The following is a 57,267-nucleotide window of genomic DNA, read 5'->3' as shown; positions in this document are numbered from 1 at the left end:
GGTTCAAGTCGCATCCCGGCATCGATGCTTCGGAAACATCGCGCGATGTGTCTTTCTGCGGCCACGCGATTCTCGACGATGAACTGTTTCTCGTGAACGACGCGTTGCTCGATGTGCGCTTCGCCGACAATCCGCTTGTCACGGGCGACCCGAATATCCGCTTCTACGCGGGCTATCCGCTCACCGTCGACAACGGCAGCCGGCTCGGCACGCTCTGTCTGATCGACGTGAAGCCGCGCGCATTGGACGACGAAGAGCGCGTGCTATTGCGCGATCTTGCACGCATGGCCGAGCAGGAAATCTCCGCCGTGCAACTCGCGACCACGGATGAACTGACGGGCCTGTCGAACCGACGCGGCTTCGAGGCACTCGCGCAGCATGCAATCAGGCTCTGCAAGCGCGCGCAAAAACCCGCGTCGCTGCTGCTCTTCGATCTGAATGGCTTCAAGTATATCAATGACGTGTACGGTCACGCGGAAGGCGACCGTGCGTTGATTGCATTTGCAACGGTATTGCAAACGGCATTGCGCGACAGCGATGTGATCGGACGGTTAGGCGGCGACGAGTTCGTCGTGCTGCTGAGCGACTCGGACGAAGAAGGGACGACGCAGACCATCGCACGTCTCAGACATCAACTGGATGTCCACAGCCAGTCCGCACAGACGCCTTATCAGTTGCATTGCAGCGTGGGCACGGCGACGTATGCGCCGGACAGCCCGCAGAGTATCGACGACCTGCTCGCGCAAGCCGACGGCGCGATGTACGCGAACAAGCGCTCGCAGCGCTGACGTCTGGGCGGTTGCGCAAACGTTTAGCGTAGCCGCTTCTGTTGTATCAGCGCGCTGTCAGCGATTTTTCCAGCGCCCAACGTTCCTCGCGTTCGAGCCTCAGCAGTGCATGCTCGAACATCGCGCGTGCACGGCCCGAAATGTTCGCCAGATACACATGTAGCAGCGCATCGGCGGGCGTGCGCGACGCGCAACTGACGCTGTATTGCTCGAATGCGCTCAACTGCATGATGATGCTCGCAAGATGCTTCGGGCATTCGCACGCGACGGTGGTCGACGCATGCGCCATCGCCATCAAGGTTTCGTCGGAGTAGTGCCGCTGCGGCGCGGGCTCGCGCATGTCCGGCTGCGTGGCGGTTTGTCCCGTCTTGCGCTGGATGTCGCTCATCATATGCGCGATCGATGCCTGATCCAGTGGCTCGCGAATCGTGCGCACGCCGACGCGCTCCAGCAGACTGATCGTATTCGCGGCAGCGAAGGAATACACCACGACGATGTTCTCCGCGTGAGTCGACGCGCTCAACGCGAGCACGCGCTCGACATCGTCCGCGTGCAGCGACGGCAGATGAATGATCAGTACATCGGCCGGCTGGTTCATGCGCTCTGTGAATGCAGCCGTCATGTTCTCGAAGACTTTCGGCTCGCTCGCGAGCTCCGCCTGCATCGCGTGCAGATGCTGGCGGATGGTCTGCGCGAGCGCCGTGCCGACGATGCGCAGCCGCAAGCCCGAGGGTCCTTCCGCGAGCGGCGACACAGGCGTCTTGTCGACGTGCATGAACGCGAGCCGTTCGAGTTCGCCCGTCTGCAAGGTGGCGATTGAGCCGATCGAATAGCCGCGATCGACGAGCCCCTTGATCATCGCGACGCGCCGCACGTCGGCTTCGCTGTACAGGCGATGCCCGGATTGCGTGGTGGGCGGCGCAACGACGCCATATCGTCGCTCCCAGATACGCAGCGTGCCGACGGGGAGATTCGCCATGCGAGCGACGGCCCCGATGCGATAGCGCGGCACGACTTCTGGTTCATCCGCTGTGTTGTTCATGAATCGAAAACCCTTGGGGAAGTCGATTCGAGTCTAACAAGCGCGACGATGATTTGAGGCGGATTTTTTTGTTCAATGATGGCGCAAAGCCGCATAAACAAACGCTCTGCGCAATGCAGGCCTTTGACACGCAAGCCTTTGCGGGTTCTTGTCCTCATTCTGTCCCGCCAATGCGGCACGCGACGCAAACAGTTGCTTGTACTGATTTTGACCAGGATCGAATGGTGCGAGGCCTTTCATGCCCGATCGTGTGACGTATGAGGAAAGCCTCAATTTCGGTGCTGGTATGGGTCAGCGTTTGCATGTCGAACCGCGCACGATCAGCTGCGGCGCCGACGTCACGCACACGCGCGGCGCTTTCTGATGCGCGCCATGTTTGCCCGCTGGCCGCTCGATCAACTCGCGCAGCAAGGACACGGCGAGCTCGGCGGCTTCGACGGTCGGCACGGCGATGGTTGTGAGCGGCGGGCGCGATTGCCGCGCGAGCTGAATGTCGGTGATGCCGACCACGGACAGATCGCGCGGCACGTCGCGCCCGAGATCGGCCGCCGCGTGGATCGTGCCGAGCGCGGGCAGGTCGTTCGTCGCGAAGATGGCGGTCAGCTTAGTGTCGTGCTCCAGCAGATGGCGCGCTGCGGTATAACCGCCCTCCGTCGTATCGGGTGCGTAACGCACGTTTTTCGCGGGCACTTTGAGGCCTGCCTCGCGCATCGCATCGACGAAGCCTTCATAGCGCGATGCGTGAATACCCGAGGGCTTGCTGCCGACAACCGCACCGATGCGCGTATGTCCCAGTTCGATCAGATGCTTCGCGGCAAGCTGGCCCGCAAGACGGAAATCGACAGCGACGCACGGCAAGCCGGGTGGATCGTCGGGACGTTCCCACATGCACAGCACCACGGGTGCGCCGCGCGCTTCCGTTTTGCGCAGATCGTCGAAGTCGAGATTGGCGTTCATCACCAGCACGCCTTCGGAGAGCGTGCCCGCAATCTGCTCCAGATATGCGCGGCCCGCGTGCGGATCTTCATTGGTATTGCAGATGATGACGAAGTGACCGCTGGTGCGTGCCGCGCGCTCGACGGCCAGCGCAAACTCCGGGTAGAACGGGTTCGCGATGCTCGACACCATCAGCGCGATGGTCGGCGCGCGGCCTTCGGCGAGCGCACGCGCCGCGAGGTGCGGACGGTAGTTGAGCGCTTCGACGGCTTCGAGCACGCGCTGACGCGTCTGCTCGCCGACGCGCCCGCGATTGCGCAGCACGTTCGAAACGGTGGCCGACGTGACGCCGGCGCGCCGCGCGACTTCGCTCAAAGTGGACATGTTTCGCAACGCTTATTCAATATGTGGGACTCGCGTTCATCATTTGCATTGGCTACGAAGGCGGGGCACCATGCGCAAAACGACAGAACGAATTATCGGAGACAGCCTTACACGGCCAACCAATGGCCTTCAGAAGGGCCAGCGATCGCAATGCGGTCGTTTTTTCGGCCGTTCAGATTAAGCGCTTAATCTCCGCTTCGGGCTGATTAAATCACGGAGTCGAAGCGATGGCGAGCATTTCGTTGAAGGGCGTGCAGAAGGCGTATGGAGACAACGCGCCCGTGATCCGCAACGTCGATCTGGAGATCGGCGAAAACGAGTTTTGTGTGTTCCTCGGCCCGTCGGGCTGCGGCAAGTCCACGTTGCTGCGCATGATCGCGGGTCTTGAAGACGTGACGGACGGCGACCTGTCGATCGGCGGTCGCATCGTCAATGACGTGGCCGCAGCCGAACGCGGCGTCGCGATGGTGTTCCAGAGCTACGCGCTGTTTCCGCACATGAGCGTCTACGAGAACATGGCCTTCGGCCTCAAGCTCGCGAAGAAGCCGAAGGCGGAAATCGACAGCAAGGTGAAGGAAGCGGCACGGATCCTGCAACTTGAAGCGCTGCTCGACCGCAAGCCGCGCGCATTGTCGGGTGGGCAGCGCCAGCGTGTCGCGATTGGCCGCGCGATCGTGCGCGAGCCAGGCGTGTTTCTGTTCGACGAGCCCTTATCCAATCTCGACGCGACGTTGCGCGGCCAGACGCGAATCGAAATCGCGCGTCTGCACAAACAGTTCGCAACCGCGAGCGTCGTCTACGTGACGCACGATCAGACAGAAGCGATGACGCTCGCCGACAAGATCGTGCTGCTGCATTCGGGCAAGGATACGGAGCGCTACGGCAGCATTGCGCAGATCGGTGCGCCGCTGGAGTTGTATCACCGGCCCAACAGCCGCTTCGTCGCGGGCTTCATCGGCTCGCCGCGCATGAACTTCCTGCCTGGCAGAGTCACGGCGATCGACGCGCAAGGCGTCGACGTCACGCTCGACCACACCAACGAAACGCTGCGCGTCGAAGTCGACGGCAGCACCTTGCAAGGCGGGCAGCCCGTGACGCTCGGCGTACGCCCGGAACATCTCGAACTCGTCACGGACGATGCATCACGACGTGATGCAACGCTCGCGCGCACCATTTCGCTGATCGAGCATCTTGGCGAGCATAGCTACGTGCATCTGGAGCAGCCAGGCGGCGCCGTGCTGATCGCGAAGGTGCCGGGCAACGCCCGCGTCGAACAGGGCGAGCGCGTGGTATTCGCCGCGCCCGCCCGTGCCTGCCATCTTTTCACTGAAGACGGATTCGCCGTGAAGGCGCTCAACTCCGTCGAACACTACGCATAAATAAGGGACATGCGCATGCGCCTTGGAGTCTGTTACTACCCGGAGCACTGGCCGGAATCGATGTGGAAAGACGACGCGCGCCGTATGAAGGCGCTCGGCATCGAGCAGGTGCGAATCGCGGAATTTGCATGGAGCCGTATCGAGCCGTCGCCGGGCGAATACGATTGGGGCTGGCTTGATCGCGCGATCGACGTGCTCGGCGACGCGGGTTTGCAGGTCGTCATGTGCACGCCGACGGCGACGCCGCCGAAGTGGCTGATCGACCGTCATCCCGACATTCTGCCCGTGGGCGCGGATGGACGTCCGCGCGCATTCGGCTCGCGCCGTCATTACGATTTCTCGTCGCCGTCGTATTTCGAAGCGTCGCGCAAGATCTGCACGGCGGTCGCGGAGCGTTACGGCAAGCATCCTGCCGTCGCTTACTGGCAGACAGATAACGAATTCGGCTGCCACAACACGGTGGTCAGCTATTCGCTCGCTGCCGTCGCGCGGTTTCGCGTGTGGCTCAAGGAGCGTTATCAGAACGTCGACGCATTGAACCGCGCGTGGGGCACCGTGTTCTGGAGCATGGAGTACCGCAGTTTCGACGAAATCGATGCGCCCGTTGCCACCGTCACGGAAGCGCATCCGTCGCATCGGCTCGATTACCGGCGGTTCGCGTCGGATGAAGTCGTGCGCTATAACCGCATGCAGGTCGAGATCATCCGTGCGCATTCGCCGGGCCGGCCTGTTGCGCACAACTTCATGCAACTGTTCACCGAGTTCGATCACTACAAGGTCGCGCGCGATCTCGACGTGGCCACGTGGGACAGCTATCCGCTCGGCGCGCTCGAAGAGCAGTGGTACGCGCCGGAGATCAAGGCGAAGTTCCTGCGGACCGGGCATCCCGACTTTGCTTCGTTCAACCATGACGTGTATCGCGGTATGTCGAAGCTGCCGTTCTGGGTGATGGAGCAGCAACCGGGTCCCGTGAACTGGGCGCACTGGAATCCCGCGCCGCTGCCGGGCATGGTGCGTCTGTGGAGCTGGGAAGCGTTCGCGCACGGCGCGGGCTGCGTGTCGTACTTCAGATGGCGTCAGGCGCCGTTCGCGCAGGAACAGATGCATGCGGGGCTGAACACGCCCGACAATCGCCTCGACATCGGCGGCAGCGAAGCGGAACAGGTTGCGCACGAGATCGCAAAGGTGTCGGCAGCCGATGCCGACGCGAACGCGAATGTGCGCAGCAAGGTCGCGCTGATCTACGACTACGAAGCCAAGTGGCTCTTTGAAATTCATCCGCAGGGCGCGGACTTTCATTACCCGCGCTTCGCGTTCGAGTACTACTCAGCGCTGCGCTCGCTCGGCTTCGACGTCGATGTGATTCCCGCCGATGCGCCGCTCGACGGCTACGCGATGATCGTCGTGCCGCCGTTGCCCGTCGTGCCTGGCGACTTCGCGGTGCGGCTCGCCGCATCGGGCGCGCAGATCGTGCTCGGTCCGCGCACCGGCTCGAAGACGCCTGATCTGCAGATTCCCGCGAACCTGCCGCCGGGCGCGCTCGCATCATTGCTGCCCATCCGCGTATGGCGCGTCGAATCGATGCGGCCGAACGTGACTGAGCCGGTGCACGTCAATGGCGCGGGCGATGGACTGCGCGAAGGTCAGGCGCGCCACTGGCGCGATCTGATCGATGCCGCCGACGAACGCAGCTTCGGTGTGCGCGCGCGTTTTGCCGACGGTCATCCCGCGTATGTGCAGCACGGTTCCGTGCATTACTTCGCGAGCCTGTTCGACGATCGCCTGACGGAGTCGCTGTTTGCTCGCATCGCGACGGAAGCGGGTCTCACGCCGACGCCGTTGGGCGACAGCGTGCGTATCAGCCGGCGCGGCAAGCTTACGTATGTTTTCAACTATACGAATGCGCGACACGTGATCGAAGGTATCGATGCATCGCGTTTCGTGATCGGTGCGCATGAAGTCGAGCCGCAAGGCGTCGCGGCTTATCGTACTGAATGTACGGAATAACTTCGCAACGTAGCAGTGATCCCAGCAGGTTAGAACCAGGACACAAGGAGACAGGAAGATGACAGCAAGAAAATTCAACGCACGCACCGCAATTGCAGCGGCCGCCCTCGCAGTCGCCGCAGCCGTTTCGCCGTTCGCGGCGACGACGGCGGAAGCGGGCACGATGACGATCAACATCGCGTTCAAAGGCGCAAGCCAGCGCGCGGTGTGGCAATCGGTGATCGACGACTTCAAGAAGGCGCATCCCGACATCGACGTGAAGGCGTCGTTCGTCGATGAGGAAGCGTACAAGGTGCAGTTGCCGGGCTGGCTGTCGACGGTCGCGCCCGATGTGGTCAACTGGCACAACGGCGAGCGCATGGCGTACTACGCGCGGCGCGGTCTGTTTGAAGACCTGAGCGGTGACTGGAAGAAGAACGGCTGGGACAGCATGTATGCATCGACGAAGGAATCGTCGACGTACAACGGCAAGCAGTACGCGGCGCCGACCGTGTACTACTCGTGGGGCCTGTTCTATCGCAAGGACCTGTTCCAGAAGGCGGGGATCGCATCCGAGCCGAAGACGTGGGACCAGTTGATGGACGCCTGCAAGAAGCTGAAGGCGGCGGGCATTACGCCGTTTGCAGTGGGCGGCCGCGATGCATGGACGCTTGCGGGCTGGTTCGATTATCTCGACCTGCGCATCAACGGCAACGCGTTCCACCAGAAGCTGATGGCGGGCGAAGTGCCGTACACCGATCCGCGTGTGAAGAAGGTCTACACGACGTGGAAGCAGTTGCTCGACGACAAGGACTTTATCGACAACTCGCTCTCGTACGATCTGGATGCGGCGCAACCGTTCCTGTTCCAGGGCAAGGCCGCGATGATGCTGATGGGCACGTTCATCACGGGCGGTTTCCCGCCGAACGTGAAGCCGAACATGAGCTACTTCCAGTTCCCGATCATCGATTCGAACGTGCCGACAGCGGAAGATGGTCCCGTCGAATCGCTGCATATTCCGGCCAAGGCCAAGAACAAGGCTGACGCGCACACGTTCCTCGCGTTCGTCGAGACGCCGGAGCAGGGCGCTAAGCTCGCGACGGGTCTTGGCTCGCTGTCGGCGAACAGCAAGTCGCCTGAGCCGGAAGATCCCATTTCGAAGATTGGCTTCCAGATTCTGTCGAACACGAAGGGCGGCATTGCGCAGTTCTACGATCGCGACATGACGAAGGAAATGGCCGACGAAGGGATGAAGGGCATGCAGCAGTTCATCGCTGATCCGACGAAGATCGATGTGATCCTTGCGCAGCTCGAGCAGACGCGCAAGCGCATCTACAAGAAGTAAGGATGTAAGGCAGTGGCGCCGGACGTGCATCGATATGCGCGTCCGGCGCGAAGCAGCAATTTCGTTGCATGGAGAATCGTCGTGTCGCACTCCGTTACACGTCAGGACATCAATGGCACGCCGCCGTCGCAGCCGCAGGCGTCGCCAGCGCCGAGAGCCACGCGCAAGAAGCGTGGACCGTCGCCCACCGCGCGGCGGCAGCGCAAGGCCGCGCTGCTGTTTCTCGCACCCGCGTGCTTCATGGTCGCGGTGTATGTGGTCTGGCCGATCCTGTCGTCGATCTGGCTCAGCTTCTACAACTGGGATGGCATGACCGACAAGGTCTTTGTCGGTCTCGCGAACTACATCGAACTGTTTCAGGCGCCGACTTTCTACACCGCGCTGAAGAACAACCTCATCTGGCTCGTGCTGTTCCTGCTCGCGCCGCCGATGGGGCTCGCCGTCGCGCTCTATCTGAACCAGGCGGTGGCGGGCATACGCGTCGTGAAGTCGCTGTTCTTTGCGCCGTTCGTGTTGTCGGGCGTCGTGGTCGGGTTGATCTTCTCTTGGTTCTACGATCCGACCTTTGGCCTCTTTGCCGTGATACTCGGCCACGGCGTGCCCGTTCTCGGCGACGCGCACTATGCGACGTTCGGCATCATCTTCGCCGCGCTATGGCCGCAGACCGCGTATTGCATGATTCTTTATCTGACGGGTCTGACATCGCTGAACAGCGAGCAGATCGAAGCCGCGCGCATGGAAGGCGCGAAGGGCTGGTCGATGCTGTGGCATGTGGTGCTGCCGCAGTTGCGGCCTGTCACCTTCATGGCCATCGTCGTCACGATAATTGGCGCACTGCGCAGCTTCGACCTGATTTCGGTGATGACGGGCGGCGGGCCATTCGAAAGCTCGACCGTGCTCGCTTATTACATGTACGACCAGGCGATCAAGTATTACCGCATCGGCTATTCGGCATCTATCGCCGTGGTGCTGTTCGCGATCATGCTCGTGTACATCGTCTATCACCTGCGCCGCATGCTGCGCAACGAACAGTAAGGAGCAGACGATATGTACCCGATGCCCGTTGCCAAATGGAAGCCGTTCAACCGGCGGCTGTACAAGCTGACGTTGCCGGTTGCGCTATTGATCTGGCTATTGCCGATGATCGCCGTGCTCGTCACGTCGGTGCGCTCGACGGAAGAACTGAGCGAAGGTAACTACTGGGGCTGGCCGAAGCACATCACGCTCATCGACAACTACCGCGAAGCGCTCACCACGTCGCCGATGCTGCATTACTTCTGGAACAGCGTGCTGATCACGGTGCCTGCCGTGATCGGTTCGATTGCGCTCGCGGCGATGGCGGGCTTCGCACTGGCGATCTACAAGTTTCGCGGCAACACGACGCTCTTCGCGACCTTCGTCGCGGGCAACTTCGTGCCGGTCCAGATCCTGATGATTCCCGTGCGCGATCTGTCGCTGAGCCTTGGTGTGTTCAATACGCTCGGCGCGCTGATTCTCTTTCACGTGTCGTTTCAGACGGGGTTTTGCGCGCTCTTTCTGCGCAACTTCATCAAGCAGTTGCCGTATGAACTGGTCGAGGCGGCGCGTATCGAAGGTGCGAGCGAGTGGACCGTGTTCTTTCGCATCGTGCTGCCGCTGATTCGCCCCGCGCTTGCTGCGCTCGCCATTCTTGTTTTCACGTTCGTCTGGAACGATTACTTCTGGGCGCTGTGCCTCACGCAAGGCGACGACGCCGCGCCGATCACGGTTGGCGTCGCGGCGCTCAAAGGGCAATGGACGACGGCGTGGAATCTCGTGTCGGCCGGTTCGATTCTGGCGGCACTGCCGTCCGTCGCAATGTTCTTCGCGATGCAGAAGCACTTCGTCGCAGGCCTGACGTTTGGCGCGACCAAAGGGTGATGCGTTTTTTTGCTGTTGTCTCCTGGTAGAAGGTTGCCCGCGCAAGCGGGCTTTTTTCTAGGTGCGACGGTCGCGCTGTTACTGGCCCGGCGGAACAGCGGTATGGACACCCGCGAGCGGCGATCCATAGCCGCCCGACTGCGCATTGTTCGGCGTGCCAGTGACGAGTTGCGCGCGCGGATCGGTGGGATTCAGATTCATTTCGCCCGCCTGCTGGTTGCCGTGCGTCGGATATTCACTGCCGCGCGGCGCGTTGGGCATCAGGCGCGTGCTGTTGACGGGCGCGTTCACGTCGTCGTAAGTGGAAAGCCCTTGCGCATTCGATAGCGCGGCGCCGACAGACAGCGCGAGAGCGGTGGTCAACTGAAGCGAAACGATGATCTTGCGCACGATGCACTCCTTGCTCGAAGAACGGCGCGTCCGTCATGAATTGACGAACTACGACGCGGTCCCCTTTATTCCCTCTTAACTATTGGACATCGTATTCGCGAGTTCAAGGCGTGACGTGCGTGGACAGCGGCGCGTGCGGATTGCGTCGCGCTTTTGAAGCAGTTCTTCGTTCGGCGCGCCTGCCGCTCAGGCTTTCTCGCCCGCAATATCGCCGACCGCGCGCCGCACCGCCCGCAGAATGTCGTTCGCGAGTTCCGGCTGCGCCTTCAACACTGCGCGCGACGCCGCGATCGCGCCGATCAGCGTCGACGAAATCGCAATCGCCTTCTCGCGCGGGTCGCCCTTCACCTTGTGGGCGCGCAGGTGCCTTTCGAACACAGCCGTCATCAGTTCGAAGCCTTCGCTGTAGCGCGCGCTGATCGTCTCGTCCTGACGGCCGATCTCGCTCGCCGACGCCGCCATCGCGCAGCCGTTCGCGATGTCGTCGCGTTTTTCTTCCGACAAATAGCTGTCGAGCAGTTCGCTCAGGCTCGGCGCATGGCCATCGGGCGTCCGGGTCATGCGTTCGTGGCCGATCTGCAGACCGTGCGCGAGCGCTTCCGCCGCGAGCGCTTCCTTCGACGGGAAGTGCGCGTAGAGCGCGCCGTGCGTGAGCCCCGCCGCCTTGCCGATTTCGGCGACACCGACGCCGTCGATGCCGTGTGTCCTGAAGAGGCGCGCGGCCGTTTCGACAAGGGTCGCGCGGTTTTGCGCCGCCTTTTCCTTGCTGACTTTCATCGCTTATCCACTTTCCGCAACAAACCGGTGAGAAAAACCGCTTGACACGTATTGATTGCGGTCACTATCATTAATTTAAGATTGCAGTTGCAATTATAAACCAGTTGCTGGCGGATGTCCGCCCCCAACCTCAATTTCTGGAGAAATCCTCATGTCATTCGCAAACAAGACGGCACTCATCACAGGCGGCAACGGCGGCATCGGTTTCGCGGCGGCGCGCATCCTGATCGCGCAAGGCGCGCGCGTGGCGATCACGGGCCGCGACCAGAAGAAACTCGACGAAGCGGCGACCGAACTGGGCCCGAACGCGCTTCCGATCCGCGCGGATCTGGACGATCCCGCAGCCATCGACGACGTGATGAAGGTGATCGCCGACAAGTTCGGCAAGCTCGATATCGTGTTCGCGAATGCGGGCGTGAGCGGTGCGACGCCTGTCGGCAGCACGACGGCCGAGAAGTTCGAAGCGATCATGCGTACCAACGTGACGGCCGTGTTCCTCACCGTGCAGGCTGCCGTGCCGCTGATGGGCGAGGGCGGTTCGATCGTGCTCAACGGCTCGGTGATGCGTCAGCTGGGTGCGCCGGGGTCGTCGGCGTATTCGGCATCGAAGGCGGCGATCTCCGGCATGGCGCGCGTGCTCGCTTCGGAACTCGTTACGCGCGGGATCCGCGTGAACACAGTGATTCCGGGCGGCACCCGCACGTCGATCTGGACGCGCGGCGACCGTGAAGGTGCAACACTCGACGCGACGGAAACGGCGCTTTCGCCGATGATCCCGATGGGTCGTTTCGCGCTGGCCGAAGAAGTGGCGCAGGCGGCTGTGTTCCTCGCATCGGATGCGGCGTCGGGGATGACGGCGGCGGAGATCGTCGTTGATGGCGGCAATACGGGAGCGCCGATGGGCGCGCCGGCGTTCCGCCGTTAAGCGGGTTAGCGGCTTTAACGGTTTCGAAGGCTTCAACGAAAAAGGGCGATGCACAGCGGTGCATCGCCCTTTGTTGCATTCGATGAGCGCGACGCGTCAGAACATCCCGGCGACTATAGCCGCGACGATCGACCCGAGCACCAGCACCGCACCGATCGTGCGGCGTTTGTTCAACTGCGTCCACAGCAAGACGCCTGTCAGCGACAGCAAGATCACGCCGCCCGCGAACGTGTCGATCACCAGCACCCAGCCGACGCTCAGGCCCACGCCCTTGTGCAGATTCGTCAGCGCGGCGAGGAAGGTGTTGGCGCTGCGCTTGACGGTCACATAGTCGTTGCCGACCCAGTACTCCGCCTGCGTGTTCTCGCCAGGCGACGCGAAGCTCACCTGCCAATGTTCCGGCTGAACCGCCTTGCGATCACCCCATGCGACGGGATGCGACGGCTCCTTCTGCACGCGGCCCGGCTTGCCTTGCACCTTCAGCTCCTGCTTGAGCCACTTGGCGAGATCGCGCGGCGATTCGGGCGCGGGCTGCGGCAGCTTCACCTGCAGCGACTCGACCTGCGGCTCGCCCGTTGATACGCGCAGTGGGCCGCCGCGATGGTTCAGCAAAAAGCCGCTCGTGCCCATCAGAAGACCGAGCGCTGCGCCCCACAGGCCGATCCAGCTATGCACCTTGCGCAGCCAGCGGATGAACGTGATGCGGCGCGACCCGGCGAGCGGCGCGCCGTTGTCCGCGCTTTTGCTTTGCCCATTGGCGCGCGCGGCGGAATCGATGGCAACGGTTTCGGGTGTGTTCAAAGGTCACTCCAGGGGCAAGACAGCGTAGGGTTGCAACTGACCGCAACCGTCGTCGAAATGGCTGGCGCACGCGTCGAGCCGTCGATGCTGGCGACGCGCGTGATGCTTCGTGACGGAATGACCATCGGCGGGGGATGCGATGGCGGTTGCTGGCTGGCCGCTTTGCCCTTGAATGGGGCGCCGCAGTGGGCTGGCTTTGAGATCAGAAAAGGCTGCCTATGATTTCACGGCGTAATGAATGCCGCAATCATCGGGCGCGAATTACAACAGCGGCAATGTTTCGACAGATTACGTAAGGAATATGGAAGCTATGCCGCCGCAAGTGCTCAACGCACGCCGAGCCGGTAGACGGTGGTGTGGCGATAACGTTCACCGGGCCGCAGCACGACCTGTTCTGCGTCCGGCATGTTGACCTGATTCGGAAACGCGCCCGTTTCGAGGCACAACGCCGCGTGCTTGCCGTATGTCTTGCCGTTGCGTCCGTCGACGCCCGCGAGAAAGTTGCCCGTATAGAACTGCATGCCTTTCGCGTCCGTCGATACCGTCAGCTCTCGTCCGCTGGCGGGATCGTAGAGCGTAGCGGCCGTGCGCGTCGCCGCGGCGCCATCACGCAGCACATAGCAATGATCGAAGCCGCCTGCGCGCGCGAGTTGCGCATCCGGCCAGTCGAGGCGCGCGCCAATCGGCGCACCTGCGCGAAAGTCGAACACGCTGCCTGCCACGTCTTTTCTTTCGATGGGAATCATCGCGTCGTCGACGGCGAAGAAGGCGTCCGCATCGATCGCGATCACATGGCCGCGAATATCGGGCGCATCGGCGAGCGCGTCGCCGGACAGATTGAAGTACGCGTGATTCGTGAGGCTGATGGGCGTGGGCGCATCGGCGGTTGCGTCGTAGTCGATCGTGAGCGCGCCGTCGTCGTCGAGCGCATAGCGCACGGTTGCCGCGACCGCGCCGGGAAAGCCAGCGTCGCCTTCGGGCGATTCGTGCGACAGCACCAGCGCGCCATCCACTTCGCGCGCATGCCACAGCGCCTTGTGGAATCCGTTGATACCGCCGTGCAGCAGGTTGTCGCCGTCATTGCGGTCAAGCTGATAGACGACCCCGTCGAGCGTAAAGCGCGCCTGCGCAATACGGTTCGCCCAGCGGCCGATAGTCGAGCCGAAGAACCAGCGGCTCGCCAGATAGTCGGCGGGTGTTTCATGACCGAGCAGGACATCGGCGACGCGGCCCGCGCGATCGGGCGCATGCCACGAGACGAGCGTCGCGCCGAGATCGCTGATGGCGGCACGCATGCCGTGCGCGTTGCGCAGTGTGAACAGACGAATGTCGCCGAGACCGGGCAACGTGCCCCAGCGATCGACCTGGACGCTGGATGAGAGAGGGGTATCGGTGCTGTGCATGTCGGCGAAATTCATGTCGGTCGCGGATCAAACCAGATTAAGGCATTTATGCGGATGGCGCATTGTGAGTCGATTGCGCGGCTTGCATGCGTTCCTGATACTCGCGCGGCGTGCAATCGAGTTCGCGCCGGAACACGGCGTACATGTACTGCAACGAAGTGAAGCCGCAGCGGATCGCAACTTCCGCGCTCGACATGTCCTGCTGCGTGAGCAGCTGCTTGGCGACATCGAGTTTGTGCTTGAGGATTTCCTGATGCACGGTGCAGCCGAGTTCGCGCCGGAAATAATCTTCGAGCGACGAACGCGACACACCCACGTAATCGGCGACCTGTTCCGTCTTGATGCCCTGGCAGGCGTATTGCCGGATGTAGTGACGCGCGCGCATCACGTAAGGGCTCGCGAGCGGCTCGTGCTTGGTCGATTCGCATACGTTGATGCCGACGGGCGGCACGAGGATGCGACGGCCTGCGAAGCGTGCTCCGCCCAGCATCTGATGCAGAAGGTGCGCGGCTGTGCGGCCCATTTCCTCGGTGCCCTGAATCACTGATGAAAGCGGAATGCGGGTGAGCGAGCGCGTTAGCGGATCGTTGTCGATGCCGATGATTGCCACCTGCTCGGGCACGGGGATGCCGCTGATCAGGCATGCCTGTAGTACTTGACGCGCGCGGGCGTCCGTTACCGCGATGATGCCGACGGGCTTCGGCAGGCTTTGCAGCCATTGCGTGAGTTGCACGCTGGCCTGGTGCCAGACGGGGGCGCTGGTCGGTAGGCCGCGGTGCACGTCGCCCTCCATTCCATCTGCTTGCAGCAGCGTGTTGAATGCGAGTTCGCGTTCTTGCGCCCAGCGGTTGGTCGGGGATTCGGGCAGGCTGTAGAGGGCGAAGCGTTGCAGGCCGGCACCGATCAGATGTTTATACGCGAGCGACATGAGTTGCATGTTGTCGGTCGCTATGTAGGGCAGATTCGGTGGGTACTTCGATGCGTCTTCGTATGAGCCGCCTACGGCGACAACGGGTAAAGGAGAGTCGGCGAGCGCTTCAGAGACTGCTGGGTCATCAAAGTCAGCGATGAAGCCGTCGCCTTCGAAGCGTTCTATGCCATTCAGGCGTGCGCGGAAGTCTTCCTCCAGGAAGAGGTCCCAGGCGACTCGCGTTGAAAGCAGGTAGTTGCCGATGCCTGTGATGATTTCTCTGTCGTAGACTTTGTTTGCATTGAAGAGCAGTGCAATTCGGTGCGTTCGCTGGGGCATTTGCTCTCCGAGCAGTGAGGGTTGCTTTTGCCTTTTCGCTGGCATCCGCGCTACGGTGTTTGCTGTTCAAGCGTCGCCCCTGTGCGGGGCGGCACCTACTTTTCTTTGCCGCCGCAAAGAAAAGTAGGCAAAAGAAAGAAAGCGGCTCACACCGCCAACATTTCTTCCTGCCTGAGGGCCCCCAAACGGCCCCACGCTTCACACGGCAACGCACTCGTTCACGCACGTTGCTAACGCTCCGAACAGACGCATCACCCGCTTCAAGCTCTCATACACAGGCTAGCGGCAGCGAATGGTCTCTGCGGCCCAGGTGGCAAACTGTGTGTAGGCCGTAGCACCATACACGTCTCACTTCGGACGCGAACACACGACGTGCCTCCATGTAAGAGCGCTATCGTGTACGCCGCGACAACCTACACACAGTTTGCCGCTATAGAACCGAAAACATTCGACAACATTAACCCATAGTGCGGGCGTTTGGAGTGGGTGATGCGTTTATTCGAAGCGTTGGCAACGAGCATGAGTCATGTCGTTGCCGCGTGAAGCGTGGGACCGGTTGGGGACCCTCAGGCAAACACAAGATCTCGCGGTGTTAGCCGCTTTCTTTTGCCTACTTTTCTTTGCGGCGGCAAAGAAAAGTAGGTGCCGCCCCGCACAGGGGCGACGCTTGAACAGCAAACACCGTCACGCGGATGCCAGCGAAAAGGCAAATGCACAGGGGCGACGCTTGAAGCACGAAGGCAAAACACGGATGCCAGTAAAAACCCTGGCAAACCAAACCAAAAACTAAGCCAACCCCACCGCGCCAATTCTATGCGCCCCCATCCCCCTGCGCCAGCAACTACCAAGAATCACCACCCCCGCTGGCGAATTTCGCAATTGCTCCGCAAACCCGTAAGCATCAGCATGACGTCACATCAAGCAGCTTAGCTGCACCAACTCATCAGGAGACGCGCATGTCCTACTTCGAACATTTGCCCGCCGTGCGCTACGAGGGCCTGCACACGGAAAATCCGTTCGCCTATCGCCACTACGACAAGGACAAACTGGTGCTCGGCAAGCGAATGGAAGACCATCTGCGCCTGGCCGTCTGCTACTGGCACACGTTCGTATGGCCGGGCGCTGACATGTTCGGACCAGGCACGTTCGAGCGTCCATGGCATCGCTCAGGTGATGCGCTAGAAAAGGCGCATGCCAAGGCCGATCACGCGTTCGAACTGTTCCAGAAACTCGGCACCCCGTTCTACACATTCCATGATGCCGACGTAGCGCCCGAAGGCGACAGCATCAAAAGCTACGTGAACAACTTCAAGACGATGACGGACGTGCTCGCGCGCAAGCAGGAGCAGACGGGCGTCAAGCTGCTGTGGGGCACAGCGAACCTCTTCTCGCATCCACGTTATGCGGCAGGCGCAGCAACCAACCCGAATCCCGATGTGTTTGCGTTTGCCGCAACCCAGGTATTGAACGCACTGGAAGCAACGCACCGCCTGAACGGCGAGAACTACGTGTTGTGGGGCGGCCGCGAAGGCTACGAAACCCTGCTCAACACAGACCTGAAACGCGAGCGCGAGCAGCTCGGCCGCTTCATGAGCATGGTCGTCGAGCACAAGCACAAGTTGGGCTTCAAGGGCGCACTGCTAATCGAGCCGAAACCGCAAGAGCCGACCAAGCATCAATACGACTACGACGTCGCGACGGTGCACGGCTTTCTCACGCAATTCGGCTTGCAGGACGAAATCCGCGTGAACATCGAAGCGAATCACGCAACGCTCGCGGGCCATTCGTTCCATCACGAAATCGCCAATGCATTCGCGCTCGGCATTTTCGGCAGCGTCGACGCAAATCGCGGCGACGCGCAAAACGGCTGGGACACAGACCAGTTCCCAAATAGTGTCGAAGAACTTACGCTCGCGCTCTACGAGATCCTGCGCAACGGCGGCTTTGAGACGGGCGGGATGAACTTCGATGCAAAGGTCCGCCGCCAGAGTATCGATCCCGAAGACCTGGTGCACGGCCATATCGGCGCAATCGACGTGATCGCCGTCGCGCTTGAGCGTGCCGCTCATCTCGTCGAGAACGACCGCCTGGGCGCGTTCAAGCAGCAGCGCTATGCGGGATGGGACAGCGATTTCGGCCGTAAGGTGCTGGCGGGCGGTTATTCGCTCGAATCGCTGGCAAGCGATGCAGTGCAGCGAAACATCGCGCCGCATCATGTCAGCGGACAGCAAGAGCGTCTGGAGAACATCGTCAATCAGGCAATCTACTCAGCAGCTAAATAGGTAAGGCAAAGGCACGAAAAAACGTTAGCAGCGCCGGTAGATTTCGCAATTGCTCCGCCGGCGCGCACGGCACACGCTGTCGTGCGAACAAAAATGGGGCGGCTTTCAAAATTGACGCTCGCGAACAGGTATTCGCAGCGCACCCTGAGGTTAAGACGGCGGTTCGACTCTCTCGCATTCGAAACTGCACGCAACCCTAAATGGAGTGAGACATGAAATCTGCAATGCGTCGTTCCGTATTGAGTTCCCTCGTTTGCGCCGCAATGGCCGCCGGCCTGACGATGGTCGCGCCGCTCGCGCACGCGAGCAAGGACAAGCCCGAAATCGGCTTCTGTATCGACGATCTGCGCGTCGAACGCTGGTCGCGCGATCGTGACTATTTCGTCGCCGCAGCGACGAAGCTCGGCGCGAAAGTCTCCGTGCAGTCCGCCGACGCGAGCGAAGCGCGGCAAATCTCGCAGATCGAGAACCTGATCTCGCGCGGCGTCGACGTGATCGTGATCGTGCCGTTCAATTCGAAGACCTTGGGCAATGTCGTCGCCGAAGCGCACAAGGCAGGCATCAAGGTCGTGTCGTATGACCGGCTGATTCTCGATGCCGACGTCGATGCCTATATCTCGTTCGACAACGAGAAGGTTGGCGAACTGCAGGCGCAAGGGGTGTTTAACGCGCAGCCCAAAGGCAACTACTTCCTGCTCGGCGGCGCGCCGACCGACAACAACGCGAAGATGCTGCGCGAAGGGCAGTTGAAGATACTCAAACCGGCAATCGATCGCGGCGACGTGAAGATCGTCGGCCAGCAGTGGGTGCCGGAATGGAGCGCGGCGACGGCGCTGCGTATCACGGAAGATGCACTGACCGCGAACAACAACAAGATCGATGCGATCGTCGCGTCGAATGACGGCACGGCAGGCGGCGCAATTCAGGCGCTAGCCGCGCAGAAGATGGCGGGCAAGGTGCCCGTGTCCGGCCAGGATGCGGACCTTGCGGCTGTGAAGCGCGTGATCGCGGGCACGCAGACGATGACCGTGTACAAGCCGTTGAAGCTGATCGCAGGTGAGGCGGCCAAGCTCGCCGTCGATCTCGCGAAGGGCGACAAGCCCTCGTACAACGCGAAGTACGACAACGGCAAGAAGCAGGTCGATACCGTGCTGCTGCAACCCACGCTGCTCACCAAGAGCAATGTCGATGTCGTGATCAAGGACGGCTTCTATACGCAGGCGCAACTGGCTGGCAACTGATAGCGGGCGCGGGCGCTTCTGATCGTCACAGACAGAAGCGCTCGCGCATCTTTCATCCATCCAGGACATTACGCATGGCACAAGCGCTTCTGGAGTTGCGCGGCATCGCCAAATCGTTTGCCGGGGTGAAGGCGCTCGACGGCATCGATCTCGTCGTCGCGCCCGGCGAATGCGTCGGACTGTGCGGCGAAAACGGCGCCGGCAAATCGACGCTGATGAAGATCGTCTCCGGTGTCTATCCCCATGGAGAGTGGTCCGGCGAAATCCTCTGGGACGGCAAGCCACTTGTTGCGCAGAACATCCGCGATACCGAACGCGCAGGCATCGTCATCATCCATCAGGAACTGATGCTGGTGCCGCAATTGTCGGTGGCCGAGAACATTTTCCTCGGCAATGAAATCACGCTGCCCGGCGGCCGCATGAATTACGCGGCGATGTATCAGCGCGCCGACGAACTTTTGCGCGAACTGAATATCACAGGCATCAACGTCGCGCAGCCGGTGATGAACTATGGCGGCGGGCATCAGCAATTGATCGAAATCGCCAAGGCGCTCAACAAGCAGGCGCGACTGCTGATACTTGACGAGCCTTCTTCGTCGCTGACGGCGGCGGAAACGAAGATCCTGCTCGATATCGTGCGCGATCTGAAAAAGCGCGGCGTGGCTTGCGTGTACATCTCGCACAAGCTCGATGAAGTGGAAGCCGTGTGCGACACGATTACCGTGATACGCGACGGCAAGCACGTTGGCACGCAACCGATGAAGCAGCTCACCACCGATCGCATCATCGCGATGATGGTCGGGCGCGAGATCACAAATCTGTTTCCGCGCGAACCGCATGAGATCGGCGACGTGATCTTCGAGGCGCGCAATGTGACGTGCTATGACGTGACGAATACGAACCGAAAGCGTGTCGATGATGTTTCCTTTGCGTTGCGCAAGGGCGAAATTCTCGGCGTCGCGGGACTGGTCGGCGCGGGGCGCACGGAGTTGATGCAGGCGATTTTCGGCGCGTATCCGGGTGTGAGCGAAGCCGAAGTGTGGATGGGCGGCAAGCGTCTGAAAATCCGCGCACCCGCCGATGCGATCGCGGCAGGCATCGCGATGGTGCCCGAGGACCGCAAGCGTCACGGCATCGTGCCGCAGCTGGGCGTGGGTCACAACATCACGCTGGCGGTGTTGCAACGCTTTGCGAAAGGCGGACGCATCGATACCGCATCCGAACTCGACACGATCAACTCGGAAATGAAGCGCCTTTCCGTGCGCGCGGCTTCGCCGATGCTGTCGATTGCGAGTCTTTCAGGCGGCAACCAGCAGAAGGCCGTGCTCACGCGCATGCTGCTCACCAATCCCTCTGTGCTGATCCTCGACGAGCCGACACGCGGCGTCGATGTCGGCGCGAAGTTCGAAATCTACAAGCTGATGTTCGCGCTCGCGAAGCGCGGCGTGTCGATCATCATGGTGTCGTCGGAATTGACGGAAGTGCTCGGCGTGAGCGATCGCGTGCTCGTGATCGGCGAAGGCGAGTTGCGCGGCGATTTTGTGAATGACGGTCTCACGCAGGAACATATTCTGACGGCCGCCATCGCGACGAACCCGAAAGACGCGGACACGAAAGGCAAGGGCCCCACTCAACTGGCGAGCGTCGCATGACTCCTGATCTCACTTCTTCCGATAGCCACGCAAAACACGGCGCGTCGATCGCATCGGGACAGCGTATCAAGCAGCTGTTCGCGCGCTACAAGCTGCTCGCGTTGCTGCTTGCCGTCGCCGTCATCTGGGTGTTCTTTTCGTTCCTCACGGAAGGCGCATTCGTCACACCGCGCAATCTGTCGAACCTGTTGCGGCAGATGTCGATCACGGGAATGCTCGCGTGCGGGATGGTGTTCGTCATCATCTCGGGCGAGATCGATCTGTCCGTCGGGTCTCTGCTTGGGCTGCTCGGCGGCGTCGCGGCGATACTGAACGTCACGTATCACTGGCCGCTCGCGGCGACGCTGCCCGTCGTGATGTTGCTCGGCGTCGCGATCGGGCTTTTCAACGGCTGGTGGTCGACGTATCTGCGTGTGCCGTCATTCATCGTCGGGTTGGGCGGGATGCTCGCGTATCGCGGCGTGCTGCTCGGCGTGACGGGCGGATCGACGATCGCGCCGGTGTCCGACAACTTCGTCTTCATCGGTCAGGGCTACTTGCCGCGCATTGCTGGCGACACGCTCGCTGTCGTGCTGTTTGTGCTGCTCGCCGCGTTGACCGTGCGGCAGCGGCAGAAGCGGCAGCATTACAACCTGAGCGTCGTGCCGCTGTGGCAGGACGGCGTTAAGATCGTCGCGACGGGCCTGATCCTGCTTGCGTTCGTCGCGACGCTCAACCGTTATGGCGGTATTCCTGTGCCCGTTTTGCTGTTGCTCGCGCTGCTCGGCATTTTCACGTACATCGCGACGCAAACCGTATTCGGCCGGCGCATCTATGCGGTCGGCTCGAATCTCGAAGCGACGCGGCTGTCAGGCGTCAACACGAACCGCGTGAAGCTCGCGATCTTCGCGCTGATGGGGCTGATGTGTGCATTCGGCGGCCTCATCAATACGGCGCGGCTCGCGGCGGGCTCGCCGTCGGCGGGTTCGATGGGTGAACTCGATGCGATCGCGGCGTGCTTTATCGGCGGCACGTCGATGCGCGGCGGCTCGGGCACCGTGTATGGCGCGCTGATCGGCGCGCTCGTGATGGCGAGCCTCGACAACGGCATGTCGATGCTCGACGTCGACTCGTACTGGCAGATGATCGTGAAGGGCGGCATTCTCGTGCTCGCCGTTTGGATCGACGTGGTCTCGGGGTCTGACCGGCGCTAGCGCAGAGCGCACGGCCGTGGTGCGCTGCACCACGTCATAGCATCGGCGCGCTTCGTTGAGGCGCGCACAGGCGCCCTGAGAAGGGCGCTTTTTCATTGGCGTGACGTAGCGGCAAGAAGCATTGCGCGAAAAATCGAAGAATACGCGCACGTCCCGTCCAGCAAGCGATTGCGCGCTCCGCAAGCGCACTGTGAAGTCCCTTTCGAGATGCATGCATCGGCCAAAAACAGGCCGATGGCATACCTATTGCGTTATCCGCCGCGTAGCCAATGGCGGCTGCAACGAATTCCGGTTTTTTTCAGGGACGCTCGCAACGCGAGCGGACCGATGGGGCAACGGCGTCCCGAAACGCAACGTGCGAGGAGCGTTCGATCCATGCGATCGGGCGACGCGCGTGCGCTTCGGGACGCTTTTTTTTTGCGCAACCGAAAAGCGCGCATCGACGCGATCCAGCATGACGAACGAGCAGATCACCACGCAACGCAGTGAAGTGTCCGGACAGACGATCGGCGAACTGATCAATCTGTCGGGCCGTCAGCGGATGCTTTCGCAACGCATCGTGCTGCATATGTTGCTCGCGTCGCATGGCGATATGAATGCGCTTGCCATTACGCGCGAATGCCTCGCGACGTTTGCGGCGACACATCGCGTGCTCGTGAACGGCAATGATCACTTGCCCGGCGTGTTCTCGGATGCGTTACAGCAACTCTATTACGGCACGCGCAAGGCGGATGAACGCGTGCAGCGCTTCATCGCGTTGACGGACGAAACGGTCGCGTGCGTCGAGGCGAATGACGACGCGTCACGCGAGCAGGTCGATGCCCTAGTCGCGCAGGCGACGCCGCTGCTCGAACTGCTGCAGGAAATCACGCTGGCCTATCAGAACGAGATGCGCGGTATCGAAGCTGCAACGCAGCGCCGTCAGGCCGCGATCGCAGAACAGCTATCGAGCATTTCGATGCAGGCGAACATCGTCGCGTTGAATGCGCGCATTTCGGCGGCGCGCGCGGGTTCGTACGGCCGCGAGTTCGCCGTGATCACGACGGTGCTCGCCGACATCATCAAGGAGATGGACACGCTGATCTACAGCGTCGTCGATCGCGACACCGACGACGCGTCGTCGCGGCGCGGCGCGCCCCGCAAACCGGCGCATCACGTCGCGCAGTCTGCGCGGCCACGCGCGACCGAACGTGCTTTCCCCTAGTTCTTTGCTCGACCCCACGCATCAGCCCTGTTTTCGTTCAATGTGAGAGAGACCCATGAAAAACCTGCTGAATTCGCTTGCGAGCGGTAACTGGCGCGCACTGCTTGCGTGCTTCCTCTACTTCGATACCGGCTTCACCGTCTGGGTCATGTTCGGGCCGCTCGCGCCGTTCATTCACAAGGACATCGCGATGTCGCCCGCGGAACTGGGCTTCCTCGTCGCGGTACCCGTGCTCGGTGCGGCGATCCTGCGCGTGACGCTCGGCAATCTCTACCAGGCTTGCGACGGACGGCGCGTCGCGCTGATGGGCATCGCGCTGTCGGCGATTCCTTCCGTGGTGCTGCTGCTGATGCCGGGCACGCCGTCGTACACGCTGCTGCTGATTCTCGGCGTGTTTCTCGGCGTCGGCGGCGCGAGCTTTGCCGTTGCGCTGCCGATGGCGGGTAGCAACTATCCGCCGAAAGTGCAGGGTCTGGTGCTGGGTCTGGCGGCTGCGGGCAACATCGGTGCGGTGCTCGACGGTTTCATGTTCCCCGCGCTCGCCGATCAGTTCGGCTGGGCGAAAGCTGCGGGCGCAGCGCTGCCGCTGCTGGGTCTTGCCGCGATCGCGCTGTTCTTCTGGGCGAAGGATCTTGGGCAGAAGTCGGGCAGCGGCGTGCAGGCAATGCGCAGTTTCATCGTGACACTGGTGGGTCTCGTTGCGCTCGTGGTCGCCGTGCATGCGGGCGTGTTCGGCACGGGCAAGACGGGCGTGCTGCTGCTGCCCGTGCTCGGCGCACTGCTCGCGATTGCGGTGCTGCCGAAGCACTATCGCAGCGTGCTCGTCGAGGGCGATACGTGGGTGGTGATGCTGGTCTATAGCATTACGTTTGGTGGTTTCGTCGGCATGTCGTCGTATGTGACGACGCTGCTGATTTCTCTGTATCAGATGCCGCGTCTTGAAGCGGGGCTCTTCATGTCGCTGCTGGCTTGCATTGGTGCGCTGGTGCGTCCTGTCGGCGGTCTGGTCGCGGATCGTATTTCGGGTGTGCGTGCGCTGGTGATCCTGCTTGCGGCGATTTCGCTGTGCGACTTCCTGTTTGCGGCGTGGATGCCGCCGGCGTCGGCTGGCATTGCGTTGTTGATCGCGATGTATGTGTGCTTCGGGTTGGGCAACGGCGCGACGTTTCAACTGGTGCCGCAGCGCTGGAAGGGCAAGACGGGCTTGATGTCGGGGATCGTCGGCGCGGCGGGGGGCATCGGCGGGTTTTATCTGCCTGTGATCATGGGCATCGCGAAGGAAGGCACGGGCAGCTATCAGATGGGCTTCGCGACGTTCGGCGTGCTGGCGGCGCTTGCGTTCGGCCTCGTGGTGCTGCACCGCGCGCGCTGGCTAGAGTGGGCGTTGCCGAAGGAGAGCCTTGTGGTGGTCGAGCCGATTCGCGCGGGGGTGAGTGTGGATAGCGGGGCGTGATGACGGTTCGCTGTAGTCACGCTTTTCGTTGAATGATCGCCAGCGCATTGTGCGCTGGCGATTGTCATTTTGGGCCTCGTCACGCGCGAGTTGTTTGTCTTATGAATTGGACACGCCGATCGTTCGATCCTTCGATGCGCAATACGGTTCAATCCCGATGCGGCGAATTCATGTTTTAGCCATTTTTTCGCGGTAATCTCCTGACCTGAGGATCCAGTTTCCCTTTTTCGTGCTGGCAGTTTGCCATTCCCGGTGCTACCACCGAGCGGATTGCGGAGAAGAACTGATATGCAAAGTGTGATTGTTTCCGAGAGCTTCGACGGACATCCCGTCGACATCATCCTCTGCGAACTCGCTGCATACGAGTGGGCGTGGGAGGTTTTCAATTGGACCAACGAATGGTACGCACGTAATGCTCCACGGCGCCTCTGCTGCAGTCAGGAAACGGCATTGCTTGAGGCAAAAGCGGCAATCGAGCTGGAGCTTGCCAAGGCGTAGCGAACACGCCAGATCGCTATCCGCGTTTATTCAGCGCCGTTCGCCGCGCTGAGGATTTTCTTCCTGTGGGGATTGCGGCAGCAGCCGCGGAACTTGATTCGATGCATGATCCCCTGATTTTTGGCGCGTTATGCGCTTGTCATGCGTGCGTTCAAAACCCCGAGTCGCTGTGATGTCACGTGCGCGTTAGGGCGCGCTTGCCGGGAAAACACGTGACGTCGTTTCATTCATTGCGACCTGCCTGATGCAAGCTGCGTCCGTTTGATTCGTAGCGCCGGGAATGTCGTCCCGCGCAGCGTTGAGCGACACGTGTGCGTTCCATTCTCAGTCATGTCGACCTCGGCAGGCGTCGAACAACCCTCAACGACAAGGGAAGTTCGCAGAAGATGCGGAGCGCTCATACACTGAACTTCCGGGCTCGGCCATGAACGGTCCTTCGCGCAGGCTGGTGATCTCTCATGGTAACGTCGGATTGATATCCCGCTACGGACATTCTCTACCTGTTACAGACAGGTCAACATGGCCAAACCATCAAACCACCGGCTTCTCGCGTATGTCTTCATTTTCGAATGGCTGGTACAAGAAAAAGAAACGGAGACCATAAAAAAGATCTTGCGTTTTGTAGTTCATGGGACGGGAGTCCAAGGCGATCACGCAGCGAAAAGATTGCTGCAGTATCGCGGCGAACTCGCCGATTCCCGCCCCATATGAGTTGTTGCGGGGATTGGGCGGCGACTCCCCAGTCGCCGCCGCTTGCGCTCACGGCAACGTGATTTTGCGCGTGAATTCGGACGTCACGTTGGGACTTGTGGCTGTGCCGAACACCGGATAGAAGGTCGCGGGCCCGCTAGCAGCCAGACCCATGTAATCGCCGAGGAAATGGCCACCCGCCACGGGAGCGTCAAGCATGTTGAACGAGGCGTCGGTCAGTCGTCGCTCATTGACCCAATTGGCGGGGTTTGTGCACGCTGTGGCAGTCGAGCAGAACACCGCGAAATAGTCGGTGCCCTCGAAGCCGGCAGGAGTGTTCGTGTCGTTACGGAAGTCATAGTAGGTCACCACGATCGTATTGCCGTCGCCCGACGCCACGACCGCAGGGATGAACGCCTGCTGACGGCAGGGCTTCGCGCCGTTTGACGGCGTCTTGTTGATCATTACTGGCGTCGACCAGGTGGCCCCGCCGTCATCCGACTCGCTGAAAACGATCCCGTCGATCGGAACCGATCCAGTGGGCGTGGTGCAGGTCGCATTCGAAAAGCGATCGTCCTGCCAGGTGAGATAGATCGCCCCCGACTTTGGGTTCACAGCGACACTGTAGAGAATGGAAGCATCGCGTACCGGCTGGCCGCTGTCCGGAGTTACCACTCCGACCACGCTAATATCGTGGGGGAATGTCGGCCCTGTCCAGTTCACGCCTTTATTTGCGGACCTTATATACCCGATGCTCAGACCCGATGGCGTGACATTGATCGCGGTGAAGAAATCGAGCAGGGTCCCGTCAGGCAACACCCGCACAATGTTGTCGATCGTTTGTGCGTTCGTGCCCGGCTGGTAAATGGGGGTGGCCGTACTCCATGTCACGCCGTTGTCGATGGATCGCGAGAAGAAACTCGGGCCGGTGAAATTAAACTTGAACAAGGGGGCACCGCCCGCTGCTGACGCTGCAGCTTTACGCAATTTGCGCGCGATCAGGACACCATCGTTTTCCGCGAGCAACTGGGCGGCGTCCTTCGTTTGTGGGAACACGCTCAGCTGATCCCACACCGCATAGACGTATTCGTTCGCGGTCGGATCGGCGGTGAGGGAGTTCTTGTCATTGAGCACGTGCGGCGAGTTGTTGCGAATCAGCGTAACGGGCGGTTGCCACGTCGCGCCGTGGTCGATGGAGCGACTGACCAGCATCGCGCTATTGCGTGCGCCAAACGGAGTCGTCGGCTGCGCGGGGTCCAACACCAGCGAGAAAAAGAATGCCGTCCCGTCTTGCGCAAAGTCTACCCAGGGATCGGACGCGCGACGGAATTTGCCCCCGGTACAGTCAGTAACGCCGGATGGGATCGAGTTGGTCCAGGTGCTGCCCGCATCGTTGGAGACGACGCCGACGAGCCCGCGGGAGCCACCATTGTTCCAGCGGTCCTGCTGGTGGCCGACGAGGAGGCGAGACGGGTTGATCGGATCGGTCGCCACCCATGGCTCGATCGACGTGGCCGGAAACAGGACACTCCCGAATGCTGACTCCTGCGCATGCACCTGGTCTGCCGTGCATCCGTTGAATGGATCGCCTGCGGCCACCGTGACGAGCGATCCTAATGTCTGCGCCTGAGAGCCTGGCCCGATCGCGCACGTGAGCGCGATGACACCGCCTGCTGCGATGCCTTGGGAAACAAACCTGGATAGGCGTCTGAAATTGAATTTCATTGTGTGCCTCGCGAAAAAGGGTAAAACGCCTCCGCACTGCCGGGTTCTGTCACCCGTACCCATGCGAAAACGACTTGCTCCACCGCAAATCCAACGCTTGCTACCTCCCATCGAGAGATGAACTGATGCGCCTCCGATGCACCTACGAAAACACACTAGATCGCGGGGACAGGATTTGTGTGAAAAATTCATTACGGGTGCTGGTTCATAACGCGCCGTCCCCATTGTTATTGACGTGGTATGGGGTTTGCAGAAAGACGGTTGAAGCATGTATGTGCTTGACGAAGCAGGATGGCGCCTCACAAGTGCCCTTTCAACGGTAAAACTACCGCCGATCCGGCTCATGGCAGGAAGAAGGTGACTGCATCGGTGTTTCAGTTTTAAGTCGATGTCAGAAGCATCGTCTATCATCCGGGATACTGATTAATCTGCGCGGCGATGTACCGCACTTTGCGCGCCCGCCGAGGCATGGCAGGGCCCCAAAAGCAATCTGGCGACACCTGTCCCGGGGTGCCAGGTTACCCCCTCGTTGTGGACATTGACGAGGTGAACTTGCGAGCGGCAGAACGGGTCGGGGTGCTGCCCGATACGGAAGCATCATCGGTGGAGCTTACCGCCAGTTCATCGTTGGACTGGGTGCGGCCATCTACGGCCATTCGTTTTTGCGTTTAGATGGTTCAAGCGGCTGCTCGACTCAAATAACAGACCTTCGTGCTCGGATCGAGCGATGAACCGACCGTGCATACGGAACCGAATGCCGCCCGCTTGAAGTGCGCTCCGGCCTCGCCGCGCAGCGGCGCAGAGCCGGCGTTTGCGTCACAGCGAACATCCCCACCTGAAGATCACATTCAGGCTCGGACCGTTGAAACGCAGCGTTTGCACGAGTTGATTGATCACCCGAGCCGTAGAAGGCGAGATACCGGTAGGTCAAGCTCACATCGCCCCACTTCATCGCGTAGCCGATGCCTGTCATCGCCTGCCACGTGAACTGACGAGTCGCCGGAAGAGTTCTGGATCCGAGGGCTCGAGCCAGAACCTGAGAGACGAACACAGCCATTCTGACGTTCATCGGGCATCGGGTGTTTCCCTTGTTGCCTTAAGGCCAACTACGTGCGAACCGCTTCAGGGCTGGAATCACCATTTTTGTCTGATAAAAATCAGACTATCAAACACATATTGTTCATACACGATATTCATTTTTCTGCCCCGATTTGGACTTAACATTCCCATTCCAAAACTCTGGACTGTCAAAAACGAAAGACTGGAATACCTACCGACCGTTCACGACAGCGGTAATTTTGCCTTACATAACGTTCATTCCAGTAGACCCGGGAGACACAGACATGCTAAGTCCTCACGAATTCGCCACATTGATGCTGGTCAGGGCCGCACCTGACCAGATCGACCCCGGGCGCGGGGAACTCGACACCCTGCTGGAACACCAGCTGGTGGCACTCGAACGACCCGCGTCTGGGCAACAGCGTCTCAGGCTGACCCGCGACGGCGACGCAGTACTGCAGGCTGTTGCGCCGCGACGGTGGAGCGAAAAACTTCAGGGCCAGGGATGATTAATATCCTGTTCTTCCCGCCGCCCCCCGTCGGCGATGCTACTCCCGCGCAGCGCGCAACGCCCGTTGGCGCGACCCCCACGCGTGATCACCTTTACAGAAGTTTCACCAAGCCCACCGAGGAACAGCTTGCTACAAGCCAGAAGACGAACCTCGATACGTTCTTCGGCCTTAGCGGCTGTATGGTCGAGGGCGTTGGGAAGCTCGCCGAGCTGAATATGCAGGCGACCCGGGCGACGCTTGCTGAGACCCTTGATCTGGCACAGAAGGCGCCGTCCGTGAAAGAGACGGAGCAATGGCTGGCTCTGCAGAACAGCTTGGCGGCGCTCGCCGCAGAGAAGATACAGGCCTGGAGCCGGCAGGCGTTTGACATCGTTGCCGCCACCCAGGCCGACCTGGTGCGGTGCGCGCATGCGCAGTGGGAAGCGCAGGTCAGGCAAGCAAAAACGCAGGTGGAGGGCCTTGCGAAGAGCGCGCCGGCCGGCTCCGAGGCCGCCGTAGCCGCGCTGGACCAGGCGATCACTGCCGCGAATGCGCTTTATGAAACTCTGGAGCAGGCTGGCCGGCAGGCAGTGAGGCCACCCGAAGCAACCTCGATATGGCCGCCGCGGCAGCCTGGAAGAGCGCTCGGCGCGGAATCGATCCAGTATCGCGGGCAGCAAAGCGATAACGACTGATCTCTGGCGCTAGCATGGCGATCGGTACGGCGGTAATGTCGGGCTGAATTGCGAAAGTGCAACCCGAAGTGTGGTCAGGCCAGTAGCGGTCAAAACTAATGTGTCACGGTACGAGATTTGCATCGCTTTACAAGCTGATCCTGAAACCAGTATCGAATTGATGTTCCGGAGACTTCATGTTTTTCTATCATCACGGGGTGGCGATTCAGCCGTCGGTCGCAAGGAGCGGCAGGACGTTTGTCGCACGAGTTTCCATTCTCGAGGAAGACGGGGAAGCGACCTCGCTCGGGGATCTCGGGCATTTTGCGAACCGGCAATCGGCGTACACGTTCGCCTTGCGTTGTGGTGCTGCATTCGTGGACGACGAACCGATGCCGAGGCCTCCATGTAAGCTCGTGCCGTCACCGGCCAACCCTGACGGTCAGCACGCTAATACATGAGTTTTTGCGCTTTATCCAACGAGCGCATCAGGTGTGACTCCCTCGATCGGATCGCCTATTGCCGTGAGGGGGCTCATATCGGTGTTCCTGTCTCGAGCCTCTGCAGTGCCCTTTGCCTCCTCGCTGGAATTTGCTACGAGGTTGCTACCACAACCAATTCAGCCTGGGTCCAGTGCGGCGTGCGCTGCGTCGCTTGCTGAAGCGGCAGAGATCCGGCCACAAGCCGACACTCGCCATTACCGTCACGTGGCAATTTGAGTGGCGGCTTCGCCTCAAACAACGGACCTCCACGGTCGAACGGCACCAGACCGGTCATCGCAGGCTGTATAAGGTGTTTCGTCTTGCTGGTTTCGTAACCGTGCCGTGCAGACCGGGCTCGACGAGTTCACTTCCCGAGGATTCCCATTACAAGCCGCGCGACTTCGCCGGTGTCGGTGGAACGTGGAATCCCTGAACCATCGCAGATCACGGTGGGTGTCGCCCGACCAGTGGCGGCCGACGAGCCGGTGCCCGCCGACATCGACAACCTGATGTCCCTGCTCGCACAGGAGGTTCAGCGCCGCAGACATGAACACCTCGTCGCCTTGGTGGTTCAGCTGCGGTATGGCCTCGACATGCCGGTGAAAACACTCGCGCGCGGGACGAGTTCTTCAATGAAACCGGCAGAAGCCAGCAACAGCTCGCCGCCGAACCATCGCGGGTTGGCAAGCCGTCGGCCGGCCACCGTCTCGAGGCAAGAGTGAAAAACGGAAATTAGCCAGATGCCAATCGATGCGGGAAAAAACAGACGTCGTGGCTTTACGGGCAAGAACCGATACCGACCGGACGGGATTCCGATTTAACATTTTGGGTCCCGGCTTGAAGGCTGCTGAGTTCGCAAGGCTTGGTTATCAAATGACTGAAATAGCTACCGAGTAGTGACATTGCCGGGGGCTTTTACGGTAACTTATGCTTATCGGCAATGTCCATCCAGATAATACGGAGACACGTACATGCTGAGCCCTCACGAATTCGCCACTCCGATGCTCGTCAAGGCCGCCCGCGAGCAAATCGACCTGAACCGCGAAGAGCTTGACACCCTGCTGGAACGCCAGGTGGTCGCCCTCGAACAGCCGGCGTCCGGAGCCCAACGTCCCCGCCTCACCCGTGAGGGCGTTTCAGTTCTGCGAGCGGTTGCCCGAAAACACCGAGCGGCAACCCGCCCGCAATTATCGGTCATGCGCGTGCCACGTCTGGCGCGCATCATCAGTCCACTCACGCGATCCCGCCTCCTCTATACATGCAGGCGGGCCGAACGAGGGCACTATGAACGACAGTAATATTCGGCTCGATATCATCCGAGATGAAGCGGCCTTCACTGCGCTCAAGTCTGAATGGGAACTATTGTGGCTGAAAGCGAATGGGCGGTATTTTCAGCGCTACGATGTTTCTCTGCTAGCTTGGCTTAATGTAGCTAAACCTCGCGGACGCGCTCTACACTGCATAGTGATGCATGAGAACGGTGAGCTGTGCCTTGTGTGGCCTCTGGTCACGCATCGTCGCGCACTTTGGAGATACCTCCTCCCGCTAGGTTCAGATTCTGCTGACTATACTGGCCCGTTGATGGAAGACCGCCGCGATGCTGCAATGCTGGTAGAACGCGCTTGGAAAGCCGTACGCGCGGAGTGTAAAGCAGATTTAATACGCCTACCGTATATGAACGAAGGATCTGCAATTCATCGTATTGCGCAACGGGAGAAACATATTCTCAGTGCACAAAAGAATGTTTGCTGGATTGCGAATTTACATGAATACAGCGATTGGGCTACCTATACTAAGTCGCTGGGTGCGTTGTTCAACAAAAAGCCCGGTCAGTTAGAGCGACGCCTCGATAAAGAGGGCAAGCTTGAAGTTTTTATGATGGATCCAAAGAATCGTAAAGGGATTGCTGAAGTTATTCACTGGATTCTTGCAATCAAACGTGAGTGGGCCGAGAAGGTTAATAAGAAAGGCGCTTGGCTGTTCTCACAGCACTATGAGAATTTTCTTGTAGCCACGCTCACATATGGGGGTGATAATGCGCCCGCAAGCATACACGTTGTGAAGTTTAATGATGTGCTGATCTCCGCTTGCATTATGAGCCACGGCAATCCACTTGCTACCGGTGTTATATCCGGATTCGACTTGAAGTATAGTCAGTACAAACCTGGTTCAATTGCATGGGAAGCTGCCATCAAATGGGCGTTTGAACAAGGGTACGATGTTGACTTCTGCCCGGGGTCGGAAAAATATAAGGACTACTGGACACATGGCAACCGCAGCTATACTTGGTCTATGCATGTCGCTAACAACACATGGGGCCTTTTGGGCTATAGGGCCGCGAGCACTGCAAAAGTCTTGATCGCAGCGGTTAAAGGTTTGAAGCCAGGTTCCAAGGAGGCGACTGCAGAAAGTGGACGCACTGGGTCTTCACCGCAAGATCCAGTCAGCGAATAGATTTAAGGCATTGCTCGTTGCGCGGATTTCGCTTCCTCCGGCAGCCTAGGCAAACTTGGTCGCGCTGTACCCCGTGTCGATGCCAATTTTTGCACCGGCGGGTGTGAGTACGGCGTGCGGTGACGACCGATCGGGCGGGCGTTGAAGTTCCTCGCGCCGATCGTGTCGAAGGGAGCGTTGACCTCGTAGTCCTCGAAGGGTTTGCTCCCGGACAGCACCCGCTCGAGCAGCGTGCGCAGCTCGGGAATGTTCCACTGCCCGCTGCCCAGTTCGTAGAGAAGGCGCTCCTGCGTGTCGGCCGGCGTCAAGCCTTCGCTTCACTGCGCGTCTTGCTAACGCCGCCCTTGCTCCCGTCACGCGAGCTCGGGCCCGTTCGTCCGTGGCGAACACCCTCCCAAGGGGTGTAACAAGGTGCTCATCAGAGCGTTCGTCCTTTCGGCCTTTGTTGCTCTGACGAGGCACAGAAGAGCCTACTACATGCCGCATAACGCGCGGCCGACCACGACACATGTCGCACAAACCAGGTTGACATAGCCAGCGACGCAGAGCGGCCGCCGGAATCACGGTTTCTTCCGGCCAGTTTGGTTCGGCGACGAACAGATCGCACCATCGCAAACCAATAACGTGGTGACTCGGGTGACCCACCCTAATCTCTAAGTGAATCATCCCGCCGCAAGCGACCGGGGTCTCAACTGCGCGCCCCAAACGCCGGTCTTCGAGCGGCCTGCGCCGCAGCGCGGCGCTTGCATGCTACGGAAGGATCTGATCATGAAAGATCTGGAGCGCCACGGCTCCGCCGAGCGCGTTATGTTTGTGCCGACCGAACGATGCATCGCGGCATCCCGGATCACTGAGTTCACCGCGGCGCTCGAAGCACACACCGGCCTCCTGCTGGCCGACTACGCGGAGCTGCACGCGTTCTCAGTACGCGAGTACCGGACCTTCTGGCGATTTTTTCTCGGCTGGTGTGAAGACATCGATCACGGCGGCGAGACCGAGCCGGTCTGTGTCGGCGACGACTGCGAGCACGCCACCTTCTTCCCCGGCGTCGAGCTCAACTATGCGGACAACCTGCTCAACCTGAGGGTCACCGGCGCCGATGCGCCGGCGCTGTGCGAATGTCACGCCGACGGGCTACGGGTGCGGATCACACGCGGCGAGCTGCGCGAGCGCGTCGCGCGTCTTGCCAGCGCGCTCGAACGCCTGGGAGTGCGCAGCGGCGATCGGGTTGCAACGGTGATGCATAACGACGCGCAGGCGGTGGTCACTGCGTTGGCAGTCGCGGCGATCGGCGCTACGCTGTCGAGCGCCTCGCCGGAGATGGGCGCCGACGCGCTGATCGACCGCTTCGCGCCGCTCTCGCCACGCCTACTGTTTGCGCACATCGCAAGCCGGGGCTCCAATACCGGCCGCACGCCGGCGGCAAACGTCGCGCGGCTGGCGGCCGCCTTGCCTTCGCTCGAAAGGATCGTCTTCCTCGACGACGGGCCGTTGCCGGGCAACGTCAAGCTGCCGGTTCATTCGCTCGGCGCGCTGATCGCCCAAGCCGACGCAACGGCCTTCGTCTGGCGGCGCTTCCCGTTCAACCAGCCGCTCTTCATCATGTTTTCGTCAGGCACCACCGGCAAGCCGAAATGCATCGTGCACGGCGCCGGCGGCACGCTGCTCGAACACCTGAAGGAACACCGACTGCATACCGACCTGCGCGCGGGCGACAAGCTCTACTTCCACACCAGCTGCGCCTGGATGATGTGGAACTGGCAGTTGTCGGCGCTCGCGTCCGGGGTCGAGATCGTCACATATGACGGCCCGCTCGCGTCCGTCGATACGTTGTGGCAGCTGGTCGCCGACGAGCGCGTGAGCATGTTCGGCACCAGCCCGGCTTACCTGAAGATGTGCGAACAGGCGGGCCTCGAGCCCGCACGTCAATTCGACCTTTCGGCGTTGCGCGCGATGATGTCGACCGGCGCGGTGCTGTACGACGGGCAATATCACTGGGTGCGCGAGCATGTTGGTAACCTGCCGCTGCAGTCGATCTCCGGCGGGACCGATATCATCGGCTGCTTCGTGCTCGGCAACCCTAATCTGCCGGTGTATGTCGGCCAGGCGCAATGCAAGAGCCTTGCGCTCGACGTGCAGGCGTGGGAGAACGGCGCGCCCGCGCACGGCGTCGGGCAACTGGTCTGCGCGAATCCGTTCCCGTCACGACCGCTCGGTTTTTTCGGCGATGCGGACGGCTCCCGCTTTCATAAAGCCTACTTCATGGCGAATCCGGGTGTCTGGACACATGGCGACCTGGTCGAGTTCTCGACGCAAGGCTCCGCGCGCATGCACGGCCGCTGCGACGGCGTGCTGAACGTGAGTGGCGTCAAAGTCGGTCCTGCGGAGATCTACCGTGTACTGAACGACATCCCCGGTATCCGTGACGCGATGGTCGTCGATGGGCGTGCTTTGCCCACTTCAGCCGCCGGGCGGGGCGCTGCTGTGAGCACGGGCGTGCCGGCGCGTTCGCGTGAGCGCTGCATTGTCCTGCTTCTTGTGCTGCAGGACGGCGTCGCGCTCACCGTCGCGCTGCAGTCGCAGGTGCGCCGTGACCTCGCACGTCGCGCGTCACCAGCGCACGTGCCGGACGTGATCCTCGCGGTCGATGCATTGCCGGTCACGCACAGCGGCAAGCCGTCCGAAGCCGCTGCGCGCGATGCGATCAACGGGCTGCCGGTTGCCAACGCAGCGGCGTTGCGCAACCCCGAATGTCTCGACGTGATCCGCCAGCATCCAGCGCTGAATCTCGCGATGCGCACGCTGCCGCCGCCCGGCACCACTCGCGAGGCGCTCGAGCCTTACCTGCAAGCGCTGTGGGAGAGCCTGTTCTGCTTCAGCCCGATCGCTCGCGACGACAATTTCTTCGATCTGGGCGGCGATTCGCTGCTCGCCGCCGAGCTGGCGACGCATGTGCGTCAGGCGACCGGCCGCACGATTTCGCTCACGACGCTCCTTACGGCGCCGACCATCGCCGGGCTTGCCAACGCCATCGTCAACGATGCGGCCGACGCCCCGGCAGAATCGCTGGTGCTGATGCGCGCTGGAAGTGGTACGCCGCTGTTCGTCGCCCACAGCGTCACCGGATCGGTGCTGGAATGCCGTGCGCTGATCGGCGCGTTGCAGAGCCCGCGGCCGGTGTACGGGCTCATCGCGCGTCTTCTCGAAGGCAAGGAGACTGCGCAACAGGACGTCGTCGAGATGGCACGCGGCTATATCGAGCAGATACGCATCGTGCAGGAACACGGGCCGTACGCGCTGTTCGGCTACTCGTTCGGCGGGCTGATCGCGATGGAGATCGCGCAGCAACTGCATCGCGCGGGCGAGGAGATCGAGTTGCTGTGCATGCTCGACACGTACGTGCACGAACATTGTCTGCCGTTGGATGCGTGGCTGCGTCATCAGGTTGGCTACGTCACGCGGCAGTGGCAGACGCTGCGTGAGATGCCGGCTGCGCAGCGCGGACGATTCATGCGCGGCAAGTTCGCTGGTGCGCTCGACCGCATGCGGCTGCGACTCGGACGCACCGCACACAAGCCGGCGCCTGATGCCGTCGGGCTGCCACCCATGCAGCGGCGCGTGCGCGAGACCATGCGGGTTGCGATGACGCGATACCGGCCGCGGCGATATCGCGCCGGACCGATCCTGTATATGGATGCGCTGATTCCGTTGGTGGACCGCGCCGATCCGATGTCACTGTGGCGACGTGTCGCGCGCGCCGGGCTGAAGGTCGTCGAGGTAGAAGGCGGCCACAGTGACATGCTCGTCGAGCCGTATTTGCTGGGGGTTGCACGGGCGCTCGACGACGCGTTGCGCGGCGACGCGCCGCCGTCCCAACCGTCGTCGCGCCCAATCCTACAAACATAGAAACTAGCGTCCAGTCACGGTTCGCGTCGAATGACCGCCTGGAGATAAACATCAGACGTTCAGTCAATTTCGACGCGAGACAGCTTAAGCGCTCGGAACCACTCTCTTCATCCGTCAGTTGCCACTGCTCGGGCGCAACGTCCAGACAGTCGCTGTATTCGTGCTGTCGTTGACTGCCGCGAACTGTGACTGGCCACTGCTGCTGAGTCCGAACGCGAGGCCGAATGCGGCACCCGCTGCCGGATCGACCTGCATCTGCGCGATGAAAGTACCGCCGGGCGTAAACTCGACGATTTCGCTCGAATGCTGCGGATCAGGGGGGTTCACTGCGTCGCCATTCGCCGTCACCAGATCTCCATTGGGCGCGAGCGCCAATGCCAGCGGCCCGTGAAGGTGGGTGTTGTCCTGATAAATCAGCCTTCCCATGCCACCATCGTGCTTGAGCGCCAGCGCGCCCGAGACTGCGAATACCGCGTTGTCACCGGTTGATGCGACATAGAGGACATCATGGGGCGCGTCGTAGGCTAGTCCCGTCGGGCCGACAACGAGCGCCGCGGGGTCGGTTCGGTGCGCGTAGCCGGACGCGATGATGTGCGAGCTACCCGAAAGCATCGCGCCGCTGTCCCCAATGTTGATATCGATCCTTGCCACTGTTCCGTTCAACACGTCCGAGACGAACGCCGTGACTCGCGGCCCCTGATCGATGGCTACCGTCATATCCCACGGACCGTCCAGGAGGGTGGAATCTTTCAGTTCACCAACGAGTTTGCCTTGGGGGTTGATGACCAATAGCGAGCCGGGTGGGCGAATGTTCGTGCCGTTCGTCGTGGGAAGATTGCCCACCAGCACAAAGCCGCTCTTAAGCACTGCAAGTGCGGTGGTGAGGCCCAGATTCTGTCCTTGGAAAAAGGCTACTGGCTTGCTGTCGGTCACGAGCTTCACGATGGTCGTCCCCGTGCCTTGCTTGTTCTACGCGGCGTTGAAGTTGGACACCACGACGTCTCCTGGGCTCAGTGTGCTCCACGACGGCACGCCGCTGGGCACGAACGCAATGCCGTACGGATTGACATCGCCCCTGTTAGGCACCGTCGATGCGACAGTGGATGTCGGTGGAAGGATCGGCTCTCCAATTGCAACGGAGGATCCCAACGACAATGCAGCGAGACCGATTCCACACACAGCGCCGCGTAAATGCCGGGGCATGAAGCGGGGTAGCGAATGCAGTTTCGACGAGTGGAGAAGCTGAGTGGTTGATTCGAAGGCAGAGAATTGACGCGGAGCTTTCATGGGGCACCTCCTTCATTTAGGGACCACCCCAGCTGCGAGGGCGGCTGGGCAAACTCAGATGGTCTGCAATGCTTCAAACGAAAAGCCGCTTATACGTAAACGAGCCAACGCCTCACATATTCCTTGCTTATGCGTGCGGCACCTCAAAGCCGACCGGCAGAGTAGGGCATTCGAAAGCAAACTGAGTGGGAATTTAAGCTGAACAGGATCGTCGGATGAGATCAGCGATGCAGCACTTTCGACTTATGCAAATTCACATGCATGTGCGGTGGTTACATTGCGCAAGCCAATGCACCGATGGCACCAAATTGATGGGGAGGACACAAAGCCAAACCGGGCGAAATCTGGACTTCGCACCCTGGCTGGGCGACTGGTGGTGACGGGGGAAAAGGCGACGATGGTGCCCCCGGAATACCTGGCGCGCGGCAATGGTGGCAACGTAACCGTGGCAACGCTGTACCGGTCCCGTAACGGCATACCCGCGGGTTCCTTTACGCCACTGACAACGGGCGGCGCAGCCGCTGCTTCTGGACGTTACGGCAATGCTGGACCCGGTGGCGATCAGGGACCCGGCGGCTACAGCCCAGGCCGTCCGATCGACTCGAGTTTTGCCAGCGCACATCAGCGTCCGCGCGGACGGCTGCGCATCGACATCGGCTCGGCGAACGCAAGCTGCGTGTTGATCCCCGTCCTGCCCGAGTTCATTGCGCGATATCCCGGCATACGTGTCGATCTCGGCGTGAACGACCGGCGGGTCGATCTCATTGGCGAGAACGTGGATTGTGTCGTCCGCGGCCGCAACGCCGACGAGCTCTCGCTAATCGCGCATCCGCTTGGCCGTGCATCGTGAGTGACATGTGCGACGCCCGATTATCTGAAAGCAACACGGCAGACCGACGCATCCCGACCTGTCTCACCCTTGGTCACCATGACAGTCTTGTCTTCGCCACTTTCCGTTGAATGATGAGCATCAACGGAAGGCAGCAACGATAGGGTCGCCTTTTGGGCGACCCTATCGTCTACCTGGAGAGCGCACAGTACGGTTCGAACGTCACGCAATTCAGGAGACATACCGTCAGGTCGACGGGTTGCCTTCAACGGTCGTCGCTATCGCGACCCGCAGACGCAGGCCGAGGCGGGCTTACCGTTATGGCGGCACCAGTAAGTACCCACGCCCGCTGGCTGGGCGCGAACCGCGGTGCCAGGAAGCCGTCATTGATTTCGCGCGTCACGGCAAAGCGACGGAACGAAGTCGCCGGTAAGAACAGGCGCGCATTGTCCGGGAACCCATCGCTGGCAGTATCCACGTCTCCCTCGCGTGCCGATATTACGCCGTCGCCATTGGTATCGACCCGTTTGACTTCGGCCACATAGGCGTCGTATAAGCGCTGCGGGAATGGCGTGCCATGCTCGAACGATGCCACTCGCAAATAGGTGTCCAGGTAGATCTCGTGGGCCAGCCCGCTCGGGATGAAGCGCTGGCGGTATTCCCGCTGGTTATCGACGTCCGCGTCGAATCGGTCGGGGTCGCGCGGACCTGCACCGCCCAGCGGAGCCGCATTGTTCGGATCGTCGCCATAGTCGATCGGACTGTTTTTCACGCCTGCCGGTCCAGAGCCCGGAATCAGTGACGAGAGCGCGCCAACTTTGCCCGCTTCAAAGGTACCGGGGATCCCGCCGGTAAAAGGCAACTCGTAGAGTGGATGGATCCAGTTGGTTGTGTAGTTGAATTCCCAGTAGCCGTGACAATCAGACTGCTGCATGCAGTTAAGCGCCCCCATGCTTAGCTGGATCGGCACGATATTGGTCTGGCGGTCGGGGAAGTGGTCGTAAGCGTCAGGCAAATGCGGTGCCCTGCCATCCATTGTGAATAGCCGGCCCGGCACATTGTTGTGTGTGCCCATCGCATGCAAGGCGGCCGCGTCCGCGGCTGTCATTGTGCCGAACTGGGCGTGCCCGTCGGGTCGGGGTGGTGCGACATCCGGCACGTGTAAATCGTGGATCATCCAGCCCTCGTACCAGCCGCTTTCGTTGTTAATCACAAACAGATCTGACAGGTCGGTAAATACATCGATGAAGGCGCGAACGTTGTTGGGATCAGTGGGCAGCCCAGGCTTCGGTTCGACCACCAGGCGCACCGCACCGATGGTTGGCAAGCCGCAGTCGGCGCCAGTTGCCGTCAGCATCGCCTGGTCGTTGATGCCCAGGAATCGTGCCGTGAACGGATTGGGTTCGAATCCTGTTGTGGACAGCAGGTAATACTGGAACAGCTGGCTCGGTTTGTCGGCCTCCGCAAAGGCCTGAATGGGCAAATAGGAATGGGGTCGCTCGGCCATCCTTTCGAGGAGATCCTGCAGCGGATCCGGCAGGTGCGCGATGTCGCCGCGCTGACGCACCAGCGCGCCGTCAGCGGCAGCGTTCGGATTCGGATGGCAAGGTGGCGGCGGCTGTTCCGCGCATGCCTGGCCTGCGGCCAACGCAGCGATGAAGCCGGCAGCGGACAGGCTGGCAGCACGAGAAACCAGTGGTCTGAAGCTGCGGGGCTTGAATAACGATTTCATGACTCCTCCTGAGGATGACCCGCTTCGACGGACAGATTTGCAGTCAGGTAACGATGTGTGGTTTAGCCTCCATTGAAAGTTGAGTCGCGGCGTGTCCATGGTCGGGCAGCGGGTCGCCTGTCACAGGGCATGACGCTGCCTCGCGGTGGGCAACCCGCGATGCGATGTGGCTGGGTGAAATCGGCAAATCGGATGCCGTGAGAGACGTGTCGAGTAAACGGGTCGAGGGATCAGATATTCCGGGCGCCGCTAAAGAATGCCTCACGCAGATTGCGTCGCGACGGGCGACCGGAGATTCACAAGTCGGCGGGAAGACCGCGTCCGTTATCGCATGCGGATTGTTCAGCTTCGCATGGGGTGGGTTTCATAACAGAGAAAGTTTATGAAGCAAGCGCGTATGACGCACTCCGCGCACTCGCCACAACATCCGGCTGCATTCGCGCACGACCTTAAGGAAAGCTTAAGAAGTCGTTGTTCGCTGTCGCAGCAGCAAAGTTGCGTCAGGTTGCAGGCGTAACGGCGTCGCGGTAGTTTAATCGCACCACGTCGCCCTCGGCCGGAAGGCCGATTGCTTCCAATGGTACGTTTGCGCGCGCCGTGAGATCCGGACCTGCTTGCCGCGCGATTCATTTTCGTCGCACCGGAAGAGCGGGCGATCAACATGGGTTGTTACGTGGGCGCACCCTGACGTTGGTTTTGAAGACGACTCGTTTTTTGCAGCGCTGGTGCGCATGCGTGAGCAAGCGCTGAAATCGTCGGCCGTCCTGCCGCGCGACTAGCGCGATGCCATTTTTTTCGAGCGACTCGACATCGACTTTCTTGTGTTGGTGGTCGGACATGATCACAAGTAGGGCTGCCATGCGGTTTGCCTTGCCGTTAATGTACTCACCAAACGCAGCCCGAAGACCTCCGACGGGTAGTCGGAAATCGCCTCTTCTTCGATATAAAAAACGGAGTACCCGCCAAGGAGAGGATGTACAGAAGTGAATCAGCCACGCGCCGTAATGGAAGCGTTTGTCAGATGTTTCGAGGTATGGATGGAAGAACTGCGTAGCGAATGATCTTTCCGATCGGCTGAGTACCGTCTCACACGGTGAGCATAATCAGTGCCGTTTAATTCCGTCTTGGAGCCCGCTGATTAGGCTGCAGGCTCATTCGAACGTGACCGTTTCCTGCCGACTCCCTCGGCCAGCGGAAAGCAAATACTGGAAGGATATGGCTCAATTGGAGATCAGATTCCTGACCGCAGAGAAGGCAAGGGCCGGTAGGCACGTGTCGTTCCGTCGTGGATATGCATCATTGGAGCATCTACGCTTCGTTTTTGATGAGGCATGGTTCATCGAACAGCCGTTAAAGGCCGGACCCAGCAATACCAGCATCAGCGTCGGAAATATGCAGAATATCAGCGGTCAATTTGACTGCGATCCCAGCCGCCTCTTCCAGCGCCGGCTTGCAGATGGCCACTGGCAGCGCGCAGGGTCGTCTGCGACTGCGTGGTCGATGCCACTGCGGTCGCGGCAACGGCCGACGTGCCGAGCGTGGCGCCCGCATTGGGCCCCAGCTAAAGTCAGAGAAGAATGTGCCGATAGGAAGGCTAAGAAAGTTGCCGATATGGCCAGGCAGCAAGCTCAGTATGTAACAGGCTTATCTGAAGGTTGGCAGGTGTTAGCTGGCATCGATATATTATGTAGTACGCGTGAACTAAATAATACTTATCGACTATATCGCATAATCATGTGATGCTCTGCGGCAAATATGCGATCTTGGAAACGTGACAATGAGTACGTCGGCACAGCGTGGGGTTCTTGAGATCCGGAGGGAGAGATGGAAGACAGATGGGCCGATTACCTCATCTATGAAGCGCGTTTTGATGCGACGCAAACGCGTATCATTCGTCTCAGACTCGCGATAGACAACGGAATCGCGGTAGACGAAAGTGGTGAATACCTCCGTCAGGACGTGGTGTCGGCTATCAAGAGCGGTTCAACGTTCGCGACAGTTTTTCAGGATCCGGGCACCGGTGACTGGACATTCGGACATCAAGTTTTTCTTGCTGCGGTGAATGGTGTCGAATACGTCAAAATCGGGGAGAGCGCGAGTGAAAAGGACGACCTTGGCGACACGCCTAGCTTCTAAGTTCAGCAAGGGCTCAGTGTATGAATTTGCGACGATTGATATACCTGTCAGCGAAACCTAGCTCCGAGATCCGCCAATACTTCGAGGAACGCGACTGGGATGTGAAAGCAGTCAGATCATCGAAGGATGCAAAGAAGGCCGCCGATGACGCCGAGGCCGCTGGTGGACTACTCGACCTTGCAGCGGGGTTGCCGTCCCACGAGATCGAGGCGCTCGAGACAGGCCTTTCAATGCCCAATGTCGGTTGGGTTGCGATTGTCTCGCCGGGACAACTCGGCGATGCGACACTGCGACACCTCGTGCGCGACTACTGTTCAGACTACGTGACAGTACCGTTCATCCCCGAAAGGGTGGGCAGAGCTGTTGGACATGCGCACGGAATGGTTGAGTTATCTGGACCGCCACGGGAAGATTTCATACATTCGGTTGCCGAAGGCGAGATGATCGGGGCATGCGAATCGATGCTGGCAATGTTTCGATCGATAAAGAAGATAGCGTCAACGGATGCCCCCGTTTTCATCGCAGGGGAGTCTGGGACGGGGAAAGAACTGACAGCTGCTGCAATTCATCGCCGCTCTTCTCGTCGTAATTTTCCGTTTATCGCAATTAACTGCGGCGCTATATCCCGCGATCTTGTTCAGTCTGAGCTTTTTGGCTACGAACGCGGCGCCTTTACCGGTGCGACGCAACGCAGGATAGGGCGTGTCGAAGCGGCTAGCGGAGGCACGTTGTTTCTGGACGAGATTGGTGACCTGCCGATCGACAGCCAGGCTAGCCTCCTGCGGTTTTTGCAGGAGCGCAAGATCGAACGCCTGGGCGGGCTGGAATCCATTGATGTCGACGTCCGCCTCATTTCCGCGACGCACGTCGACCTGGAATCGGCGATAGCTGAAGGGCGCTTCCGACAGGATCTTTATCACCGGCTTTGCGTGTTGCGTATCGTCGAGCCACCGCTGCGCGAGCGAGGCACCGATATCGAACTGCTTGCCTTTCATTTGCTCAGCCATTTCCGGAGGGAGGCGGGTAGGCGGCTGCAGGGCTTCTCGCCCGATGCCATAGATGCGATGCTTCGATACACTTGGCCCGGCAATGTGCGCGAACTGGGAAATCGGGTGCGGCGGGCGGTCGTGATGACCGACGGACGACTGATTACAGCGAAGGATCTCGAACTGGATCACGTCGCGGGTCAAGTGCCATTATTGCTGAACTCGGCGAGAGAGACAGCCGAGCGAGCGGCAATCGAACGGGCGCTGCTACGGCATCGCGGACGATACGGGGAGGCCGCGCGCGATTTGGGCATATCGCGAGTTACGCTGTACCGTCTCATGGATGCTTACCGGATGCACGAGCCGGACACTGTAGGTTCCAAACCTCGCAAGCGCCGTCATCCGCCGGGCTGATGGGATTTCGCACTCCCACGGCAAACACAGGTGAAGCTCAAACCCGGGCATGAGGCGCATGCTGCCCTGACCATACGTGTGCGTTGCGAATCCGCTGCGTAAAGTTCATCGAGAGTGATGTCATCGCGGCGCCGGTCATAGAACTTAGTGGTGCGGGGGACGCGTCATCGCCGCCGCATCTTCGAGCGTGCCGCCGCTCTTCAGTTGGCGATGATGCCAGTCGCGCACGTGTGCGGCGCCGCGCACTCGTGGCCGGGATCGGCACGGCGACCGGCAATACCATCGCATGGGCGTTCGCCTGTGGCAGCGGCGTATCACTTAGCTGCCCGGTGCCATGCCGGACCCTACGGAACAGTGGCCAAGCGTGCCGTTTCGTAGCGCATTGCAGCAATCTCGCATGCAATCAAACGCTTACAGCGGTTACCCTATAAGTTGTCCACAGGTTCATCCACCTTTTCGGTGCACAACTTTCACAGAAGCGTCATGTGACCCAAGAAAAGGACAATAGAAACAGTTGCCAAGCCGTCAATGCGCATAAGGGGATAACTTTCGGTCGCGGGCATGCCGCGCCCGTCCGTGCACAACTGTGCTGCCCACACTGACGTGTGGACAGCCCCGGCTCGCTGGCCGTGGTTCCGCAGTTGCACACCGGCGTCGCGACGCTTTTCCTACGGCCTGACGCGCCCTAGCGAGTAGCGAACTTTTCAGGTATGGCGAATGCTGCCCTCAATAAGCATGGCAGCCGGTTCTAGACGGTGGGATGTGGCCCCCGTTCAGAACGGCGCGTTTGGACTGCCGGGCGCTTTATCAGGACGCCCGGCCTTTTTCTCAGTCGTCGTCATCGTCCTCATCCTCACCACGCCTTCTGACCGGGCAAATTTGCGGTATGCGTCGTGTATTCCGGCATCCTGTAACGCGGTGTCGCATTCGTCACACTGTGGCTGGGCCGCTGCAGGAATGTTGACTAGTGTTTATGCTTCGATCATCTCCTCCATGTCTCCTCCTGATATATGGATTAAGCCCGCCTACTGAGGCGGGCTTTTTTTATGGCCCGCCCGTGTCAGAGGTCGGCCGTCATAAAAAGATCGCGGAACTGTGTCCAATCGAATACATTCCAATGCAATGAACACGATCACCCGCATCCAAGAATTTTCTGACTGCTAGCGAACCTGAAGGATCTGACGGCCAGAGCGGCGATCATGATTTGAATCAAGCGCGCTGAGCAGGGCAATCTCGGGGATTGCAAAGATCTCGGAGATGGTGTCTCAGAAATGCGCATTGATGTAGGAACTGGTATCGCGTCTATTACGCTCGAGGGACGAGTGGTTTACCTGCTGCTATCTGGCGGCGACAAGTCCGCTCAAGCATCAGACATCCGCCGCGCGAAAGACCTATGGGAAAGCTTTAGGAAGGAGCCTTTGAAGCAGACGACCAGGATGTGCTTCTAGTGTCGTGAGTTAGAAGTTGTTGCATTAATCCGTGCGGTCCGGGATAGCAAAATGCTGCCTGAAAAGCCGCTCGGACTCACGTAACCCTTCCTCGGTGAAGACCACCGACTTCGTCTTGTTGACCGGGTCGCAAATGAAGCCCTTTTCGTAGAGGCGATTCAGCACATCCCAGTCGAAGCCTTTCCACGCGCGGTACTGATCGTGCAGAGTCAGGTAGAGAAGTGCGAGGGCGGCTTCGTCGATGGCGTCGGTATTGATATTCATGGCATTCATCCCACGGCCTTCTGAACCCGTACACAAAACCGTTCGAGACTGGCCAGGATCTCGTCGGCCGACTTGCTCCAGATGAACGGCTGGGTATTGGCGTTGTAGACGTCAAGGTAGTGCTGGATTGCATCTTCGAGCTGGCGCGTCGAACGATGTGTGCCGCGTCGGAGGTACTTGTCGGTAAGCGTGGCGAACCCTATCGCTGCAAGCGCAGAGAAGGGAGGTCAAGCATGAGCGGGAACAGGCGCTCTCGCGAAATGATTAACGTGGCCGTCGCGGCGATGCGGCTTCTGCCGCGCTTTTCCAGTCAAGCCCAGGCACCAGTTCTTCGCGGATCGCCACGGCGGGCACGCTTGATTCGCACGCCGACCACATTCCGGCCGGCGATCCTTGGCGCGTGTTCTGATGCAGCCAAGCACCACAGGTCTTACAACGGTATTGGACGTAATGCTTTACTGGCTTTCTCGGCGTTCCGAAAATGCCAGTTCCAAGTCGCTGAAGGTTTGTGTGTGGTTGCACTGTCGAAGGCATGCCAACCAGCAACTCGCAAGCAAGGCATCGTTCCATGTTGCCCTCCGACGCGGTTGATGCGCGGCGCATTAAATCAGCATACACCATCCTTCACCTCAGGGGCATCAAATGCCTGCCGGCATCCGCAGAGAAGAGCGATGGAGCGTGGACTCGCTTTACAAGCCGATCGATTCCATGCCGATTATCACGAGGAACGGTTCGTGATTTTGCTCAGCAGGGCTGTAGCCAGCCAACTTTGTAGGGATCGCACGCTGAATATGAGGACCGATGACCTGTCCCATCCGGTCATCGCTCGCGGCAAGTATTTCGCTTTCTACGGATCGCTCAATCACGACAATGAGCCGCCTCCGATTTTTCTGGACACGAATTTGGGGTAAAACCTGTGTTTGGAAACGGAGTTGAACATGCCGAATAAGTCGAATGTTGCGGAGGTTGTGCCGGGGGCGGTGGAAGGAGCGCGTAGCGCGACTGGAAGCGCCCCCGACGCGGTCGCCGAAGTGAAGCGGTGGTCGGCCAACCGGAAGAAGGAAGTCGTCCTGCGCCTGTTGCGCGGCGAGCCAGTGGATGCCATTTCGCGCGAGGTATCGGTGCCGATATACCGGCTCGAGGAATGGCGCGAGCGTGCCCTGGCCGGTATGGATGCCGGCCTCAAGGAGCGCGAGAGCGATCCGCTGGAGGCAAAACTTGGCGAGGCCACCCGGCGCATTGGCGAGCTGGTCATGGAAGTCGAGATCCTACGCAAGGAAAGGCAGGCCCGACACCCTTTAGGCAACCGGAGGTCGTCGAAATGAGCCGCGCGATCTCCACTGGCACCGGCAAGCCTTATGGGCTGCAGCGGGTCTGCCGGGTGCTCGGATTTCCGCGTTCGACGATCTATGCCGGTCGTGCGCGCGAGTCGGGCAACGTGGTGCCACTCGTGGCACAGCGGCGCGGTCCGAAACCAGAGATGCCGGACGCTGCCCTTCTGGAGGCCATCCGGGCCGATCTGGCGGCCTCGCCCTTTACCGGCGAGGGTCATCGCAAGGTATGGGCGCGGCTGCGGATCCTGCGCGACATCCGCGTCTCGCGCACCCGTGTGCTGCGGCTGATGCGGGAGAACGCCTTGCTGTCACCGCATCGTCGGCCCCAGGGCAAGGCTGCCCTGCATGACGGCACGATCACGACGAACCGCCCGAACGAAATGTGGGGCACCGACGGCGTGCGGGTCGAGACCGTGGATGATGGCTGGGTCTGGGTATTCTCGGCGGTCGATCATTGCGACGCCTGCTGCGTCGGCATCCATGCGGTCAAGACGGGCAACCGGTTCGCCGCCTTGCAGCCGATCGCACAGGGACTGCTGGGCGAATTCGGCGGCACGGGTGCCGAGGTCGGTCGGGGCCTGACGCTGCGCATGGATCACGGTTCGCAATACACGGCCGATGACTTCCTGAACCAGATCAGGTTCTGGGGCGTCACGCCGAGCTTCGCCTTCGTTGCCGAGCCACAAACGAATGGCGTCGCCGAGCGCTTCAACCGGACGCTAAAGGAACAGGCCATTCACGGTCGCATCTTCAGGAATCTTGAGGAAGTCCGGACTGCGGTCGTCGAGTTCAAGGATCGTTACAATCGCCACTGGCGTCTTGAAAAACTGGGCTTCATGTCACCCCATGAAGCCCGTCAGGCAGCCACCCTGAAAGAGGCCGCCTGAGTTGCAAAACCGTGTCCAGTCAATCCGAGCCGGTACACTCAATCACGACAACGATTTCGCGCGCGAACCGATTGGGACGCTCCGGCAACGGCATGCGACGCGTCACGAGAAAGTGTCGAGGATTTCCCGGCCGCACATTGCTTTCTGCATCGAATGCGGCCTCGATAAACGGCATCACACTTTCAAGTTGCGGCATCGGCGATCTCCCTCGAATTTTGGCAAATCCTAGCATGACCGAAGCAGCACAACGAGTAATCGAAACAACGAGAAAACCTGGGGTATCACCTAGCAGCGCAACTGATTCCACTGTCCGTCTGGGCTGAAACGATCTTCGGCAAGCACAAGCCGCATCGCAACACGCTGATGAACTGGATCCGCAACGGTCGCATCCGGCCGGTGCCACGCAAGGTCGGTCGCGAGTACTTCTGCAAGCCGAACGCCGAGTACGTCGACCCGGTCGCCGAGCGCATCGAAAGGATGGCAAATGGCCGCTAGGCGTCGTCAAGCTGCCCGGCGCAACTGGCCGGACAACTCTACAAGAACGGGAACGACTATTACTGGTTCCGCAACCCGTCGACGGGCGAAACGTTCGGGCTCGGCTATGACTTCAAGGTCGCCGCGTCGCAAGCGCGTCGTCAATGCCGAGCTGGAGCGATGCAAAGGCGACACGGGCCTGATGCAGCGGGTGTTCGGCGCCGACATGACGTTCGCGAGCTGGTGCGATCGCTATGCCGACGTTTATGCGGAGCGCCAGAACAGCCCAAAGAGCGAGCAGATCCTGCGCGGCCATCTCAAAATCATCAAGGCCGCGCCGTTCGCCAGCAAGCCGGTGCCGCAGGTCGAGCCGAAGGAGATTGGCGAGTGGCTGAAGGCGAACACGGCAGCCGTCAGCGCATCGCACACGTCGCGGCTGCGCAGCCGCCTGATCGACATGCTCAACGAAGCGATCGCCGAGGGACTGATCAAACCCGGCAAGAAACCGGTCATCGCGCTGCGCAATCCAAAGAGCGAAGTCGCGCGCGACCGGTTTACGCTGGACGAATTCCTGTCGATCGTCGAGCACGCGAAGAAGCAGCCGGAAAACGTGTGGGCTGCGCGCGCGTTCATGCTGGCCCTGATCACAGGCCAGCGCCGCGAGGACGTCAAGGGTATGGAGTTCAACGACGTCAAGGACGGCTTCCTCTGGGTCGAGGAGCGAAAGAGCCAAGGGCGTACAAAGCTGAAGATCCCGGTGACGATCGGCCTGAAGGCGCTCGGCGGTCTGACGATCGAGGACGTCATCCGCGAGTGCCGCGACGACATCGTCTCGAAGCACATGATTCACCACGTGCGGCACAAGGGCACGGCGAAGCCAGGACACAGCCCGAAGCTCGGCAGCTTCTCGACCATGTTCGCTACATACCGTGACGCGGCGAAGGTCGCAGTGCCGGAAGGCAAAACGCCGCCGACGTTCCACGAGATCCGGTCACTAGCCGCACGCCTGTACGGCGACGAGTTCGGCGCCGAGTTCGCTCAGGCTCTGCTCGGCCACAAGACCGCCCAGATGACGGCGCTATACCGCGACAGCCGCGGTCGCGAACGGGATGAGGTCAAGGTGAATTCCGCCTGAACTTTGGTTTATCGCGGATTACCTTGGCATCGGAAAACATTCCAAGGAATAGTTTGTGGGATTCACTAGCTAGCAGGTTGCGGAAATACCTCGCGCGGAAGTCATCGCGACGGATAGTAAAAGCGTTGATGTGAGAAGCTCACCCGTCCCTCAGGAGATCATGCGCGGCGCCGACACGTTCACCGAAAGTCTGTTTTCTGTGCGGAAGCTGGACGATTTCGTTCCGGGCTTGCATCCGCTGCGCTCGATTCGCATCATGGCGAATGAGGCGCTGGCGAAGATGGACCGGTTGTTTGCCGGAATGTATGAGGCTGACATCAAGGGCGGCCGCCCGAGCATCGCGCCGGAGAAACTGCTGCGGGCCATGCTGCTGCAGGTGATTTACAGCATCCGGTCCGAGCGCCAGCTCATGGAGCAAACGCAATACAACCTGCCTTTTCGATGGTTTATCGGTCTATCGATGGACGATTCGGTGTGGGTGCCGACGGTGTTCACGAAGAACCGCGAGCGTCTGATCCACCACGATGCGGTGGTCGAATTCTTCAATGAAGTGCTGTCCATCGCGCAGAAGAAGAACTGGTTGTCGGGCGAGCACTTTCAGCGTGGACGGCACGGTGATCCAGGCGTGGGCAGGACACAAGAGCTTTGTGCGCAGGACGGTGACGACAGGGATAACGACGCTGGTAGCGGCGAGGGCGACCTTAAGGGCAGCAAGCGGAGCAACGAGACGCACGAGTCGACGACCGATCCCGACGCACGGCTTTACCGCAAGGGCAAGACGGCCAGCGAACTGCGTTTCATGGGTCACACGCTGACCGACAACCGCCATGGGCTAGTGGTCAACGCCCGCGTGAGTTGTGCATGACGGACATGCCGAACGTGAAGCGGCCAAGGTCATGATCTTCGAATTCTAGAGAGTCGTTTCTTCTTTGACACTCGCGGTGAGAATCGACCGACCAACAGACTTCGCACCGACGGTCGTCATTCAATTCGATCTCTCCTCGCGCTCATCACAGAAGAAAAACTTCGTTACCACTTTCACGGTCTTCGGCGTGTGATCAAGCAGTGTCTGTCAGATTCTGCGCCTTAGCATGAGCTTGTCGAAGTTGTGAATGCACTATGTGAGGCTGTAAGCGAGCTGGGCCAAGCGATACCGCGCTACGCCATTCGTTTCTGATCTTGCCATTGGAAGCATTCGCCGGCGTTGTACTGCTAAGGCTTGCCGCGACCGTTGAGCATCATTCCCATGTCGCTTTGTGTGGTCCACTTTAGGAGAAGTGCGTGTTAGTTTTTCGAAGCGATTTGCCGACGCGAACGGGAGGTCCGCAAGAAGATCGTGCGGTATTGGGCGGGGCAGATTGTGGTGGCGTATGGGCAGGCCGGGTGGCCATGCCGGTGGAGGACCCAGCGGCAACGGTAAGACGAGACGCGATACGAAAGCTGTACTAATTATAAGACATACAAAGGTACCGTCGGCTTGATTTTGGGCGCACAATATTCGTTGACGCCGTCACTCTTTAATCAGATTGCGCATTCTTATCGAAAGCGAAATCATGCTCGCCGCGGTCGACGTCACATGGGATGCTGTACATCAAAACGAGGCACAATCAAATATGTTTGCTTTGAACGCACTGTCGTCTCGGGCTGTCCAAATTGCTGCTCGAGGTGGTTTCCCGGACGATATCGGTGTTTGGCATGTACCCCTGCGCTTCACAGGGAACTGCGCTTCCGATATGCCATTTCTCGATGCAGAGGAGCGGGCAAAAGCCACACGCTTTCGCAATACGGCGGATCAGGTTCGTTTTTCCTTGACACGCTCTGTATTACGGGAGTTGCTGGGAGTTTTTTGGGGAATCGATCCGGTTCAGGTGAAGATCCGTACGACCAGCCGCGGAAAGCCAGAGCTTGCGTCCTCCATACGCGGAAGACTGCTGTTCAACGTGTCTCACTCTGGAGCTCATGCTCTGATCGCGATATCGCGCAAACGTGTGGTTGGTGTTGATATTGAGCTTGTTGACAAGGCCATCGCATGGCGTGAACTGGCAACACTCGTTTGTACGCCGGGCGAGCGTAAGATGATAGAAGTCTCAATGCCGGACACGCAACATGAGGAATTTTATCGTTGCTGGACGGCCAAAGAGGCTTTGCTGAAGGCGCTGGGTCTGGGAATCACTGAAAATCTGCTGGCATTGACTATCGATCTGCGTGCGGTCGAGCGAACATCACTCTCACCGCAAGTAGCCGCCGAAGCGCATGCTCTCGATGCGCTACGGGCTATGAAGTGCTGCTGGATTCGGGATATTCCCGACTATTCTGCATGCCTCGCCTACGAGACGGACATGTGAGCATTCCACTCCAATGTCGAATCATTCAGGTGAGATTTTAATTGCGATAGTTATCAGAGCGCCTTCATTCTGGCACGGGTGTCGCAGATGAAAGCCATCGGATATCGATCGACTTCCGCGACGAACTTCTCGCGAAGGACTGGCTGGACGCCAGATGCGTGGCTGAAGGTGCGAGCGTTCCGCCCAGCAACAAGCCGGATCAATACGCCGAGCATTTACGCTCGATCGGAGCAATGTTAGCCGTGGGTAAGCGCCCGAGTGCGCTTACCGCTATCCAGACCGTCAGTTCAATTCTCACGGCGCGCTGCGCGCCGAAGTCCAAGATCTGTCGAGGCTGTTGCCCGGTCACGCGGAGGATCGTGGCGGGCGGTGGCGTGCATTCTGGCTCAACTCGCCACGTGCACTGCTCGACGGCGAGACGCCGGCCCACGTTTTTTGTGCATGATACGCAGAGGGGCTTGGACGCTGCAAGGAATGAGTTCGTCGAGCCTAACGAATGCCGGTAAGGACGGACCCTGTATCAAGCTAACGCAACAACTGCGGGTGTGAGGTGGCGATGGCAGCCCATCAGACGGCTAGCGGAGGGAAGATATTACGATCATTCGCGCCCGGTTTGCACACGCAGGTGAAAATCTTGAGTCGCACAGGGCGGAATGTCTAACCATGGACGGGGCGGCCGGCTGAATCGATAGTAGTCGCGGAGTCGGCGCTGAAATTTGTAGCAGAAGGCCTATTCTGCGTCAAAGTTGCCTTCAACCATCGTGAGATGCGAACCCTCCTGACGGCTTAGAACAAGCTTGTTTTGCTTGATACTCACTGTGAACTTTGCCTGCTCGGCAACAAAGGTGAGTGGAAACAGACTACCGTTCTTAACCGTGATCAGCTTTCCGTCGCAGGCCGGCGTCCAGCCGGCAGCGCAGCCTTGCGAAAAGAGAACGTCTTCAGGATGAGCGGTCTGGTTGTTTGTACAATTGGTTTCGACCATACCGTCGTCGCGAAACCTGATCCAGTAGGCTTCCTCGATGCCGCCTTCGTAAGATGCCTTCTTCCCGGTCTTGGCTTCCGCCGCAATTAAGCGAACAGAATAGGGCGGCACTTTCTCTTGCGTAACGGTTCTTGCCTCATGCTGCGCCTTATGCAGATACCATTGCCGCCCGGTTAGGGCGATGCTGATCAAGTCCACCACTCATGGCTGTCATGCGTTATAGCGTGGACATGCGACGGTAAAAGCAAAAACGATGAAGCAACTGACACTGGCGATGGCGGTCGATCAATGCGCGGGATTTGGAGCGCGGCGCAAACCTACGCGACGCGAGGCGTTTCTCGATGAGATGAACAGTCTCGTGCCGTGGGCCGAACTGTGCGTGGCGGTCGAGCCGTATTACCCGAAACGCGGCAACGGTCGCCCGCCGATCGCGCTGGAGCGGATGTTGCGGATTCACTTTGTGCAGCACTGGTTCAACCTTGCAGACCTTGCGTGCGAAGAGGCGCTGTACGACAGCCTCAGTCTTCGCCGTTTTGTGGGCATTGACCTGGGCAGCGAAACCGTTCCAGACGCGACGACACTGCTCAAATTCCGGCACCTGCTTGAAGAGCACAAGCTGGGCGGGCGAATCTTCGCCGAGGTGGATCGGGTGTTGCAGGCACGCGGAGCGAAGCTCAGGAGCGGCACGATTGTAGACGCCACGCTGATCGGCGCACCCTCTTCGACGAAGAACAGGGAGAAAGCGCGGGACCCTGAAATGCATCAGACGCGTAAAGGACAGCAGTGGTATTTCGGCATGAAGCTTCATATCGGCGTGGATAGCCAGAGCGGACTGACGCATAGCGCGGTCGTCACGGCGGCCAACGTGCATGACAAACACCCATTGCCACAGCTTCTGCATGGCCAGGAGCAGCGGGTCTATGGCGACATGCGAGCCAGAAAGCGCTGATCCATGGCAAGGCCCCAAAAGCCCGCGATTTCACGAATCAGCGCACGCGCCGCAAGGACAGCGTCGACGAAGTGGCGCGTCGCAAGAACCGCAACAAGTCGAAGATTCGCGCCCGCGTCGAACATGTGTTCGCCGTGGTCAAACGGTTGTGGGGTTTCACGAAGGTGCGCTATCGGGGTCTGGCGAAGAACGCCAATCGCGCCTTCGTTGCACTCGCGCTGGCGAACCTCTACCTGTCGCGAGGCCGATTTACGGGACAGGTGCGCCCGTAATGGGCGAAACACGGGCGAAAAGCCCGCGCAGAACGCCTGCGGCGCGATAAAACGAAGCGCAATGACCATCTTCATTGGTTATTCGGAAAGTTTACGCATGCTCAATCGCGATCAGTCGCGTTTACATGGCTTGATCAGCATTGCCTTAGACGCTGTTCGTCGAACGTCGATCTAAACGCGCCTCGCCGCCGAGTGAAACCCCGCATGGGGTGCAGGTGGTCGGAGGTTCAAATCCTCTCGCCCCGACCAGATTAAAACCCTCGTCAGCTAAGGCTGTCGCGGGTTTTTTCTTTTTCGCTCACTGTTCGTCTGTACAGTAGTTTTTAGACAGAATATTAGACGTTTGTCTAAAACTCAGAGCGTTCACCACGGCAGTTTTAAGTCGATTCCAGACGTTTCAGGTATGGCTTCCTTGATGTAGATCTCGGTCGTTTTTCCTGTCGTGTGCGCGAGTCGAGTTTGAATTTCTGCCTTGTTCTTCCCGGCCTTTGCCGCGTCAGTTGCGCCCAGCGCGCGCAGGTCTTTGAACTGGATTGCATCGGTCACGCTCGCGCGCTCTTTCGCGCGGCGCCACATCGAATGAAGCCCCGTCTTCGAATACGCACCGCCTTTCTGCGTCGGGAACAGGTACGGACTGGTGATTTGATACTTCTTCTTGATCGCCTTCGCGCGATCGATAACTGCGCGGATCTGCGGCGTGATCTCGACGTCGAGCACCTTGCCGCTTGTGCCAGCCGTCTTCGATGGCTTGAAGCGGATCGCGGTCGCGCCGATCTGCGTCTCAAGCAGCGTGCGCACGTCGATCGAGCGTTGCCAGACCAGATACGACATGTCCACGATGCACTGGAACATCGGGCCCGACTCCGTCGGCAAGCCGTCCTTGCCGATCAGCGCGGCCTCGCGGATCGCTTTGATCGCGTCGTGCGCGGGCAGCACCTCGCGGCGCTTCGTCGCGTAGTCCGAAAGATCGAGCTGGTCGCATGGGTTGTCCTGGCGGAAGCCGCGCTCGCTGATCGCAAACTTGAAGATCTTCCGCAGCACGTTCGCGTATTTCTGCGCGGTGTTGTGCTTCGCGCGAAAGTTGTCGCGCAGGAAGTCGGCGCAGTCCTTCGTCGTGACGTCTGCGACCGAATACTCATCGAACGCGGTCGCGATCACATCAGCCATGCGCCGGTATTCCTTCTGCACCTCGTCGCTATAGCGATCAAGCTTCCTTTCTTTCCAGTCTGCGCACAGGCTCGGCATCGTGCCGTCGACGAGCTTTCTGTCGCCCATCAATTCGCCAAGCTTTGAATACATCACGGGCTCGCCGTCATCTATCGAGCACAGTCGAATCCACGTCTGAATCTTGCCTGTCCATGGGTTGCGCGCCGGCGCCGGCGCGAAGAAGTAGTACGCGCCGTGCTTGGCCTGCACGCGGCGCGGCAGGCCGCGATGTGTTTTGCGACGTCGATTCATTTCTTGCGCGAGATGGGCTTCAGTTTCGGTTTATCGGCAGCGGCGCGCTCGGGCGATGCCACCGGATACATGCAGTGGACGCGCAGCACGAGCACGCTGTTATCGGGTCGCTTGCGCGCTGGAATGCCGAGCGACTTGAGCGTCTCCATCTGCTTTCCTGGGCGCCTATAACCCGTCATCGGACAAGCTCTGTCTCGGTCAATTCGAGTGGTTGATCTAGGACTGCTGCCATCTGGTATCACCCCAGTGTTTTCTCGTTGTTTCAATTACCCGTTGTGCTGCTTCGGTCATGCTAGGATTTCCTCGCCAAAACTGAGGAGATCACCATGGTCCGTGTCCAGACCGAAAGCGGCATGCGAATCGTGCAGACCGATGAATACAAAGGCCACAAAGTCGAAGTGGTAACGGGGTGGGACGCAGCGTCCGACAAGTGGCCGGTTCACATCTACATCGACGGAACTAAGGTCGTCGGACAATGGCTTGCTGATCGAATGGAAGAGGCGTTCGAACATGGTTTTACAATTGCCACCCAAGAAATAGATCAGCGTTAGCCGGAAACGCGTCATGCGTGCGGCCGTCGAGCATGCGGCCGGCGGCTTTCTTGCCGACGTGTGCCATGAGGGCTGCGGCGCGCTGGCCATCCTGTTCTGAATAGGGGACGCCGTCGCTCCACATTAGACGTCGACTATCGATGACCGGGTCGCAATCATCAGCATCGGCAGGCATCCATTCACCCCATTGCTTGAACAGGAAATTCACGTTGACCGCATAGCATTGATCGCGCAGCGATCGTACCCACCGCGGATTCATCGGGCGCGCGCCATGGCCGCTCTCGCCTCCGACAATGACCCAGTCGAGCGCCGCTTCTGGTGCTATGCCAGACAGGGACGGACATGCCTTACCGGTCAGCACATTCATTGACTGCGTGAGCGCCCAGAACTGTCCGCGCACCAGCGTCAGATCGACCGGCCCAAGCAGCGGCTCCATGGAAAGGAAGCGGACGCGCGCGGGCACGCGCAGCAATTTCGGAATGTCGCGATCGGCTTCCGCCTGGTTGACGATCGTTGCGCCGAGCCAGACGTTGCCGGGCAGTCGCGGATCATGCAGACATTCGAGATCGAAGCGACGCGCGGCGGTCTCGCTAAGCATCGTCAGCACATTGCCAATGCGCTTCGTTAGAAGCAACCAGTCGAGGTTCGGCGTCTTCTCGATCAGGTCGAACAGATCTGCTCGCCACGCGGGATCCACGGCGTTATCGAACACGTCAGCTAGCGATGCGCAAAAGACGCGCTGGCGGCGGCCGTGCTGCGCGTAGAACTCGGCGTGCGCCTTATTCCACTGCAGCGGCTTGCGCCAGTTCGCGGCAGATGTGCGGCGCCGCGGCGCGCCAGGTCCCCAGTTGATTGCAGTGCCGCCGCTGAAGCGCGCATTGCGCGTCTCGGCATAGCAGTGATCGCAGCCGGGGCCAACCTTCTGGCAACCTTCCCACGGATTGAACGTGTGATCGGTCCACTCGATTTTGCTGTTCTCGCTCATGCTACGATTTCTCCTATGGTTCCGAGGAGACGACAATGTCCGGATACACCTTTCTCGATGAAGGCGGCTTTTTCTGTTTTTGCGAAGCCCACGATGACGGTCAAGGTGGTTGGCGCGCTTCGGTCAGGTTCGAACGCAAATCTGACCATACGGCGCAGAAAACGAAGATCCCGGGGATGACACACAAAATCACTGCTACGTTTAATAGTCGAGATGAGGCAATGAGCGCCGCGCGTGACTATGCGTTGGATCATGCTGCTCGAGGCGACACAGGTTTGTAAGGGCAGACCGTTCATACCTTATCTCCCATCTCTGCGGATGCCGCGATAGCAGCGGCCGTCGCTGCGCGAATACGGCCAGTCATGCCGTCGTCGGTGTCTTCGTCGAACTCGACCTTTTCGCCGTCGTGACTAGCAGCGGCCGTCGCTGCGCGAATACGGCCAGTCATGCCGTCGTCGGTGTCTTCGTCGAACTCGACCTTTTCGCCG

Annotated in this window: 51 protein-coding genes and 5 pseudogenes (1 of these 56 only partly in view); 35 read left to right on the top strand and 21 right to left on the bottom strand. The window is 60.1% G+C overall.

The genetic code is table 11. The features are described 5' to 3' along the window. Positions 1–788: the 3' portion of a sensor domain-containing diguanylate cyclase gene (locus tag SB822_RS39450; RefSeq protein WP_410857181.1), read on the top strand. The gene continues 172 nt to the left of window position 1, outside the view; the window shows 788 of its 960 coding nt (coding positions 173–960); the start codon falls outside the window, past its left edge; its stop codon occupies positions 786–788. 46 nt (positions 789–834) lie between these two features. Here the strand turns inward: SB822_RS39450 and SB822_RS39445 are convergent, their stop codons facing one another. Both SB822_RS39445 and SB822_RS39440 read right to left on the bottom strand, forming a co-directional pair. Further along, entirely contained in the window at positions 835–1,830 is a 996-nt protein-coding gene (locus SB822_RS39445; RefSeq protein ID WP_410857180.1) for a MerR family transcriptional regulator, read from the bottom strand. Positions 1,831–2,121: 291 nt separating this feature from the next. Next, a complete protein-coding gene (locus tag SB822_RS39440) occupies positions 2,122–3,150 on the bottom strand; it encodes a LacI family DNA-binding transcriptional regulator (RefSeq protein WP_410857179.1) in 1,029 nt (342 codons plus the stop codon). 227 nt (positions 3,151–3,377) lie between these two features. Here SB822_RS39440 and SB822_RS39435 point away from each other — a divergent pair, with 227 nt between their 5' ends. From SB822_RS39435 to SB822_RS39415, 5 genes are all read left to right on the top strand, one after another. Beyond that, positions 3,378–4,529 (top strand): ABC transporter ATP-binding protein, encoded by a 1,152-nt coding sequence (locus tag SB822_RS39435; RefSeq protein ID WP_007737741.1) that lies wholly within the window; start codon positions 3,378–3,380, stop codon positions 4,527–4,529. Between the two features lie 15 nt (positions 4,530–4,544). After that, positions 4,545–6,536: a beta-galactosidase gene (locus SB822_RS39430; RefSeq protein ID WP_090838330.1), complete on the top strand. Its 1,992-nt coding sequence runs from the start codon at positions 4,545–4,547 to the stop codon at positions 6,534–6,536. Positions 6,537–6,594: 58 nt separating this feature from the next. Further along, positions 6,595–7,860, top strand: a complete 1,266-nt coding sequence (locus SB822_RS39425) for an ABC transporter substrate-binding protein (protein WP_079486743.1) — start codon at positions 6,595–6,597, stop codon at positions 7,858–7,860. Positions 7,861–7,941: 81 nt separating this feature from the next. Next, positions 7,942–8,895: a carbohydrate ABC transporter permease gene (locus SB822_RS39420; RefSeq protein ID WP_007737738.1), complete on the top strand. Its 954-nt coding sequence runs from the start codon at positions 7,942–7,944 to the stop codon at positions 8,893–8,895. Positions 8,896–8,907: 12 nt separating this feature from the next. Further along, the gene (locus tag SB822_RS39415; RefSeq protein WP_007589119.1) at positions 8,908–9,759 is read left to right on the top strand and encodes a carbohydrate ABC transporter permease; all 852 of its coding nucleotides are present in this window, start codon (positions 8,908–8,910) and stop codon (positions 9,757–9,759) included. Between the two features lie 78 nt (positions 9,760–9,837). Here the strand turns inward: SB822_RS39415 and SB822_RS39410 are convergent, their stop codons facing one another. Together SB822_RS39410 and SB822_RS39405 are read right to left on the bottom strand one after the other, a co-directional pair. Beyond that, entirely contained in the window at positions 9,838–10,140 is a 303-nt protein-coding gene (locus SB822_RS39410; RefSeq protein WP_229513477.1) for a hypothetical protein, read from the bottom strand. A 195-nt stretch (positions 10,141–10,335) separates the two neighbouring features. Beyond that, positions 10,336–10,926 carry a TetR/AcrR family transcriptional regulator gene (locus tag SB822_RS39405; RefSeq protein ID WP_090838315.1) on the bottom strand — a complete coding sequence of 197 codons (591 nt, stop codon included), beginning with the start codon at positions 10,924–10,926 and terminating at the stop codon, positions 10,336–10,338. Positions 10,927–11,077: 151 nt separating this feature from the next. On the opposite strand from SB822_RS39405, the gene SB822_RS39400 reads away from it, so the two are divergent. Further along, on the top strand, positions 11,078–11,851 hold the full coding sequence (locus SB822_RS39400; protein ID WP_410857178.1) for an SDR family oxidoreductase: 774 nt from the start codon (positions 11,078–11,080) through the stop codon (positions 11,849–11,851). A gap of 96 nt (positions 11,852–11,947) precedes the next feature. Here SB822_RS39400 and SB822_RS39395 read toward each other — a convergent pair whose 3' ends face one another. The 3 genes from SB822_RS39395 to SB822_RS39385 all read right to left on the bottom strand — a co-directional run bounded on the left by SB822_RS39395 (position 11,948) and on the right by SB822_RS39385 (position 15,304). Then, positions 11,948–12,652: a PepSY-associated TM helix domain-containing protein gene (locus SB822_RS39395; protein ID WP_079486737.1), complete on the bottom strand. Its 705-nt coding sequence runs from the start codon at positions 12,650–12,652 to the stop codon at positions 11,948–11,950. A 326-nt stretch (positions 12,653–12,978) separates the two neighbouring features. Then, positions 12,979–14,070: an aldose epimerase family protein gene (locus SB822_RS39390; protein ID WP_007737733.1), complete on the bottom strand. Its 1,092-nt coding sequence runs from the start codon at positions 14,068–14,070 to the stop codon at positions 12,979–12,981. 31 nt (positions 14,071–14,101) lie between these two features. Next, positions 14,102–15,304, bottom strand: coding sequence for a XylR family transcriptional regulator (locus SB822_RS39385; RefSeq protein WP_007737732.1), 1,203 nt, complete (start codon positions 15,302–15,304; stop codon positions 14,102–14,104). A 956-nt stretch (positions 15,305–16,260) separates the two neighbouring features. On the opposite strand from SB822_RS39385, the gene xylA reads away from it, so the two are divergent. From xylA to SB822_RS39350, 7 genes are all read left to right on the top strand, one after another. Further along, positions 16,261–17,586, top strand: a complete 1,326-nt coding sequence (xylA, locus tag SB822_RS39380; protein ID WP_410857177.1) for a xylose isomerase — start codon at positions 16,261–16,263, stop codon at positions 17,584–17,586. 212 nt (positions 17,587–17,798) lie between these two features. After that, positions 17,799–18,827, top strand: coding sequence for a D-xylose ABC transporter substrate-binding protein (gene xylF / locus SB822_RS39375; RefSeq protein ID WP_042307384.1), 1,029 nt, complete (start codon positions 17,799–17,801; stop codon positions 18,825–18,827). Positions 18,828–18,901: 74 nt separating this feature from the next. Beyond that, entirely contained in the window at positions 18,902–20,479 is a 1,578-nt protein-coding gene (gene xylG, locus SB822_RS39370) for a D-xylose ABC transporter ATP-binding protein (RefSeq protein WP_090838324.1), read from the top strand. Further along, the gene (locus tag SB822_RS39365; protein WP_410857176.1) at positions 20,476–21,672 is read left to right on the top strand and encodes a sugar ABC transporter permease; all 1,197 of its coding nucleotides are present in this window, start codon (positions 20,476–20,478) and stop codon (positions 21,670–21,672) included. Before xylG ends, SB822_RS39365 begins: the two co-directional genes overlap by 4 nt. 454 nt (positions 21,673–22,126) lie before the next feature. After that, the gene (locus SB822_RS39360) at positions 22,127–22,876 is read left to right on the top strand and encodes a type IV pili methyl-accepting chemotaxis transducer N-terminal domain-containing protein (RefSeq protein WP_410857175.1); all 750 of its coding nucleotides are present in this window, start codon (positions 22,127–22,129) and stop codon (positions 22,874–22,876) included. A 55-nt stretch (positions 22,877–22,931) separates the two neighbouring features. Continuing rightward, positions 22,932–24,329 (top strand): MFS transporter, encoded by a 1,398-nt coding sequence (locus tag SB822_RS39355; protein WP_090838326.1) that lies wholly within the window; start codon positions 22,932–22,934, stop codon positions 24,327–24,329. A 288-nt stretch (positions 24,330–24,617) separates the two neighbouring features. After that, complete coding sequence (locus SB822_RS39350; protein ID WP_090838328.1) at positions 24,618–24,827, top strand: hypothetical protein; 210 nt, start codon at positions 24,618–24,620, stop codon at positions 24,825–24,827. Between the two features lie 759 nt (positions 24,828–25,586). Here the strand turns inward: SB822_RS39350 and SB822_RS39345 are convergent. Next, complete coding sequence (locus SB822_RS39345) at positions 25,587–27,242, bottom strand: sialidase family protein (RefSeq protein ID WP_410857174.1); 1,656 nt, start codon at positions 27,240–27,242, stop codon at positions 25,587–25,589. 1,343 nt (positions 27,243–28,585) lie between these two features. Between SB822_RS39345 and SB822_RS39340 the strand changes: the two genes are divergently transcribed. From SB822_RS39340 to SB822_RS39315, 6 genes and pseudogenes are all read left to right on the top strand, one after another. Continuing rightward, on the top strand, positions 28,586–28,810 hold the full coding sequence (locus tag SB822_RS39340) for a hypothetical protein (protein ID WP_410857173.1): 225 nt from the start codon (positions 28,586–28,588) through the stop codon (positions 28,808–28,810). Further along, on the top strand, positions 28,807–29,487 hold the full coding sequence (phaP, locus tag SB822_RS39335) for a TIGR01841 family phasin (protein ID WP_410857172.1): 681 nt from the start codon (positions 28,807–28,809) through the stop codon (positions 29,485–29,487). The genes SB822_RS39340 and phaP overlap by 4 nt, the downstream gene beginning before the upstream one ends. A gap of 176 nt (positions 29,488–29,663) precedes the next feature. After that, the gene (locus SB822_RS39330) at positions 29,664–29,927 is read left to right on the top strand and encodes a hypothetical protein (RefSeq protein WP_410857171.1); all 264 of its coding nucleotides are present in this window, start codon (positions 29,664–29,666) and stop codon (positions 29,925–29,927) included. A 428-nt stretch (positions 29,928–30,355) separates the two neighbouring features. Further along, positions 30,356–30,670 (top strand): hypothetical protein, encoded by a 315-nt coding sequence (locus tag SB822_RS39325; RefSeq protein ID WP_410857170.1) that lies wholly within the window; start codon positions 30,356–30,358, stop codon positions 30,668–30,670. A gap of 249 nt (positions 30,671–30,919) precedes the next feature. Beyond that, a pseudogene (locus SB822_RS39320) lies at positions 30,920–31,111 on the top strand (hypothetical protein); the annotation flags it as partial. A 121-nt stretch (positions 31,112–31,232) separates the two neighbouring features. Next, on the top strand, positions 31,233–32,402 hold the full coding sequence (locus SB822_RS39315) for a GNAT family N-acetyltransferase (RefSeq protein ID WP_410857169.1): 1,170 nt from the start codon (positions 31,233–31,235) through the stop codon (positions 32,400–32,402). A 2-nt stretch (positions 32,403–32,404) separates the two neighbouring features. Here SB822_RS39315 and SB822_RS39310 read toward each other — a convergent pair whose 3' ends face one another. Continuing rightward, positions 32,405–32,710 (bottom strand): hypothetical protein, encoded by a 306-nt coding sequence (locus SB822_RS39310; RefSeq protein WP_090836442.1) that lies wholly within the window; start codon positions 32,708–32,710, stop codon positions 32,405–32,407. 499 nt (positions 32,711–33,209) lie between these two features. Between SB822_RS39310 and SB822_RS39305 the strand changes: the two genes are divergently transcribed. Then, positions 33,210–36,308, top strand: coding sequence for an acetoacetate--CoA ligase (locus SB822_RS39305; protein WP_410857195.1), 3,099 nt, complete (start codon positions 33,210–33,212; stop codon positions 36,306–36,308). Between the two features lie 114 nt (positions 36,309–36,422). Here SB822_RS39305 and SB822_RS39300 read toward each other — a convergent pair. Then, positions 36,423–37,394 (bottom strand): annotated as a pseudogene (locus tag SB822_RS39300) (hypothetical protein). A gap of 598 nt (positions 37,395–37,992) precedes the next feature. On the opposite strand from SB822_RS39300, the gene SB822_RS39295 reads away from it, so the two are divergent. Continuing rightward, positions 37,993–38,445, top strand: a complete 453-nt coding sequence (locus SB822_RS39295; RefSeq protein WP_410857168.1) for a LysR substrate-binding domain-containing protein — start codon at positions 37,993–37,995, stop codon at positions 38,443–38,445. Between the two features lie 244 nt (positions 38,446–38,689). Here the strand turns inward: SB822_RS39295 and SB822_RS39290 are convergent, their stop codons facing one another. Both SB822_RS39290 and SB822_RS39285 read right to left on the bottom strand, forming a co-directional pair. Further along, positions 38,690–40,156 carry a hypothetical protein gene (locus tag SB822_RS39290; RefSeq protein WP_410857167.1) on the bottom strand — a complete coding sequence of 489 codons (1,467 nt, stop codon included), beginning with the start codon at positions 40,154–40,156 and terminating at the stop codon, positions 38,690–38,692. A 656-nt stretch (positions 40,157–40,812) separates the two neighbouring features. Beyond that, a complete protein-coding gene (locus tag SB822_RS39285; RefSeq protein WP_090836436.1) occupies positions 40,813–41,016 on the bottom strand; it encodes a hypothetical protein in 204 nt (67 codons plus the stop codon). A 964-nt stretch (positions 41,017–41,980) separates the two neighbouring features. On the opposite strand from SB822_RS39285, the gene SB822_RS39280 reads away from it, so the two are divergent. From SB822_RS39280 to SB822_RS39270, 3 genes are all read left to right on the top strand, one after another. Then, positions 41,981–42,292 (top strand): hypothetical protein, encoded by a 312-nt coding sequence (locus SB822_RS39280; RefSeq protein WP_090836432.1) that lies wholly within the window; start codon positions 41,981–41,983, stop codon positions 42,290–42,292. A gap of 20 nt (positions 42,293–42,312) precedes the next feature. Then, complete coding sequence (locus SB822_RS39275; protein WP_090836430.1) at positions 42,313–43,692, top strand: sigma-54 dependent transcriptional regulator; 1,380 nt, start codon at positions 42,313–42,315, stop codon at positions 43,690–43,692. 1,208 nt (positions 43,693–44,900) lie between these two features. Next, positions 44,901–45,140, top strand: coding sequence for a type II toxin-antitoxin system RelE/ParE family toxin (locus tag SB822_RS39270; RefSeq protein ID WP_322790653.1), 240 nt, complete (start codon positions 44,901–44,903; stop codon positions 45,138–45,140). Positions 45,141–45,164: 24 nt separating this feature from the next. Here SB822_RS39270 and SB822_RS39265 read toward each other — a convergent pair whose 3' ends face one another. Continuing rightward, on the bottom strand, positions 45,165–45,404 hold the full coding sequence (locus SB822_RS39265; protein WP_090836463.1) for a DUF6429 family protein: 240 nt from the start codon (positions 45,402–45,404) through the stop codon (positions 45,165–45,167). Positions 45,405–45,409: 5 nt separating this feature from the next. Beyond that, positions 45,410–45,601: pseudogene (locus tag SB822_RS39260) on the bottom strand (IS630 family transposase); the annotation flags it as partial. Positions 45,602–45,637: 36 nt separating this feature from the next. Here SB822_RS39260 and SB822_RS39255 point away from each other — a divergent pair. The 3 genes from SB822_RS39255 to SB822_RS39245 are packed head-to-tail and all read left to right on the top strand — an operon-like array spanning position 45,638 to position 47,625. Further along, the gene (locus SB822_RS39255; RefSeq protein ID WP_410857166.1) at positions 45,638–46,315 is read left to right on the top strand and encodes a hypothetical protein; all 678 of its coding nucleotides are present in this window, start codon (positions 45,638–45,640) and stop codon (positions 46,313–46,315) included. 27 nt (positions 46,316–46,342) lie between these two features. Beyond that, positions 46,343–46,729 carry an IS3 family transposase gene (locus SB822_RS39250; RefSeq protein WP_086909100.1) on the top strand — a complete coding sequence of 129 codons (387 nt, stop codon included), beginning with the start codon at positions 46,343–46,345 and terminating at the stop codon, positions 46,727–46,729. Beyond that, positions 46,726–47,625 (top strand): transposase, encoded by a 900-nt coding sequence (locus SB822_RS39245; protein ID WP_410857165.1) that lies wholly within the window; start codon positions 46,726–46,728, stop codon positions 47,623–47,625. The genes SB822_RS39250 and SB822_RS39245 overlap by 4 nt, the downstream gene beginning before the upstream one ends. A gap of 19 nt (positions 47,626–47,644) precedes the next feature. Here SB822_RS39245 and SB822_RS39240 read toward each other — a convergent pair whose 3' ends face one another. Next, entirely contained in the window at positions 47,645–47,932 is a 288-nt protein-coding gene (locus tag SB822_RS39240) for a hypothetical protein (protein WP_410857164.1), read from the bottom strand. Positions 47,933–47,988: 56 nt separating this feature from the next. On the opposite strand from SB822_RS39240, the gene SB822_RS39235 reads away from it, so the two are divergent. The 4 genes and pseudogenes from SB822_RS39235 to SB822_RS39220 all read left to right on the top strand — a co-directional run bounded on the left by SB822_RS39235 (position 47,989) and on the right by SB822_RS39220 (position 51,579). Next, on the top strand, positions 47,989–48,120 hold the full coding sequence (locus SB822_RS39235) for an excisionase (RefSeq protein ID WP_244144582.1): 132 nt from the start codon (positions 47,989–47,991) through the stop codon (positions 48,118–48,120). A gap of 106 nt (positions 48,121–48,226) precedes the next feature. After that, a complete protein-coding gene (locus SB822_RS39230; protein ID WP_410857163.1) occupies positions 48,227–49,234 on the top strand; it encodes a tyrosine-type recombinase/integrase in 1,008 nt (335 codons plus the stop codon). A 160-nt stretch (positions 49,235–49,394) separates the two neighbouring features. Then, a pseudogene (locus SB822_RS39225) lies at positions 49,395–50,136 on the top strand (IS5 family transposase); the annotation flags it as partial. Between the two features lie 651 nt (positions 50,137–50,787). Beyond that, on the top strand, positions 50,788–51,579 hold the full coding sequence (locus SB822_RS39220; protein ID WP_410857162.1) for a 4'-phosphopantetheinyl transferase family protein: 792 nt from the start codon (positions 50,788–50,790) through the stop codon (positions 51,577–51,579). Positions 51,580–51,632: 53 nt separating this feature from the next. Here SB822_RS39220 and SB822_RS39215 read toward each other — a convergent pair whose 3' ends face one another. Further along, positions 51,633–51,794, bottom strand: coding sequence for a hypothetical protein (locus SB822_RS39215; protein ID WP_410857161.1), 162 nt, complete (start codon positions 51,792–51,794; stop codon positions 51,633–51,635). Between the two features lie 515 nt (positions 51,795–52,309). Beyond that, on the bottom strand, positions 52,310–52,756 hold the full coding sequence (locus tag SB822_RS39210) for a hypothetical protein (RefSeq protein WP_410857160.1): 447 nt from the start codon (positions 52,754–52,756) through the stop codon (positions 52,310–52,312). Positions 52,757–52,817: 61 nt separating this feature from the next. Between SB822_RS39210 and SB822_RS39205 the strand changes: the two genes are divergently transcribed. Next, a protein-coding gene (locus SB822_RS39205) for an IS5 family transposase (RefSeq protein ID WP_410857159.1) occupies positions 52,818–53,785 on the top strand; the annotation gives its coding sequence in 2 pieces (ribosomal slippage) (positions 52,818–53,510 and positions 53,513–53,785; 966 coding nt in all). A gap of 363 nt (positions 53,786–54,148) precedes the next feature. Here the strand turns inward: SB822_RS39205 and SB822_RS39200 are convergent. Together SB822_RS39200 and SB822_RS39195 are read right to left on the bottom strand one after the other, a co-directional pair. After that, complete coding sequence (locus SB822_RS39200) at positions 54,149–55,243, bottom strand: tyrosine-type recombinase/integrase (protein ID WP_410857158.1); 1,095 nt, start codon at positions 55,241–55,243, stop codon at positions 54,149–54,151. After that, positions 55,240–55,392, bottom strand: coding sequence for a hypothetical protein (locus SB822_RS39195; protein WP_410857157.1), 153 nt, complete (start codon positions 55,390–55,392; stop codon positions 55,240–55,242). The genes SB822_RS39200 and SB822_RS39195 overlap by 4 nt, the downstream gene beginning before the upstream one ends. Positions 55,393–55,569: 177 nt before the next feature. Between SB822_RS39195 and SB822_RS39190 the strand changes: the two genes are divergently transcribed. After that, complete coding sequence (locus tag SB822_RS39190) at positions 55,570–55,794, top strand: hypothetical protein (RefSeq protein WP_410857156.1); 225 nt, start codon at positions 55,570–55,572, stop codon at positions 55,792–55,794. Here SB822_RS39190 and SB822_RS39185 read toward each other — a convergent pair. After that, complete coding sequence (locus SB822_RS39185; protein WP_410857155.1) at positions 55,760–56,779, bottom strand: phage Gp37/Gp68 family protein; 1,020 nt, start codon at positions 56,777–56,779, stop codon at positions 55,760–55,762. The two genes, SB822_RS39190 and SB822_RS39185, sit on opposite strands and share 35 nt — an antisense overlap. Before the next feature lie 35 nt (positions 56,780–56,814). Between SB822_RS39185 and SB822_RS39180 the strand changes: the two genes are divergently transcribed. Next, complete coding sequence (locus tag SB822_RS39180) at positions 56,815–57,060, top strand: hypothetical protein (RefSeq protein WP_410857154.1); 246 nt, start codon at positions 56,815–56,817, stop codon at positions 57,058–57,060. A gap of 11 nt (positions 57,061–57,071) precedes the next feature. On the opposite strand, the pseudogene SB822_RS39175 reads toward SB822_RS39180, so the two are convergent. Continuing rightward, positions 57,072–57,267 (bottom strand): annotated as a pseudogene (locus SB822_RS39175) (hypothetical protein); the annotation flags it as partial.

The organism is Paraburkholderia sp. SIMBA_054, from assembly GCF_046534875.1.
Taxonomy (GTDB): domain Bacteria; phylum Pseudomonadota; class Gammaproteobacteria; order Burkholderiales; family Burkholderiaceae; genus Paraburkholderia; species Paraburkholderia hospita.
This window is presented reverse-complemented; position numbering and strand designations above follow the sequence as displayed.

Excerpts from the sequence above, each read along its gene's own strand:
- SB822_RS39445 (WP_410857180.1), bottom strand. The coding sequence starts at position 1,830 with ATGAACAACACAGCGGATGAACCAGAAGTCGTGCCGCGCTATCGCATC.
- SB822_RS39440 (WP_410857179.1), bottom strand. The coding sequence starts at position 3,150 with ATGTCCACTTTGAGCGAAGTCGCGCGGCGCGCCGGCGTCACGTCGGCC.
- SB822_RS39435 (WP_007737741.1), top strand. The coding sequence starts at position 3,378 with ATGGCGAGCATTTCGTTGAAGGGCGTGCAGAAGGCGTATGGAGACAAC.
- SB822_RS39430 (WP_090838330.1), top strand. The coding sequence starts at position 4,545 with ATGCGCCTTGGAGTCTGTTACTACCCGGAGCACTGGCCGGAATCGATG.
- SB822_RS39425 (WP_079486743.1), top strand. The coding sequence starts at position 6,595 with ATGACAGCAAGAAAATTCAACGCACGCACCGCAATTGCAGCGGCCGCC.
- SB822_RS39415 (WP_007589119.1), top strand. The coding sequence starts at position 8,908 with ATGTACCCGATGCCCGTTGCCAAATGGAAGCCGTTCAACCGGCGGCTG.
- SB822_RS39405 (WP_090838315.1), bottom strand. The coding sequence starts at position 10,926 with ATGAAAGTCAGCAAGGAAAAGGCGGCGCAAAACCGCGCGACCCTTGTC.
- SB822_RS39400 (WP_410857178.1), top strand. The coding sequence starts at position 11,078 with ATGTCATTCGCAAACAAGACGGCACTCATCACAGGCGGCAACGGCGGC.
- SB822_RS39390 (WP_007737733.1), bottom strand. The coding sequence starts at position 14,070 with ATGAATTTCGCCGACATGCACAGCACCGATACCCCTCTCTCATCCAGC.
- SB822_RS39385 (WP_007737732.1), bottom strand. The coding sequence starts at position 15,304 with ATGCCCCAGCGAACGCACCGAATTGCACTGCTCTTCAATGCAAACAAA.
- xylA (WP_410857177.1), top strand. The coding sequence starts at position 16,261 with ATGTCCTACTTCGAACATTTGCCCGCCGTGCGCTACGAGGGCCTGCAC.
- xylF (WP_042307384.1), top strand. The coding sequence starts at position 17,799 with ATGAAATCTGCAATGCGTCGTTCCGTATTGAGTTCCCTCGTTTGCGCC.
- xylG (WP_090838324.1), top strand. The coding sequence starts at position 18,902 with ATGGCACAAGCGCTTCTGGAGTTGCGCGGCATCGCCAAATCGTTTGCC.
- SB822_RS39365 (WP_410857176.1), top strand. The coding sequence starts at position 20,476 with ATGACTCCTGATCTCACTTCTTCCGATAGCCACGCAAAACACGGCGCG.
- SB822_RS39360 (WP_410857175.1), top strand. The coding sequence starts at position 22,127 with ATGACGAACGAGCAGATCACCACGCAACGCAGTGAAGTGTCCGGACAG.
- SB822_RS39355 (WP_090838326.1), top strand. The coding sequence starts at position 22,932 with ATGAAAAACCTGCTGAATTCGCTTGCGAGCGGTAACTGGCGCGCACTG.
- SB822_RS39350 (WP_090838328.1), top strand. The coding sequence starts at position 24,618 with ATGCAAAGTGTGATTGTTTCCGAGAGCTTCGACGGACATCCCGTCGAC.
- SB822_RS39345 (WP_410857174.1), bottom strand. The coding sequence starts at position 27,242 with ATGAAATTCAATTTCAGACGCCTATCCAGGTTTGTTTCCCAAGGCATC.
- SB822_RS39340 (WP_410857173.1), top strand. The coding sequence starts at position 28,586 with ATGCTAAGTCCTCACGAATTCGCCACATTGATGCTGGTCAGGGCCGCA.
- phaP (WP_410857172.1), top strand. The coding sequence starts at position 28,807 with ATGATTAATATCCTGTTCTTCCCGCCGCCCCCCGTCGGCGATGCTACT.
- SB822_RS39330 (WP_410857171.1), top strand. The coding sequence starts at position 29,664 with ATGTTTTTCTATCATCACGGGGTGGCGATTCAGCCGTCGGTCGCAAGG.
- SB822_RS39315 (WP_410857169.1), top strand. The coding sequence starts at position 31,233 with ATGAACGACAGTAATATTCGGCTCGATATCATCCGAGATGAAGCGGCC.
- SB822_RS39305 (WP_410857195.1), top strand. The coding sequence starts at position 33,210 with ATGTTTGTGCCGACCGAACGATGCATCGCGGCATCCCGGATCACTGAG.
- SB822_RS39295 (WP_410857168.1), top strand. The coding sequence starts at position 37,993 with ATGGTGCCCCCGGAATACCTGGCGCGCGGCAATGGTGGCAACGTAACC.
- SB822_RS39290 (WP_410857167.1), bottom strand. The coding sequence starts at position 40,156 with ATGAAATCGTTATTCAAGCCCCGCAGCTTCAGACCACTGGTTTCTCGT.
- SB822_RS39285 (WP_090836436.1), bottom strand. The coding sequence starts at position 41,016 with ATGGCAGCCCTACTTGTGATCATGTCCGACCACCAACACAAGAAAGTC.
- SB822_RS39280 (WP_090836432.1), top strand. The coding sequence starts at position 41,981 with ATGGAAGACAGATGGGCCGATTACCTCATCTATGAAGCGCGTTTTGAT.
- SB822_RS39275 (WP_090836430.1), top strand. The coding sequence starts at position 42,313 with ATGAATTTGCGACGATTGATATACCTGTCAGCGAAACCTAGCTCCGAG.
- SB822_RS39265 (WP_090836463.1), bottom strand. The coding sequence starts at position 45,404 with ATGAATATCAATACCGACGCCATCGACGAAGCCGCCCTCGCACTTCTC.
- SB822_RS39255 (WP_410857166.1), top strand. The coding sequence starts at position 45,638 with ATGAGCGGGAACAGGCGCTCTCGCGAAATGATTAACGTGGCCGTCGCG.
- SB822_RS39250 (WP_086909100.1), top strand. The coding sequence starts at position 46,343 with ATGCCGAATAAGTCGAATGTTGCGGAGGTTGTGCCGGGGGCGGTGGAA.
- SB822_RS39245 (WP_410857165.1), top strand. The coding sequence starts at position 46,726 with ATGAGCCGCGCGATCTCCACTGGCACCGGCAAGCCTTATGGGCTGCAG.
- SB822_RS39235 (WP_244144582.1), top strand. The coding sequence starts at position 47,989 with ATGAACTGGATCCGCAACGGTCGCATCCGGCCGGTGCCACGCAAGGTC.
- SB822_RS39230 (WP_410857163.1), top strand. The coding sequence starts at position 48,227 with ATGACTTCAAGGTCGCCGCGTCGCAAGCGCGTCGTCAATGCCGAGCTG.
- SB822_RS39220 (WP_410857162.1), top strand. The coding sequence starts at position 50,788 with ATGCTCGCCGCGGTCGACGTCACATGGGATGCTGTACATCAAAACGAG.
- SB822_RS39215 (WP_410857161.1), bottom strand. The coding sequence starts at position 51,794 with ATGCTCGGCGTATTGATCCGGCTTGTTGCTGGGCGGAACGCTCGCACC.
- SB822_RS39200 (WP_410857158.1), bottom strand. The coding sequence starts at position 55,243 with ATGAATCGACGTCGCAAAACACATCGCGGCCTGCCGCGCCGCGTGCAG.
- SB822_RS39195 (WP_410857157.1), bottom strand. The coding sequence starts at position 55,392 with ATGGAGACGCTCAAGTCGCTCGGCATTCCAGCGCGCAAGCGACCCGAT.
- SB822_RS39190 (WP_410857156.1), top strand. The coding sequence starts at position 55,570 with ATGGTCCGTGTCCAGACCGAAAGCGGCATGCGAATCGTGCAGACCGAT.
- SB822_RS39185 (WP_410857155.1), bottom strand. The coding sequence starts at position 56,779 with ATGAGCGAGAACAGCAAAATCGAGTGGACCGATCACACGTTCAATCCG.
- SB822_RS39180 (WP_410857154.1), top strand. The coding sequence starts at position 56,815 with ATGTCCGGATACACCTTTCTCGATGAAGGCGGCTTTTTCTGTTTTTGC.